The 42317-nt window shown below is 31.6% G+C and carries 45 protein-coding genes and 1 tRNA gene; 27 read left to right on the plus strand and 19 right to left on the minus strand.

What is annotated here, in order from left to right; translation table 11 throughout:
- The 8 genes from Q0772_RS15890 to Q0772_RS15925 all read left to right on the plus strand — a co-directional run.
- The coding region (locus tag Q0772_RS15890) for a gliding motility-associated C-terminal domain-containing protein (RefSeq protein ID WP_298346830.1) at window positions 1-1047 on the plus strand (1047 nt) is incomplete at its 5' end.
- Window positions 1048-1076: 29 nt separating this feature from the next.
- Entirely contained in the window at window positions 1077-2015 is a 939-nt protein-coding gene (locus tag Q0772_RS15895; RefSeq protein ID WP_298346833.1) for a type IX secretion system membrane protein PorP/SprF, read from the plus strand.
- A gap of 12 nt (window positions 2016-2027) precedes the next feature.
- Window positions 2028-3938, plus strand: coding sequence for an OmpA family protein (locus Q0772_RS15900; protein ID WP_298346836.1), 1911 nt, complete (start codon window positions 2028-2030; stop codon window positions 3936-3938).
- A gap of 107 nt (window positions 3939-4045) precedes the next feature.
- Complete coding sequence (idi, locus tag Q0772_RS15905; RefSeq protein ID WP_298346839.1) at window positions 4046-4570, plus strand: isopentenyl-diphosphate Delta-isomerase; 525 nt, start codon at window positions 4046-4048, stop codon at window positions 4568-4570.
- Window positions 4570-4980, plus strand: a complete 411-nt coding sequence (locus tag Q0772_RS15910) for a 6-carboxytetrahydropterin synthase (RefSeq protein WP_298346842.1) — start codon at window positions 4570-4572, stop codon at window positions 4978-4980. The genes idi and Q0772_RS15910 overlap by 1 nt, the downstream gene beginning before the upstream one ends.
- A 2-nt stretch (window positions 4981-4982) precedes the next feature.
- Complete coding sequence (locus Q0772_RS15915) at window positions 4983-5954, plus strand: type I phosphomannose isomerase catalytic subunit (protein WP_298346844.1); 972 nt, start codon at window positions 4983-4985, stop codon at window positions 5952-5954.
- A gap of 96 nt (window positions 5955-6050) precedes the next feature.
- Window positions 6051-6320: a hypothetical protein gene (locus Q0772_RS15920; RefSeq protein WP_298346847.1), complete on the plus strand. Its 270-nt coding sequence runs from the start codon at window positions 6051-6053 to the stop codon at window positions 6318-6320.
- 60 nt (window positions 6321-6380) lie between these two features.
- Window positions 6381-6454 (plus strand) — tRNA-Thr (locus Q0772_RS15925).
- A gap of 65 nt (window positions 6455-6519) precedes the next feature.
- On the opposite strand, the gene Q0772_RS15930 is transcribed toward Q0772_RS15925, so the two are convergent.
- The 3 genes from Q0772_RS15930 to Q0772_RS15940 all read right to left on the minus strand — a co-directional run bounded on the left by Q0772_RS15930 (window position 6520) and on the right by Q0772_RS15940 (window position 9692).
- Window positions 6520-7221: a DUF4369 domain-containing protein gene (locus Q0772_RS15930; RefSeq protein ID WP_298346849.1), complete on the minus strand. Its 702-nt coding sequence runs from the start codon at window positions 7219-7221 to the stop codon at window positions 6520-6522.
- 51 nt (window positions 7222-7272) lie between these two features.
- Window positions 7273-8577, minus strand: a complete 1305-nt coding sequence (locus tag Q0772_RS15935; RefSeq protein WP_298346851.1) for a DUF819 family protein — start codon at window positions 8575-8577, stop codon at window positions 7273-7275.
- A 521-nt stretch (window positions 8578-9098) separates the two neighbouring features.
- Window positions 9099-9692 carry an alpha-ketoglutarate-dependent dioxygenase AlkB gene (locus Q0772_RS15940; RefSeq protein ID WP_298346854.1) on the minus strand — a complete coding sequence of 198 codons (594 nt, stop codon included), beginning with the start codon at window positions 9690-9692 and terminating at the stop codon, window positions 9099-9101.
- A gap of 39 nt (window positions 9693-9731) precedes the next feature.
- On the opposite strand from Q0772_RS15940, the gene Q0772_RS15945 reads away from it, so the two are divergent.
- Window positions 9732-10397: a M15 family metallopeptidase gene (locus Q0772_RS15945; protein ID WP_298346857.1), complete on the plus strand. Its 666-nt coding sequence runs from the start codon at window positions 9732-9734 to the stop codon at window positions 10395-10397.
- Between the two features lie 57 nt (window positions 10398-10454).
- On the opposite strand, the gene Q0772_RS15950 is transcribed toward Q0772_RS15945, so the two are convergent.
- Window positions 10455-10802, minus strand: a complete 348-nt coding sequence (locus Q0772_RS15950; protein WP_298346860.1) for a DUF6249 domain-containing protein — start codon at window positions 10800-10802, stop codon at window positions 10455-10457.
- A gap of 137 nt (window positions 10803-10939) precedes the next feature.
- Here Q0772_RS15950 and Q0772_RS15955 point away from each other — a divergent pair, with 137 nt between their 5' ends.
- Together Q0772_RS15955 and Q0772_RS15960 are read left to right on the plus strand one after the other, a co-directional pair.
- Complete coding sequence (locus tag Q0772_RS15955) at window positions 10940-11527, plus strand: sigma-70 family RNA polymerase sigma factor (protein ID WP_298346865.1); 588 nt, start codon at window positions 10940-10942, stop codon at window positions 11525-11527.
- Window positions 11508-11921 (plus strand): hypothetical protein, encoded by a 414-nt coding sequence (locus Q0772_RS15960; RefSeq protein WP_298346868.1) that lies wholly within the window; start codon window positions 11508-11510, stop codon window positions 11919-11921. The genes Q0772_RS15955 and Q0772_RS15960 overlap by 20 nt, the downstream gene beginning before the upstream one ends.
- Before the next feature lie 9 nt (window positions 11922-11930).
- Here Q0772_RS15960 and Q0772_RS15965 read toward each other — a convergent pair whose 3' ends face one another.
- The 8 genes from Q0772_RS15965 to htpG form a co-directional block, all read right to left on the minus strand.
- A complete protein-coding gene (locus Q0772_RS15965) occupies window positions 11931-13172 on the minus strand; it encodes a DEAD/DEAH box helicase (RefSeq protein ID WP_298346871.1) in 1242 nt (413 codons plus the stop codon).
- Window positions 13173-13276: 104 nt separating this feature from the next.
- Complete coding sequence (locus tag Q0772_RS15970; RefSeq protein ID WP_298346874.1) at window positions 13277-14149, minus strand: hypothetical protein; 873 nt, start codon at window positions 14147-14149, stop codon at window positions 13277-13279.
- Window positions 14150-14361: 212 nt separating this feature from the next.
- Window positions 14362-14997 (minus strand): MOSC domain-containing protein, encoded by a 636-nt coding sequence (locus tag Q0772_RS15975; protein WP_298346877.1) that lies wholly within the window; start codon window positions 14995-14997, stop codon window positions 14362-14364.
- An 8-nt stretch (window positions 14998-15005) separates the two neighbouring features.
- A complete protein-coding gene (locus Q0772_RS15980; RefSeq protein ID WP_298346880.1) occupies window positions 15006-15401 on the minus strand; it encodes a hypothetical protein in 396 nt (131 codons plus the stop codon).
- Between the two features lie 53 nt (window positions 15402-15454).
- Entirely contained in the window at window positions 15455-15832 is a 378-nt protein-coding gene (locus Q0772_RS15985) for a DUF2200 domain-containing protein (protein ID WP_298346885.1), read from the minus strand.
- 146 nt (window positions 15833-15978) lie between these two features.
- Window positions 15979-16806 carry an FKBP-type peptidyl-prolyl cis-trans isomerase gene (locus tag Q0772_RS16275; protein ID WP_366105953.1) on the minus strand — a complete coding sequence of 276 codons (828 nt, stop codon included), beginning with the start codon at window positions 16804-16806 and terminating at the stop codon, window positions 15979-15981.
- A gap of 173 nt (window positions 16807-16979) precedes the next feature.
- The gene (locus Q0772_RS16000; protein ID WP_298346887.1) at window positions 16980-18134 is read right to left on the minus strand and encodes an iron-containing alcohol dehydrogenase; all 1155 of its coding nucleotides are present in this window, start codon (window positions 18132-18134) and stop codon (window positions 16980-16982) included.
- Window positions 18135-18417: 283 nt separating this feature from the next.
- Entirely contained in the window at window positions 18418-20328 is a 1911-nt protein-coding gene (htpG, locus tag Q0772_RS16005; RefSeq protein WP_298346889.1) for a molecular chaperone HtpG, read from the minus strand.
- A 245-nt stretch (window positions 20329-20573) separates the two neighbouring features.
- On the opposite strand from htpG, the gene Q0772_RS16010 reads away from it, so the two are divergent.
- A complete protein-coding gene (locus Q0772_RS16010; protein WP_298346892.1) occupies window positions 20574-21581 on the plus strand; it encodes a beta-ketoacyl-ACP synthase III in 1008 nt (335 codons plus the stop codon).
- 657 nt (window positions 21582-22238) lie between these two features.
- On the opposite strand, the gene Q0772_RS16015 is transcribed toward Q0772_RS16010, so the two are convergent.
- Window positions 22239-24713, minus strand: a complete 2475-nt coding sequence (locus Q0772_RS16015) for an outer membrane beta-barrel protein (RefSeq protein ID WP_298346897.1) — start codon at window positions 24711-24713, stop codon at window positions 22239-22241.
- 120 nt (window positions 24714-24833) lie between these two features.
- Here Q0772_RS16015 and Q0772_RS16020 point away from each other — a divergent pair, with 120 nt between their 5' ends.
- Window positions 24834-25196: a CoA-binding protein gene (locus tag Q0772_RS16020; protein ID WP_298346900.1), complete on the plus strand. Its 363-nt coding sequence runs from the start codon at window positions 24834-24836 to the stop codon at window positions 25194-25196.
- Here Q0772_RS16020 and Q0772_RS16025 read toward each other — a convergent pair.
- Window positions 25167-26615, minus strand: a complete 1449-nt coding sequence (locus Q0772_RS16025; protein WP_298346902.1) for a sodium:solute symporter — start codon at window positions 26613-26615, stop codon at window positions 25167-25169. The genes Q0772_RS16020 and Q0772_RS16025 overlap by 30 nt on opposite strands.
- Before the next feature lie 123 nt (window positions 26616-26738).
- On the opposite strand from Q0772_RS16025, the gene recR reads away from it, so the two are divergent.
- From recR to Q0772_RS16085, 12 genes are all read left to right on the plus strand, one after another.
- Window positions 26739-27356 carry a recombination mediator RecR gene (recR, locus tag Q0772_RS16030; RefSeq protein WP_298346904.1) on the plus strand — a complete coding sequence of 206 codons (618 nt, stop codon included), beginning with the start codon at window positions 26739-26741 and terminating at the stop codon, window positions 27354-27356.
- A 13-nt stretch (window positions 27357-27369) separates the two neighbouring features.
- A complete protein-coding gene (locus tag Q0772_RS16035; RefSeq protein ID WP_298346907.1) occupies window positions 27370-28470 on the plus strand; it encodes a glycosyltransferase family 2 protein in 1101 nt (366 codons plus the stop codon).
- 84 nt (window positions 28471-28554) lie between these two features.
- Window positions 28555-29871 (plus strand): dihydrolipoamide acetyltransferase family protein, encoded by a 1317-nt coding sequence (locus Q0772_RS16040; protein WP_298346909.1) that lies wholly within the window; start codon window positions 28555-28557, stop codon window positions 29869-29871.
- Between the two features lie 91 nt (window positions 29872-29962).
- Window positions 29963-30739: a 3'-5' exonuclease gene (locus tag Q0772_RS16045; protein WP_298346912.1), complete on the plus strand. Its 777-nt coding sequence runs from the start codon at window positions 29963-29965 to the stop codon at window positions 30737-30739.
- Window positions 30740-30916: 177 nt separating this feature from the next.
- Window positions 30917-31528, plus strand: coding sequence for a fumarylacetoacetate hydrolase family protein (locus Q0772_RS16050; protein WP_298346915.1), 612 nt, complete (start codon window positions 30917-30919; stop codon window positions 31526-31528).
- Window position 31529: 1 nt separating this feature from the next.
- Window positions 31530-31871: an Hpt domain-containing protein gene (locus tag Q0772_RS16055; RefSeq protein ID WP_298346919.1), complete on the plus strand. Its 342-nt coding sequence runs from the start codon at window positions 31530-31532 to the stop codon at window positions 31869-31871.
- Window positions 31871-33121, plus strand: coding sequence for a competence/damage-inducible protein A (locus tag Q0772_RS16060; protein ID WP_298346921.1), 1251 nt, complete (start codon window positions 31871-31873; stop codon window positions 33119-33121). The genes Q0772_RS16055 and Q0772_RS16060 overlap by 1 nt, the downstream gene beginning before the upstream one ends.
- 82 nt (window positions 33122-33203) lie before the next feature.
- Window positions 33204-33440 carry a 50S ribosomal protein L28 gene (gene rpmB / locus Q0772_RS16065; protein WP_298346923.1) on the plus strand — a complete coding sequence of 79 codons (237 nt, stop codon included), beginning with the start codon at window positions 33204-33206 and terminating at the stop codon, window positions 33438-33440.
- Window positions 33441-33466: 26 nt separating this feature from the next.
- Entirely contained in the window at window positions 33467-33649 is a 183-nt protein-coding gene (gene rpmG, locus Q0772_RS16070; RefSeq protein WP_007648529.1) for a 50S ribosomal protein L33, read from the plus strand.
- Between the two features lie 12 nt (window positions 33650-33661).
- Window positions 33662-33811, plus strand: coding sequence for a DUF4295 domain-containing protein (locus tag Q0772_RS16075; protein ID WP_298346943.1), 150 nt, complete (start codon window positions 33662-33664; stop codon window positions 33809-33811).
- Window positions 33812-34061: 250 nt separating this feature from the next.
- Window positions 34062-35036: a signal recognition particle-docking protein FtsY gene (ftsY, locus tag Q0772_RS16080; RefSeq protein WP_298346946.1), complete on the plus strand. Its 975-nt coding sequence runs from the start codon at window positions 34062-34064 to the stop codon at window positions 35034-35036.
- A 407-nt stretch (window positions 35037-35443) separates the two neighbouring features.
- On the plus strand, window positions 35444-35872 hold the full coding sequence (locus Q0772_RS16085) for an SRPBCC domain-containing protein (protein ID WP_298346949.1): 429 nt from the start codon (window positions 35444-35446) through the stop codon (window positions 35870-35872).
- On the opposite strand, the gene Q0772_RS16090 is transcribed toward Q0772_RS16085, so the two are convergent.
- Window positions 35869-36951: a serine hydrolase gene (locus Q0772_RS16090; RefSeq protein WP_298346952.1), complete on the minus strand. Its 1083-nt coding sequence runs from the start codon at window positions 36949-36951 to the stop codon at window positions 35869-35871. The genes Q0772_RS16085 and Q0772_RS16090 overlap by 4 nt on opposite strands.
- Before the next feature lie 83 nt (window positions 36952-37034).
- Here Q0772_RS16090 and rimO point away from each other — a divergent pair, with 83 nt between their 5' ends.
- Window positions 37035-38339 (plus strand): 30S ribosomal protein S12 methylthiotransferase RimO, encoded by a 1305-nt coding sequence (rimO, locus tag Q0772_RS16095; RefSeq protein ID WP_298346955.1) that lies wholly within the window; start codon window positions 37035-37037, stop codon window positions 38337-38339.
- Between the two features lie 76 nt (window positions 38340-38415).
- The gene (locus tag Q0772_RS16100; protein WP_298346958.1) at window positions 38416-39120 is read left to right on the plus strand and encodes a peptidoglycan DD-metalloendopeptidase family protein; all 705 of its coding nucleotides are present in this window, start codon (window positions 38416-38418) and stop codon (window positions 39118-39120) included.
- A gap of 198 nt (window positions 39121-39318) precedes the next feature.
- Here Q0772_RS16100 and Q0772_RS16105 read toward each other — a convergent pair whose 3' ends face one another.
- The 4 genes from Q0772_RS16105 to Q0772_RS16120 form a co-directional block, all read right to left on the minus strand.
- A complete protein-coding gene (locus tag Q0772_RS16105; RefSeq protein ID WP_298346961.1) occupies window positions 39319-40077 on the minus strand; it encodes a hypothetical protein in 759 nt (252 codons plus the stop codon).
- 162 nt (window positions 40078-40239) lie between these two features.
- Window positions 40240-40695 carry a hypothetical protein gene (locus tag Q0772_RS16110; protein ID WP_298346964.1) on the minus strand — a complete coding sequence of 152 codons (456 nt, stop codon included), beginning with the start codon at window positions 40693-40695 and terminating at the stop codon, window positions 40240-40242.
- 15 nt (window positions 40696-40710) lie between these two features.
- A complete protein-coding gene (locus tag Q0772_RS16115) occupies window positions 40711-41091 on the minus strand; it encodes a hypothetical protein (RefSeq protein ID WP_298346966.1) in 381 nt (126 codons plus the stop codon).
- Window positions 41092-41166: 75 nt separating this feature from the next.
- On the minus strand, window positions 41167-42207 hold the full coding sequence (locus tag Q0772_RS16120; RefSeq protein WP_298346969.1) for a leucine-rich repeat domain-containing protein: 1041 nt from the start codon (window positions 42205-42207) through the stop codon (window positions 41167-41169).
- Window positions 42208-42317 lie beyond the last annotated feature (110 nt).

The raw sequence follows: 42317 nt of genomic DNA on the forward strand, positions 1-42317 counted from the left end.
GATGAATTAACACCACCAGATGGAGAAGCACCAACGAATCCGAATGATCCATGTGATTTTGTATCAGCAGATGTAACTTTAGCCTTAGGCGCAGCATATTTAGCAGCCGATTGTGATGGTGATGGTGTAACCAATGGTGATGAATTAACACCACCAGATGGAGAAGCACCAACGAATCCAAATGATCCATGTGATTATATAGTTTCTGACATCAGTTTAATAATTACCTCAGGGCAAGATTGTGACGGTGATGGTTTAACTGATCAAGAAGAAGTAGATCCTAATAATGATGGGGATCCAAGTGATGGAGAAAGTGATCCAAATGATCCATGTGATCCAATAACTACAGGATGTCAGGCTATTATGGAAGTTACTAAAACTGCTGATGTGCAAGGAACCGACTTAGGAGATAGAATTGTTTATACCATAGAAATTGAAAACACTGGAGATATAGTTTTAACAAACATAGTATTAGTTGATACATTCCTTGATGCTAATGGTAATGCCATTTCTCTAACTGAAGAGCCTGATTTTATAGGATCTGATTTAGGTAGTCCTGAAGGAACACTCCTTGTAGGTGAAACAGCTGAATACATAGCAAGCTTTACAATCACTCAGGAAGCAATAAATGCGGGTGGCGTAAGTAATAGTGTAGTTGCCACAGCGTTAACTAAATCGTCAGGTATTGTTACCGATACAAGTGATGATGGAGAAGATTTAGATGGTAATACGTCTGATGATCCAACAGTAACAGAACTAGGTTGTTTACTAATATTTAATGAATTTTCTCCTAATGGAGATGGAATGAATGACACATTAATTATTAATTGTATTGATAATTTCCCTAATAACAAATTAGAGATATATAACCGTTGGGGTAACTTGGTTTATGAAAAGCGAGGTTATAATAATGATTGGGACGGAACATCTAATGGACGATCTACTGTAAAAGTTGATGAGCAATTACCAGTAGGAACCTATTATTATATTCTAGACTTCGGAGATGGTACAAAACCAAAAGTAGGATGGTTATACATAAACAGATAATAAAGTAAACGACTAAAAAAATTAAAAAAATGATACAGAAATCATCATTAATAAAAGGTTTAATTTTAGTAGTGTTTACTGCACTATTAAGTTTAGAAACTAAAGCACAGCAAGATCCGCAATACACACACTATATGTATAACACTATGAGTGTGAATGCCGGTTATGCTGGTCAACGAGATGTATTAAGTGCTACAGCTTTATATAGAACACAATGGGTTGGAATAGACGGAGCACCAAAAACGATAACTTTTGGAATTCACTCACCATTGAGGAATGAAAGAATTGGTTTAGGTTTAAATATTGTAAGTGATCAACTAGGTCCAGCTAAAGAAACTAACATAGATTTAAACGCATCTTATACTATACCTGTTGATGAAACTGGAGATAAGGAATTATCTTTTGGTTTAAAAGCTGGTTTACATTCATTAGATGTAAATTTAAGTCCTGAAAATCAGCAAACAGGAGGTGATATTAGGCTAAATGATTTTAGTATAACGTCACCTACGCTAGGGGCTGCACTTTATCTTCATTCTGATAAATGGTACCTTGGAGCATCTATTCCAAATATACTTTCAACTGAACATTATGAAGATAATGGTGTTCAACAGTCAATTGCAACAGAACGCTTACATTATTTCTTAATAGGGGGCTATGTTTTTGATGTTAGTGATAGAACAAAACTAAAACCTGCCTTTTTGGTTAAAGGTGTTTCAGGAGCACCGTTAATTGCTGACCTCTCACTTAATGCATTGTTTAATGAAAAATTCACTCTAGGATTAGCCTACAGGTGGGATGATTCTGTAAGTGGTCTAGCTGGTTTTCAAGTTAGCCCAGGACTATTTGTTGGATATGCTTATGATGCTACAACAACTGCACTCAATAACTTTAATAGTGGAACACACGAAATAATGTTGCGTTTTGAGTTACAGCAAATAGGTAAAATTTTATCACCAAGATTCTTCTAAAAGATTATAGACATGAAAAAAAGAATATATATACTATCTATATTAAGTGTTTTAGTTTTTAATAGCTCTTTTGCACAAAAAAGGAAAGCTTATAGTGCTATAAAAAAGTATGAAAACTTATCTTATGTAGAATCAAGAAATCAACTTTTAGAATTAGCTAATAAAGAAAACCCTTCTTCAGAAGTGATAGAGAAATTGGCCAATGCCTTTTATTTTAATAATGAAATGAAAGAAGCTTCAGTTTGGTACAAGAAACTAATGGATTTGAATAATCCCATAGATCCAGAGAATTTATTTAGGTATGCTCAATCGTTACGAGCCCAGGAAAAGTATGAAGAATCAGATAAAATATTAAATACTTTAGTTAATATTAATCCTGAAGATTCAAGAGTCAAAAGGTTTTTAAGTAACCCAAATTATGTTGTAGCTATAGAAGAGATGTCAAAGAATTTTGAATTACTGAATTTAGATATCAATACAACTTTTTCAGATTTTGGAACATCAACATATAATGATCATTTAATTTTTGCATCATCTAGAGATCAAGATGAAGCCATATACGAATGGAATGCACAACCATTTTTAGATTTATTTGAATTGAACGAAGATGGAAGTGTACAAGAGCTAAGAGGTGATGTAAACACAAAATATCATGAATCTTCAACAAGTTTCACTAAAGACGGAAAAACAGCTTATTTCACTAGGAATAATTTTTTCAAAGGAAAGTTTAAAAAGAATAGCGAAAATATTCATGGTTTAAAAATATATAAGGCTACTTTAGTAGATAGTGTTTGGACTAATGTAGAGTCTATGCCCTTTAATAACGATGAATATAATGTGGCTCACCCAGCACTTAGTAACGATGAGAAAAAGTTATACTTTGCTTCAGATATGCCAGGGACACAAGGTGCTTCAGATATTTTTGTGGTAGATGTAAATGAAGATGGAACTTATGGAGAACCTGTAAATTTAGGTTCAAAAGTAAATACGGAAGGGAGAGAAAATTTTCCTTTTGTAAGTAATAAAGGCACACTTTATTTTTCTTCAGATGGCCATGTTGGGTTAGGAGGTTTAGATGTTTTTAAAGTTGATGTAGATAAAATCAAAGAATCTACTACCATGGTGCATAATATAGGGAAACCAATTAATAGTCCTATGGATGATTTTGGTTATATCATTAATGAAACTTCTGGTAAAGGCTACATAACATCAAATAGAGAAGGCGGGAAAGGAGATGATGATATATACAGTTTTGTAGTGCCAGCATGTACTAAAGATATTTCTGGAACTATAATTAACAAACGAACCCAAGAGATATTGGCAAACGCAGATGTATTTATCTATGATTCAAACAGAAATTTACTTCAATCACTAAAAAGTGATGATAAGGGGAAGTTCGTTTTTGAGTTGGGATGCAAAGATAGAACCTATTTAATAGAAGCTAAAAAAGATAAATACAAAGATGATTTTACAGATTTTTCAATAAAAGCGGGTGAAAAACCTGATTTAAAATTAGAATTAAAGTTAGAACCACAAGCCGCCAAAATAGGTACAGATTTAGCTTTGTTATTGAATTTGAATCCTATTTATTTTGATTATGATAAATCCTTTATTCGACCAGATGCAGAAATTGAATTGACAAAAGTTATCAATTATATGAAAGAATACCCTAGTGTTAAAATTGATGTTCGTTCTCATACAGATTCTAGAGGTAAAGACGCTTATAATTGGGCATTATCCAATAGAAGAAATAAATCTACAAGAGCATATATCATTGAAAAAGGCGGTATTTCTGAAGGAAGATTAACTGGACAAGGTTATGGAGAAACCCGTTTAACAAACAAATGTTCAAATGGTGTTAAATGTACCAAAGAAGAGCATCAAGCCAATAGGCGTAGCGAGTTTATTGTAGTCGCAAACTAATTAATATCTAACCATCAACTTAAAAGGCATCTAAATTTAATTTAGGTGCTTTTTTATTTAAAAGGAGATTTAACAAGTTCTAATTTTGTTCGTACTTTTGTTAATCTATGGAAGAAGAAAAAGTAATTCTTGTTAACGAACAAGATGAACAAATTGGGTTGATGCCCAAAATGGAAGCACATGAAAAAGCATTGTTGCATCGTGCATTTTCTGTATTTATTTTTAATGATGCAAATGAGTTGATGCTACAACAAAGGGCACTGGGTAAATATCATTCACCTGGACTTTGGACTAATACATGTTGTAGTCACCAACGTGACGGAGAAACTAATATCGAAGCTGGCAAAAGGCGTTTAATGGAAGAAATGGGCTTTGTAGTAGATTTAAAAGAATCTATTTCATTTATTTACAAGGCACCTTTTGATAATGGTTTAACTGAACATGAATACGATCATGTCTTATTGGGTAAGTATAATAGTGAACCTATTATTAATATAGATGAAGTAGCCAATTGGAAATGGATGCCTTTACAAGATATTAAAGTTGATATTTCTCTACATCCAGATCTATACACAGAATGGTTTAAGGTTATTTTTGATAAATTCTACGAATATATAAACATTACATCCTAATGAAAGTAACAGTTAGCAGAAAAGCACATTTTAATGCAGCACATAGGTTGTATAGAAAAGATTGGAATTTTGAAAAAAATGAAGACATATTTGGTAAATGTAACAACCCTAATTTTCATGGACATAATTATGAACTCATTGCTAGTGTCACTGGAGATATAGATAAAGAAACAGGTTATGTTATAGATATGAAAGTTTTAAAAGATATTATTAAAAGCGAAGTTGAAGATGCTTTTGATCATAAAAATTTAAATTTAGAAGTTCCTGAATTTACCGACTTAAACCCAACTGCTGAGAATATAGCGGTAGTTATTTATAATAAAATGAAATCTAAGTTAGACTCTAATTTAGAACTAGAAATAACACTATATGAAACACCACGTAATTTTGTGTCTTACTCAGGGCGATAACTATGAATAAAGAACTATATCCAATAAAGTTTACACCCATTTTAAAAGATAAAATATGGGGAGGTAAGAAGTTAAAAACAACCCTAAACAAACAGTCAGATTTGCCAAATTTAGGAGAAAGTTGGGAAATTAGTGATGTTGAAGGAGATACATCAATAGTATCCAATGGTTATTATAAAGGAAAATCTTTAAAAGAATTATTAAAAATTTTAGGACCAGACTTAATTGGTCAACAAAATTATAGAATTTTTGAAGATAAATTTCCTTTGCTCATTAAGTTTATTGATGCTCGCGAAGATTTATCCATTCAATTACATCCAAATGATACATTAGCAGCAGAAAGACATAATTCTTTCGGTAAAACCGAGATGTGGTATGTTATGCAAGCAGATGAAGACGCAAATTTAATAGTTGGTTTTAACCAAAAAGTTACGCCAGAAAAATATTTAGAGCACCTTGAAAATAAAACTTTAACAGAGATTTTAAATTTTGATAAGGTTAAACAAGGTGATACCTATTTTATTGAAGTAGGAAGGGTTCATGCTATTGGAGCTGGTGTAATGCTTGCAGAAATACAACAAACTAGTGATGTAACCTATCGTGTTTATGATTGGGATAGAGTAGATGATGAAGGAAATGAAAGAGAATTACATAATGATTTAGCTATAGATGCTATAGATTTTAATATGCCTGATAATTTTAGAGTATCGTATTCTAAAACAGAAAACAAATCAAATGAAATGGTAACCTGTCCATATTTCACCACAAACTATTTAGAAGTAAATGGTGTTTTAAGTAAGAAAAACAGCAAAGACTCTTTCTTTATTTATATGTGTGTTGGTGGTGATGCAACTATAACTTATGGTAAACATACAGAGAGTATAAAAGTAGGTGAAACTATATTGATGCCAGCTGATGCTGTAGACTACCAAATAACATCAAAAAACGCTAAGTTTTTAGAAGTACATGTGTAGTATTTGAATGTTAATAAGTAGTTTATTAATCATTGAGATATAAGAATATTCGTGTAAAATTATTAATTATTTTTAGTAAAAATTAAACTTAAAGAAATGAGTAGTGTAAGAGATTTAAAAAAAGATATAAATTACGTTTTAGGAGATATAATTGAGGCTGTTTATGTTTGGGAATATGAGAATACAGACAAGGATACAAAAAAAAGTGAAGCTATTATTGACGAAGCTATTGAAACCTTTGATGAATTGATTGCCAAAGTAAACACTAGGGATGTAGAGAATGTAAAAGCACATTTTAAAGCCATTAATAAAGAGCTTGAAGATAGGGGTAAAGCTTTGATAGAAAAAATTAATAAGCTTGGATAAAAAAAACTAAGGAGGTATTTGCAAATCTTATTTTTGCAATTATATTTGCACCCATAAAACGCCGATGTAGCTCAGCTGGCTAGAGCAGCTGATTTGTAATCAGCAGGTCGTGGGTTCGAGTCCCTCCATCGGCTCAAAAAATAAAAGCCTTTCCAAACGGAAAGGCTTTTTGTTTTGTAACAAGGTACTCTATTTATATTTATTGGTTCTCTTTTTGCCTTACGTTCTGTATGAAGCGTTCAAGTTGTTTTCCGTATTTGGAGTTTTTCACATTAGGAGTTAAAGAGTTATTAATAGTGTCTAATAAATCTATTCTAGCATCGTAAATTTCGGAAAGTGCTAAATAAGGAGCAACTTCACTATCTTTATTATTTAATGCAAAATTAACAGTATATAAATATTTACGTTTTAATGTGTTGTTTTTTTGTTTAACTAACGAATCAAATATTACTGTATCTCCGTTTTTCTGAGCTTCAAATTGATCTTTAATTAAATCTAAACTTCTATTATTAATTTTAGAAATAACCTTTCTATATTCTTCTAAAACCTTTTGTTGTTTAGAGCCTTTAATTTGTGCCTCAAACGAAAAGTTTTTTAAAACTGTATTTATTTCAGTAACCCCTTTGTCTGCAAAAAAAGTAATTCGATCTTTTTCAGCACTATTCTTATCAAGATATAAATAGAATACTTCAGGTGAGTCTAAATCACTATATAATTCAACTTGAGAAACTCCATTAACGGTTACAGAGTCTACAGATACTAATGTGGTGTCTTCAATTTTTTTAAGAAATAGAGTTCCTTTTTTTAAGCCTTCAATATTTACTTTTACAGTTAAGTCAGCTTCTTTTTTATTACAAGCTGTGATAATTAGAATAATTACTAAAAGAAGATTTTTTTTCATTTTTAAAATATGATATTGAGTAACAAATATCTTATAATTATTTTTTATAAACTAGCTAACCGATGCCAATTCCATTAAAATTGTACAAGCAATTGCAGCGATAGTTCCAACGGCATAACCAAAGACAGCTAAAAGTACGCCAACCGTTGCTAAAGAAGGATGAAAAGCTGATGCTACTACAGGAGCCGACGCTGCTCCACCAACATTAGCTTGACTACCCACTGCTAAAAAGAAATAAGGAGCTTTTATAATTTTGGCTACTAAAATTAGTAGTCCAGCGTGAATGCTCATCCAAACTACACCAATACCAATGAGCCCTAAATTATCAAAGATTAAAGTTAAATCCATTTTCATACCTATAGTCGCTACTAGTATATAAATAAAAAGGCTACCAAATTTACTAGCGCCTGCACCTTCATAATTCTTTGCTTTTGTAAATGATAAAAAGACAGCAATAAGTGTAGAAATACTAATCATCCAGAAGAATTTAGATTCTAAAAATGTAAAAATATTTTTCCAAGTAGTAGATTCAAAACTAGCAACTAAGTTTTCAAAAACAGGTGCCATAAAACCAGCTCCTAAGTGCGCAAAACTTACAGTGCCGAACGCAAGTGCAGTAATGATGACAATATCTGATAATGATGGATTACGCTTTACCTTTTCAGAGAAAGAAGATACTTTTTCCTTTAGTTCTTCTATAGAAGAGGTGTCTGCTTTTAACCAATTATTAATTCGTTTTCTTTTACCAATTCCTATAAGTAACAAAGCCATCCAAACGTTAGCTACAACAATATCAACGAAAACCATACCTCCATATAATTTTTGATTATAGCCATAAATTTCTAACATAGCTGTTTGATTAGCACCACCACCAATCCAACTACCTGCTAATGTTGATAAACCTCTCCATACTGCATCAGGTCCAACACCTCCAACAGTTTCAGGAGATACTGTTGAAATTAATAAAATAGCGATTGGTCCACCGATAACAATTCCTATTGTTCCGGTAAAAAACATGATCAATGCTTTCCAACCTAAGTTAAATACGCCTTTTAAATCGATACTTAAAGTCATTAAAACCAGAGCAGCTGGGAGTAAATACCTACTTGCTACATAATATAATTGAGATGTATGTTTAATGGTATTACCTTTATTGTCAATACCAGTCCAATCTGGAGCTATTAAACCAGAAGTTGTAAAAATAGCAGGTAACATATAGGCTAAAAATATACCTGGTACTATTTTATAAAATTTTTCCCAAAATCCACCCTTGAGAGTTTCTGTATAAAATATAAAACCTAAGGCAAGCATTAATAAACCAAAAACTATAGTGTCGTCAGTGAAAAGTGGTTTCATATTTATCTTGTTTAAAATATCTAATATACTAAAACAAAAAAGAGCACTATTCTTATTTTGGCACAGTAATTGATTTATAATTGATGATTACAATTTGAACAAATAGTTTATTGAGTGGTTACTTTAAACTTAGAATTGTAACTCATATTTTGGTTGGTTAGTTAGTAAAAAAGCATCCTAATTTTAGGGTGCTTTTTTTATTTTTCTATTTTTATCTTGAAGTAATTTGCTGCAGAATTAACTTTTTTAATTAAACTAAATCATGCGTTTCGTCGATAATATCGATTATTTTGTCTTTAAATGTTAAAATTTAAAGTATTTCATCGATTTTAAATGTATTTAGTCGTTTGAATACATTTCATAATTATATATTTGGAGTGTACTAAATAACACACTTTTTAGTTCAATGGATTAATTAATTAATATTTGCATTATGTTGTTAAAAACGGAAACCCCAAATCTAGCATCATAATAAAAAAAGCAAATTGAGAAAAAACCGAGTTTGAGGGAACTCGGTTTTTTTATGCAATAATTCTAAATGTTAAATTAATTCGTTTTCCTATTTGTTTTTTAGTTTTAGGTATTTGATGTAGCCAATTATGTTGGGTTGCGCCTTGCATTAATAAAAGGCTACCGTGTTCTAAAACCAATTTAGATTTTAGTGCTGAATTTTTTTTATGTTTAAAATGAAAAATCCGTTCTACTCCAAATGAAACAGATGCAATTGTGGGGTTTTTACCAAGTTCTTTTTCATCATCAGCATGCCAACCATTACTGTCTTTACCATCTCGATATAAGTTGGCTAAACAACTCGTAAATTTAATTCGCAGTTTAGTTTCAATCTTTTCTTTAATTTCTAATAATTCGTCTTTAAAACTATGGGGTTTCATAGTAATATTACTATACTTATAAGTGTTTAAGTTTTCAGCATAAAACGCGGTTAGTCGTGGTTGCAAATATGTTTTTCCGAAAATGGTAATATCATCTTGTTTCCAGTCTAATTTTTTCGATAGTATGTCTAAGTATAAATTAGCTTCATTAGTATTGAAAAATTTTGGGTAATAGGTAACTTCGCCATCTTTTAAATTTAAATTTATCGAACTTTCAAAAAGCATATTCTTTTATTTTCTAAATTAGCATAATTCAATATCAAAATGAAGTATATATTTACTTTTCTATATTTTTTTGTTTGTATAATTTTAGATGCACAACCTCCAAAAGGTTTTGTGTATGTGCATGATGTGATTCCTGATTTAGATGTTGAGCTTCGTTATTTTACTAATAATAATTTTGTAGGAAAACCTATTGATGGCTATCAATCTAACAAATTGATTTTGACTCAGCAAACAGCTGAAGCTCTTAAATATGTTCATGAGGCCTTACAAGAACAAAACCTATGCTTAAAAGTTTATGATGGTTATAGACCGCAACGCGCAGTAAATCATTTTATAACATGGGCAAAAGATTTAAATGATACAATAAATAAGCACAAGTTTTATCCTAATGTAAAAAAAAGAAACCTTTTTAAAGAAGAGTATATAGCCTCCAGATCTGGACATAGCCGCGGTAGCACTGTTGATTTAACTATTATCGATGGAAATACAGGCATCCCTTTAGATATGGGAAGTGCTTATGATTTTTTTGGAAAAGAATCTTGGGTTAATCACGACAACCTTTCTAGTATACAAAAATATAATAGGCAATTACTCCAAACGTTTATGCTAAAATTCGGTTTTAGAAATTACTCTAAAGAGTGGTGGCATTTTACTTTAAGGGGAGAGCCTTTTCCTAAAACCTATTTTGATTTTGTTGTAAAATAAAAAACCGCCATCAAATGAAAGCGGTTTGGATAGTTTAGTTAATTTCATACAAGTAGTTTATTCCTTATCTAGGTCTTTGGTCATTTTAAACCCTAAGAATAAGCCTATACCAGATAGTAAGAATATGGTTCCAGGATAAATTGCTTCTTCATCAAGTGTCGTGTAATGGTCTATTACTGAAGCTATAAATACGCCAATACCAATTCCCATTAATAGTAATGCTAGATTTAATATAAGTACTTTCCATATTGGTGCGGTGTGTCCTTTTCCTTTAACAAAAATACTAGCATCTGCTCCTTTTTCTATTAGTGCTAAGCGCTCTTTGTTTCTGGTAGAAAAATATAAATAAAATACTCCGAAAATTGCACCAAATATAATTGGTATAATAATTAATTCTGATCCCATAATAGTTCGTTTTTAATTGATTATTTTAATGTGTTTGTAGCTTATGACGATACACTTTTGTGTTAGGTTACAGATTTAGCTAAAATTTTTTTACTTATTTGTAACCTTATATGTGTAATGGTCGTCTTATTTTCAAAATGACCATCAAAGACCAACATTATATTAACCTTATTCTAAATGGTGACTCCAGGGCATTTGCTGTGTTGGTTAACCGCTACAAGGATTTGGTGTATACCTTGTCATTAAGAATGTTGAAAAACAGAGAAGAAGCAGAAGAAGTAGCGCAAGACACATTTATAAAAGTATATAAGTCGTTAAGCCGGTTTAAAGGTGACTCTAAATTTTCAACATGGATTTATAAGGTTGCTTACAATACGTGTTTAGATAGAATAAAAAAGAATAAAAAGTATATAAATGATGTAGCAATAGACGAATTTACGGCACATGAGGTTAAAACTATTGATAATGCATTAAGTAAATTAGAAACTGAAGAACATAATCAAGCTATTAAAAAATGTATAACACAATTGCCAAGTGATGATGCATTTATACTAACTTTATATTATTTTGAAGAACAATCTTTGGATGAAATTTCACAGGTAGTTGGATTAACACCTAATAATGTAAAAGTAAAGTTATTTAGAAGCCGAAAAAAATTAGCAACTATTATTAAGGCACAATTAGAACCAGAAATTATTGAGCATTATGGAAAAGCAAGACAATAAGTTTTTAGATGATTTATCTAGAAAAATTATAATAGAATCTGGTACTGAAAGCCCTTCTGTCAATTTTTCTGATGAGGTAATGTTAGAGATTAGAGCTTTAAACGAAATCAGAACAATAGTTTACAAGCCACTTATATCCAAAACTTCGTGGTTTTTTATAGGTATAAGTGTTTTAGCTTTAGTTTTATATTTTTTGTTTTTTGGAACTGAAACTAAAACGTCTAAATGGATGCAATCTTTTGATTTTAGTATTTTATCAAATATTAACACAGATATTTTACCAAGTTTGTCTGTATCTAAAATATTTACTTATGCTGTTTTGTTTTTTGGACTTATGTTGTGCATTCAAATTCCGCTGCTTAAAAGTCGTTTTGATAAAAGATTTGAAGTCTAAAAATTTTAATTAATACCAGCGTTTCTTTTTCTTTTTTGATGCTTGACTTTTTCTGCCTTTTCGGTGTTTACTACCTGTTTTTTTAGATTTGTGAACTATAGGTTTGGCTTTTGGGTCTAGGGGATAAGGATGATTTTCAAAAATATCAATTTGAAGTTGAATTAACTGTTGAATGGATTTGATGTAGTTTTTTTCATCAGCTGAACAAAAAGAATATGCAGTGCCAGAGTGTCCTGCTCTCGCTGTTCTGCCAATTCTATGTACATAAGTTTCGGGGGTGTTAGGTAAATCAAAATTAATTACAGCATCTAATTCGTTAATATCTATGCCACGTGCTGCAACATCGGTTGCTATTAAAATATTGATATCACCTTTTTTAAATTTATTTAGTGCGTCTTGTCTTGCCGTCTGACTTTTATCTCCGTGAATACTATCTACTTTGTAACCATTCTTTAGTAATGTTTTTTCAAGTTTATCTACTCCAAACTTTGTACGTCTAAAAATGATGATATTACCTTTAATTGTATTTCGTAAAACATGTAAGCATAGTTCAATCTTATTTCTTTTAGGAACGTAGTAGAGTAGCTGTTTTACATCTTTAGAAGTTGAGGAATTCTGAGCTATTTCGATTCTTTCAGGAGTATTTAAAATAGTATTTGCCAAATATTCAACCTTATGAGGGATTGTTGCAGAGAACAACAGCACTTGTTTATCTTTAGTACACAAACGTTCAATCTTTCTAACATCGTCAATAAACCCCATGTCTAGCATCAAATCAGCTTCATCTAAAACAAGGGTTTCTACATAATCAAGGTTAACAATATCTTGTTTATGTAAATCTAGCAAGCGTCCAGGAGTGGCAATTAAAATATCTACGCCTTTTCTTAAAATATCTTTTTGGGGTTTAATAGAAGTTCCTCCAAAAATTACCGTGGTTCTTAAGTTGGTATAAGTGTTATAGATTTTAAAATTCTCTTCAATTTGAATAGATAATTCTCTTGTAGGGCTAACTACTAGTGCTTTAATAGTTTTGCCCTTTTTAGGGGCATCTTGTTTATTTAATAACAATTGCAATAGAGGAAGAGCAAAAGCTGCTGTTTTACCAGTACCAGTTTGAGCGGAAACAATAACATCTTTTTTATCTAAGATATGCGGAATTGTTTTTTCTTGAACTAAGGTTGGGTTGTCATATCCAGCCTCAGCAACGGCACGTAAAATGGGTCGGCTTAATTTTAAATCTTTAAAAGACATCTTTAAGAGTTTGTCGCAAAGATATGATAAACCGGTTCAAAGCTATATTAAAAAAGATTTCAGTTAGCTCTTTATTGTTTAAATGAAAAATATATTTGATACCATTAATTTGTAAATTTTAGATGCATTACTTTTTGCGATTTATTTTCTAAACTTTTATTAATTAATTTTTTTGTCAAAATGCGAGCTCCGAGCTCATTTAAATGTGTGTAATCGTACATGATATTTTTTTTTGATTCTAATTTTAAAGTGTCCATTTCAAAATTTGAATTTTTTTTTAAAATATTATCCCTAAATAGATTGAAATATTTATTGTACCTAGTTCTTTCTTCTATGTTTTGTAGGGCTTTATGATATGGGAATTCTATAAAAGTAATGTCACAATTTTTACTAATTAATTTTTCTAAGCCTTTAAGATACATATCTTGTTTATCTAATAAGCGCTCTTTAGTGATTGTAGAATAGCGATTAAAAAAACTTGAAAGGGATGTGTGATAATTAATTGAATTTTCTACTGGATAAAGCTTATGAGATGTTTTGAAATAATAAGAATTAGGAAATTTTATTCCTCGAGATAAAATATTTTTAAAACCATGAATTGAATAATTAAAATTGTATAATTCAATCATGCTTTTTAAATGAATAGGGGATGTATTCGCTTCGTTTTTTGGAGGTCTAATTTGTGAATGTTCAGAAATAGATAAAATGATTTTTGAATTGGTTGGAACTTTTTCTGTGAAGAATAGAAAATCATATATTCCTGCTCCGTGTCTAGCCGCTGAATAAATATTGGCCTGAGTTCTATCTTTTAAGTAATTTAAATCAATTCCCTGGAACATCTGAGAATCACCATATAAGTATATAGAATTACTCGTGTCTGTTTTGCAGAAAAAATAGGATGTTAGATTATAAATTATAGTATAAGAGACAATAAGAATTATTGTGAAAAAAATAATTTCTTTTAAAAACCTCTTCATAACTATTATTAAAATTAAAAAAAATAAACATCCGATTAATGTCCTTGTAAATTTAGAAGAATTATATATAGAATTTTTCTAATAATAGATATTAATTAAATAAAAACGAAGTATTGTATTTTTTAATTAAACCTAAAGTGGTCTGCATATTCTAAAGTCTCTAAAAAATATTTATAAAAGTTTGTGGCAAAGATATAATAACGAGCTCAAAGCTACTTTAAAAAGCGTTTCAGTTTGTCTCTTTTTCGTTTAGGTATGGCATTATTATCTAATATTAATTTAATATGCTCTGTGTTTTTTTCTTTATTAAATAATAAATCAAAAAACTGCCATGTACTTAAACTATTTCTAGCTTTTTCTACCAATTCTATACTATCTCCAGTTTTAACATAGCCTTCTTTTAAAATACGAACATAGGTTCCAGGGAATCCATGATTTATAAACTTCGATAAAATATTTTGAGTGCCGAATTTTACACCAAATTTAAAACAAGGCTCTCTAGGTTGTGTAATTTGAACACGTATTGAACCAATTTTATAAATATCTCCGATATGAATCTCTTTTTCGTTTAGTCCAGAGACAGTAAGGTTTTCACCAAACATTCCCCATTGCCAACCTAGATTTGGATAAAGATTCTTCCAATACCTATATTGGTCTGCCGAAAATAAATAACACGCTTTAAATTCGCCACCATGTACATTTCTATCTGAAATTTCATCATCATGAACACCTTCGTTGCCTAGTAGAATAGGAAAGTTAACGGGTTTTTTGTAAATACCAGTTGTAACCTCACTACCGTTCCAAAAAATTGTAGTTGGTTTTGCTAAGTTGGTAGAGATGATCTTCATGATCTTAACTAAACTTTAATAAATAATTGTTTTACTTCAGGTTTTGTTAACTCTACTAAAGTAAAAACACCCAGCAGAATACCTAAAACACCTGTAAGGCAGTTTAATATAGCAATAGCAAAAATGAAGTTATAGTTTTTTACTTCTTTAAGGTATTTTGAAGCTAAGAGTGTAAGTATTCCAAATGTTATACAAAAGATTAAGCCTATACCACCGATGATAACAAAAATCCATCCAAAATTGAATGGTAAATCAGTTTGTGTGTCTTGATTTTTAGCGATGGCTCCAAAAATGAAACCCATACATCCGTACAAGATGAAAAATATTGAAAAGCACAAGGTTAAAATCCCTTTTACTAAGTATAAGATCCTAAAGGTGTTGAGGTTGTTATTAGTGTTTTGCACTTAAAGTTATTTTTAGGTTTGTTTTTGATTTGTTTCTATATTATAAACAGTTTCTACTTTTTCTCTTTACGTAAAATTTTCTCCATTTTACGACCTTTTGCTAATTCATCAATTAGCTTTTCCATGCGTCTACATTGTTTGTATAATTCAAATTCATCTTCTATTTCTTCAATACGATAACCACAAACAACACCTTTAATTAAGTGTGCATTAGGATTTATTTTAGCTTTTTGAAAAAATGTTCTAAAAGTTACTTTTTCATCAATAAGTGATTCTAGGGTATCTTCATCAAAACCAGTAAACCATTTAATGACTTGGTTGAGTTCTTCTTTTGTTCTACCATTTTTTTCTAATCTATTTAGGTAATGTGGGTAAATAGACCCAAATATCATGCTAGCAACTTTTTCGTTTTTTTCGACTGTAACTTTCATATTTATCTGGTTTTTAGTTAATTGGTTTTGCATAGATTAAACTATAAACTAATTTAGCAGAAAATTTCAACAAAGTCAAGTTTTAAAAAACAAAAACCACTTCGTTTTCACAAAGTGGTTTTTATTTTTAAGCTAAAAATATGTTTTTAATTTATAGATATAAGTTCCACATTAAAAATTAATACACTACCACCAGGGATATTAAATGCGCCATTATTACCATATGCTAAATGTGCTGGTATAAAAAAGGTACCACTACCACCTTCGTTTAAATATGTCATGCCTTCAGCAAACCCGGGAATCAACGTACCTAAATCAAAATTTATATTATCAGTACTTTCATCAAAAACCTGATCATCAAGAAGATACCCTGTATAAGTGACTGTTACATTATTGGTTAATGTGGGTTGCTCACCTGTACCAATAGTATTTATTGTATAATATAGCCCAGTTTCAGTTTTTTCAGCCATAATATCATTATCACTCAAATAATTTTGTATTTGCTCGTCATTTTCAGTAGCGTAGTTTACATAAACAAGTTCTATATCAAATATAAGAACTGAACCAGCGGGAATATTTCCACTGTCTTTGCTACCATATCCTAAGTGCGCTGGAATAAATAGTTTACCACTTCCACCTTCTTTAAAATACGTAATACCTTCCATCCATCCGGTAATTAAATTTTGTAGAGTAAAGGAAACACCTTCTTCAGAACTTTCATCAAAAGTAGTTCCATCTGTAAAGTATCCCTTGTAAACTACTTTTACACGATCATTTGTTACTGGTACTTCTCCAGTTCCAGGATTATCAATAATGTAATATAATCCAGAACTGCTTTTTTCAGCTGTTAGGTTATTTTCAGAAAGGTATTGAAGAATTTCTAGATCATTTTCTTCTCTGTAGTCTTTTACACTATCATCCTCAGAGCATGAGGAAAAAACGATAAGCGCAAGAAAAATTGTTAAATATCTCATAGTTTGATTTTGTATTCAAAAGTATAAAAGTTACGAGAGTTATTATTGACTTTTGTAATAAAAGTTTTGGGTATTTTAAATTAACAAAAAACCACTTTGAAAAAGCAAAGTGGTTTTAATAAATTGATAAAGTATCATAGCTTAAAAATTAATTATCACTGATTAAATTATATTTACATAGCTGCCTTATAAATTGCAATGGTGTCTTCTAAGGTTACTTCTCTTGGATTGCCTCCTGTACATACATCAGCTAAAGCATTTTTAGCCATTTCTTCAAAATCTTCTTCTTTAACGCCTAATTCTTTTAGTCCAGAAGGAATACCAACAGATTTTGATAATGCTTTTATCGCTTCTATAGCAGCATTAGCACCTTGTGTATCACTCATTTCTAAAACACCAACACCCATTGCTCTTGCTACCTTTTTTAGTTTGCGTGCACATGCAGGGATATTAAATTGTTCTACGTGTGGCAATAATACAGCATTGGCAACACCATGTGGCAAATCGTACATACCTCCTAATTGGTGCGCCATAGAGTGAACAAAGCCTAAGCCTGCATTAGAAAATGCTTGTCCAGCTATAAATTGACCCCAAGCCATCTTACTCCTTGCTTCAAGGTCTTTGCCATTTACAACAGCTTTTTCTAGGCTTTGAGAAATAAGCTTAATAGCTTCCAGTGCTAAAGTATCAGACCAATCAAAGGCTCCTTTTGTAACATACGTTTCTATAGCATGTGTTAGTGCATCCATTCCTGTTGCAGCAGTTAAAGCTGAAGGTTTTTCCAACATTAATTTAGGGTCGTTAACTGCAATAGATACCAGACAGTTTTTATCTACCATTACCATTTTTATATGACGCTTCTCATCTGTAATAACATAGTTTATAGTTACTTCGCTTGCAGTACCTGCTGTGGTATTGATAGCAATAATGGGTAATGATACATGTTGCGACAAGTGTATGCCTTCATAATCTTCAATATCTCCACCGTTAGTTGCAAGAATACCAATGGCTTTACCACAATCTTGTGGAGATCCTCCACCTAATGTGACTATGAAATCACAATTATTTTCTTGTAATAACTTTAAACCATCATTAACATTTTGTACAGTTGGGTTTGGTTGAACATCATCAAAGAGAAGGGTCTGAATATTAGATGCTTCAACAACATCTAATACTTTTTGTGCAACTCCAAGTTGTACTAAAACTTTATCAGTAACAAAAAGTGCTTTTTTGTATGGAAGTGTTTTAAGTTCCTCTCCTAAATCATTTAGTGCTCCCGGGCCAATAAGACTTAATGGCGGCAAGTATATTCTTCTATTTTGTAACATTTGGATATGTATTATGTATTTTTTAATATTAATTCGCTTATACAAATGACCAAAATATTGGAGTCATTTTTTATGATTTTTATCATCTCATTTAAATACCAACTGTTTTTTATTGAGTTGTTTTTAAAACCAGTCTTTAAGTCTTGTTATCTGTAGGTTTTAAGGGTTATTATCCTATATACCTAATGATTTTGTTAAAGAAGTGTCAAAACAAAAAACCACTTTGCTTTCACAAAGTGGTTTGATATATAATAGTTTGCCGAATAGTTTCAGCGTGTTAAACTTATTTTATCATCTCGTAGCTACGCTTAATAAAGTTTGTTAATTCTTCACCTTTTAATAAGCCTTGAGATAATCTGGCTAAGTCTAAACTTTGATTAATTAAACGTTCTTGTTTCTTCTTGGTTTTAGTGCCAAGAATTTCACCAACCAATTCAGAGTTTGTATTCACAACTAAATTGAACATTTCTGGCATATTACCAAACATGTTCATTCCACCGCCACCAGTAGCTTGCATTTCTTTCATTCTGCGCATAAATTCTGGTTGTGTAATCGTGAATGGTGATTCGTTACTGTCCATAGCTTCAAGTTGAACTGTGAATTTTTCAGAAGGAATTACTTCTTTTAATAATTCATCTAAAGCTTTTGTTTGATCTTCATCTAATTTAGAAATAGTATTGTCATCTTTCTTAATTAAATTATTTATATGATCACCATCAACACGAGCGAAGGATATGTTTTCTTTAGTACTTTCTAATTTCTGTATTAAGTGAGAAACAATTGGAGAATCTAATAATAAAACTTCGTAATCTTTAGATTTGGCTGATTCAATATAGCTGTGTTGAGCATCTTTATCAGAAGCATAAAGAATAATTAGCTTATCATCTTTATCTGTTTGTTTAGCTTTAATTTTATTGTAAAGCTCTTCGTATGTATAATATTTACCATCAACTGTTGGGTATAAAGCAAATGCATCAGCTTTTTCAAAGAATTTTTCTTCAGAAAGCATACCGTATTCAATTACAATTTTGATGTCATTCCACTTCGCCTCAAAATCTTCACGGTTATTGTTAAATAATGATTTTAATTTATCAGCAACTTTTCTGGTAATGTAAGATGAAATCTTTTTAACTGCACCATCAGCTTGCAAATAAGAACGTGATACGTTTAATGGTATATCTGGTGAATCTATAACCCCACGAAGCATGGTCAAGAATTCAGGAACAATACCCTCAACATTATCTGTTACAAAAACTTGGTTTTGGTATAATTGGATTTTATCCTTCTGCATTTGCATATCGTTTGACATCTTTGGGAAATATAAAATCCCAGTTAAGTTGAACGGATAATCTACATTTAAATGAATGTTGAATAATGGTTCTTCAAACTGCATTGGGTATAATTCTCTGTAAAACCCACTATAATCTTCATCTTTTAAATCTGCAGGTTGTTTTGTCCATGCTGGATTAGGATTATTAATAATATTATCAACAGTAATCTGTCTGTGAGGTTCAGTAGTTTCTTTACCGTCTTTATCTTTTGTAGTTTTTGGTTCGTGGGTTGGGTCGTTAACTTCCTTAGTTCCAAATTTAATTGGAATAGGCATAAACTTGTTATACTTGTTTAATAACTCATGTATACGAGATTCTTCAAGAAATTCAGTAGAATCTTCAGCAATATGAAGAATAATTTCTGTGCCTCTTTCTGTTTTATCAGAAGCCTCTAAAGTAAATTCAGGAGAACCATCACATGCCCAATGTGCAGCAGGTTCATCTTTAAAGGATTTTGTGATTATTTCAACCTTATCAGCAACCATAAATGCTGAGTAAAAACCAAGACCAAAATGGCCAATAATTCCTGAATCTTTAGCAGAATCTTTGTACTTATCTAAAAACTCTTCAGCTCCAGAAAATGCCACTTGATTGATGTATTTTTCTACTTCATCAGCTGTCATACCCAAACCTTGGTCAGAGATATGAAGCTTCTTTCCATCTTTATCAATTTTAACCTCAATTTGTGGGTTGCCATACTCAACTTTAGCATCACCAACATTTGTTAAATGTTTTAATTTTAAAGTGGCATCGGTTGCATTACTAATTAACTCACGTAAAAATATTTCGTGGTCGCTATACAAGAATTTTTTAATGAGGGGGAAGATGTTTTCTACCGATACATTAATGTTTCCTTTTGTCATGATACATAATTTATTTGTCATTCCCTACAAGGAGGAAATAAGATTAATTTCATTCTAACTTACTTTGGTTTATCAGACAACAAAAATGCCAATTGATTAAATATGACAAACTGACACAACTTTTCTATTAGAAAAATGAATTTCAAAACTTGAACCAGTCAGATTTGCTATTTGGAATTTGTAGTTTGTATGGAATTAGATTCGATTAATTTTGTATTTTGGTTATTCTAATTAATATTGGAAATATGTACAACTCAAAAATTATAGGTTTAGGAAAATATGTGCCAGAAAATGTAGTAACCAATCATGATTTATCTAAAATGATGGATACTAGTGATGAGTGGATTCAAGAGCGTACTGGCATAAAAGAACGACGATGGATTCCTGAAGGGTCAGATGATACATCGGCGGTTATGGGTGCTAAAGCTGCGAGAATTGCTATTGAGCGTTCAGGGTTGTCTAAAGATGATATAGATTTTATAGTATTCGCAACCTTAAGTCCAGACTATTACTTCCCTGGCTGTGGTGTACAAATCCAAGATATCTTGGATATGCCAACTGTTGGAGCATTAGATGTGAGAAACCAATGTTCAGGATTTGTATATGCACTATCAGTTGCAGATCAATTTATAAAAACTGGAATGTATAAAAATATACTAGTTATTGGCGCAGAATATCATAGCAACGGGCTAGATAAATCTACAAGAGGCCGTGGCGTAACTGTTATTTTTGGCGATGGAGCAGGAGCCTGCATATTGTCTAGAGAAGAAGATAACTCAAAAGGTATTTTATCTACACACTTACATAGTGAGGGCAAATATGCAGATAAGTTAATTGTTGAGGGCCCCAGTATTGCACATTGGGTGCCTGAAATTATGGCTTCACAAGAGGAAGATTTATCATATTTTCCTTATATGGATGGTACTTTTGTTTTTAAGCACGCCGTAGTGCGTTTTAGTGAAGTTATCATGGAAGGATTAATAAAAAATGGTCTTCAAAAAGAGCAAATCGATATGTTAATTCCACACCAAGCAAACCTGAGAATCGCACAATTTATCCAGAAAAAATTTGGACTTCGAGACGATCAAGTATTTAATAACATCATGAAGTATGGTAACACAACTGCCGCTTCGGTTATTATAGCGCTTACCGAAGCCTGGGAAGAGGGTAAAATCAAATCTGGAGATAACGTAGTTTTGGCAGCTTTTGGTAGTGGATTTACATGGGCAAGTGCCATAATAAAATGGTCTTAAAACAATTTTGGCGTTACCATGAAGGTCGGGCTATACGCTATATCTTTTTAAAGCGCAATAGATAATTTAGAATCTTCTCTAACAATCTGTTAAACATAGTTTACAACTAAAATATAGTTTGTATCCTTTAAAAAGGATGCCGCTTCTATCCCTAACGCAGTAATCGATTATGGTATGGTAAAACCTTAACACATTACATACCTGGAAAGTATATGGAAACATAAAAACAAAAAGCCCGAAACTTAAAAGTTTCGGGCTTTTCTAGCTATTAATCAACTTCAACTAACACTATGTGAAGAATCTTAAAATATTAGACGTAATAAGTCTAATAAAATTTCAAAAATTATATGTATTTAACTCTTATTTAACGATTAACAAAAAACTCGAAACATGTTTCGAGTTTTTAATTATACAAATCTTTTTTTACGAAAATATTTTTGTAGACGACTAACTCTAAATAATTATGATTCGCTCTTGGTTAGATTGTATATTAAGTAAACGTGTATTATTGTGCTCTATTGTGTTAATTCTCAAAATTTAACATTTTTTTTAACATATTGATAAAAACAAACCCTCTAAACTTAAGTTTAGAGGGTTCTTATTTAATAACCCTACAATAACACTAACCATCAAATATTATGCAGGCTATCAAATGTTCTATATAAAACCACCACCACTAGATTTGGTGTTGTTATCTCTGTTTTTACGGCGTAAGGCACTATATTTACCACCGCCAAATCTATAAGAAAGTGCAATATTCCATGTATTACTTTCCCAATTAAACCCACCAACAGAAGGGAATGGTGTTGAGCCTTCAAATTCGAACATCATAGTATTTAAAATATCGCTATAATTAAAACTAAAAGTAGCTCTATTATCTTCTAAGAAATTATAGCGCATCCCTGTATTTAGCATAAACATGGGTTTTCTTGTAAATTGAATCCCTTTTTCTTCACCACGATACATGGCAAATATTGAGAAACTTAGTTTTTTTGATGCTTTAAAGTTATTGAAAGCTCGTAGGTTCCAAATAACATTTTCAACTTCTGTTTCAACACTAACAATATCATCTATAGTCGCATTTTGTATATCTGGGTTATCTACAATTTCTGTGATACCTCTTTGGGTTTGTGAGTATAAATCAAAACTAGCGTTTAAACTCCACCATTTTGTAGGCCTATAATTAGTGGATAATTCAATTCCAAAGGCAGAAGTGTTATCAAAATTATCAAAAGATAAAATAGCATTTCCAGATGTAACATCTGTTCTGTCTATCGATACAAATCTATTGATGTTATCTTCAATAATTCTATAAAATAGACCTGCGGTAACACTTCCACTTTTTAATTGTCTCGTGTAATTCGTTTCAATAGAGTTTGTAAACTGAGGCTGTAATTCAGAATTCCCGAAAGATGATACACGGGGTGTGCTCCATTCTCTAATTGGGTTTACTTGCTGTAAGCCAGGGCGGTCTACACGCCTGCTAAAACTTAATTGATACGAGTTTTTTTCAGAAGGATTATACGTTAAAAATGCAGATGGATATACTTGAAAGTAATTATTTTCAAAAGGGAGTAACTCTGTACTACTGTCATCAAAAATTCTTAAGGCATCGGCAGTAACATTAACTTGTTCTGCTCGAACTCCAATTTGGTAATTCCATTTTTCAAGGGTTTTTCCAAAAGTAAAATAAGCTGAATAAATATCTCTGTTATAGTCAAAATCTGTGCTTGGAGTTGGTATTACGTTACCAGTGCTAGAAAATGTTTGTCCTGTTGACATGTAATCAATATCAGAACTAAATAATAAAGCTTGTAACCCTGCTTCAATTTTTGTTTTTTCATTTAAAGGTTTAACATAATCAATATTTACTGTTGTTTGATTGCGTTGTGTGTCAACATTGTCAATAAAATCAGGAGGGAAATTAAAATTAATAAAATCGAAATTAGCTATTTCTTGATTTTCAAAATCGTTATAATCAATCTCTATATCTAAGGTTTCATTTTCGTCTGTAAATTCGTGCTTATAAGCTAGGTTGTATTGCCCAGAACTGTTTTCTGAATCATTAGCAAATAGTTGACTTTGAGTAAGCGAGGTGTAAGTAATTAGTGTGTTACCAAAGCCATTACCTTTAAAAATGTTTTGATTTGTAAAAAACGAAATAGTATTCTTGTCGTTCATGTAAAAATCTACACCTACTTTATATAAATGAGAGGTATTGTCGTTTCCAAATTCAAAGTCCTGACGCGAATTATCATCCAATCTATCAATACTTCCAAAATTGTCATATTTACCTATATTATTACCGTAATTACCATAAAAATTTAACTTTCCATTTCTGTAGTTCATATCAATAGAACTGTTGAACTTAGCAAAAATCTCTTTAGTAACACCAACATTTATATTACCATTAAATCCAATTTTTGTGTTTTTATGTAATTTTATGTTTATAATCCCACTCATTCCTTCAGGATTGTATTTTGCTGATGGGTTGGTGATTAATTCTATTTGTTTGATAGATGTAGAAGGTATTTGTCTTAGCAGTTGAGCGATAGGAACATTACTAAGTTTACCATCAACCATAACACGTACATTTTCGTTTCCACGAAGGCTAATGTTTCCAGTTTGTTGATCAACACTAACAGATGGGATATTATTCATTATATCACTGGCACTAGCACCAGCAGTAGTTAAATCTTTTCCAATTGTAATAACCTTTCTATCTACTTTTTGTTGAATGGTAGAGACTTCAGCAACAATAGTAACTTCATCCAAACCTTCGGCTTCTTCTTCAAGTAAAATGTTGCCCAGATTAACTTTGTAGTTTCCTCTACCTATGGTTACATCTCTATTGGCTGTTTTGTATCCAATATATTGGATGCTAACAATAACTTTTCCTTCAGTAACCTTGTTTATATTAAATGATCCATCATCCAATGTAATACCGCCAGTAACTGTTTCCCCAGCAGCATTTTTAATGATGACGTTTACATAAGGTAAGGGTTCTTTTAAAGTTGCGTCTAATACTTTACCTGAAATAGTACCTGTTTTATCAGATATGGGATCGGGATCTAATGCGTATGTCGAAGAAATAGAAAATAAAATGACACACAATAAGAATAATTTTCTCATTTGTTTGGTTTGATTTTTTGATTGATATTATTAAGAAGACGCAAAATTTGAATTTATGTTACTATATCTAATAAGGATTAACATCATTTTAACATATAATAATTTAAGAAGCAATTGATTATGAATAAAAAAACTTTAGTTTTAGGCGCATCATTAAAGCCAAATAGATATTCTAACTACGCTGTACAACGTTTGGTTGCTAATGAAGTTGAAGTCGTTGCTTTTGGAATGAGACGTGGTGAAATAGCAGGTGTAGAGGTGGATACCGAATTATTGCCTTACAATGGTATTGATACTGTAACGCTATATCTAAATCCCAAAAGGCAACAGGCTTACTACGATTATGTCGTGTCTTTAAACCCTAAACGTGTTATTTTTAATCCTGGTACCGAAAACCCTGAATTTTATAATATTTTAAAAGAAAATAATATTGAATTTGAAGTGGCTTGCACTTTAGTTTTGCTTTCTACGAATCAATACTAAACCAAGGAAAGTAAGTAGACCATTGATGATTAAAATTTCAAAACCTATTTGGTAGCCATTTAATAAATCAACAGAATATTTATTAATAAAATAAGATACAATTGGTGCTACTATGGCAATTATCCATACATATCTATCTTTTAATTGCACTTTAGTAAAAATACCTAATGCGAATAAACCAAGCAATGGTCCGTAAGTATATCCAGCAGCTTTAAACAATTCCCAAATTACAGAAACGTCTTTAAAAATAGCATCAAATAATACAATAACGATAACTAATAGGATGCTAATAAAAACATGTGTTTGTTTTCTGATTCTTTTTTGCGAATCTTTTGGTTTTTTGTCTAATTCAATAATGTCTATACAAAATGATGTGGTAAGTGAAGTTAATGCAGAGTCTGCACTGGAATAAGCTGCCGCAATAAGCCCAAGTAAAAAGAAAGCAGACGTTATAATGCCTATTTCTGGTAACATAGCTATAGTTGGGAATAAATCATCTTTCTTAGCTGTTATACCATGTTGGTTGGCATATTGAGTGAGCATTAATCCTAAGACTAAAAACAAAATGTTTACAAAAATTAAAACCACACTGAATGATACCATATTTTTCTGGGCTTCTTTTAGGTTTTTGCAGGTTAGGTTTTTTTGCATCATATCTTGATCTAGACCTGTCATGGTAATCGTAATAAACATTCCAGCTAAAAAACTTTTAATAAAATACTGAGCGTCGTTAATGTCTTCAAAAAAGAATGTTTTGCTCAAAGCGCTTTCTTTGACATTGGTATATATTTCAGAAATACTGTTTAAATCCAAAGCCGAAGCAAGAAATATAATAGTAACAACAACCGAAATTAACATAAATAATGTTTGCAGCGTATCTGTAAAAATGATGGTTTTTATACCACCCTTAAACGTGTATAACCATATAAGCGCAATGGTTATTATTACTGTAATTGTAAACGGAATACCGTATTGGTCAAAAATTAATAACTGTAAAACTTTAGCAACTAAAAACAATCTAAAAGCTGCACCAATAACTCTAGAAATAAGAAAAGCTACAGAGCCAGTTTTATAACTTACATTTCCAAATCTATCTTTTAAGTATGTGTAAATAGAAGTTAAATTTAGCTTGTAGTATATGGGGAGCAGCACATAAGCGATTACCAAATAACCAAAAAAATAGCCAAAAACAACTTGTAAATATCCAAACTGCTTAGTTTCAACAGCACCAGGAACAGAAATAAAAGTAACTCCAGAAAGTGATGCTCCAATCATTCCAAAAGCAACTAAATACCAGGGTGCTGATTTATTAGCTTTAAAAAATGCATCATTGCTATCCTCTTTTCCTGTGAAATAGGAAATTAATATTAAAACAATAAAGTAAGCAGCGATTAATAGAATGATTTGTGTGGCAGTCATAAAAACTAATTTTCAAGTTTTGAAAGTACAAATATTACAATTCAAATACCAAATGGAATAGGTATTTTAAAAGGATAAGTTTAAATTAGTGAAATTCACACCTAAATAGTAATTTCGCAAACTATGGAATTTTCTTCAAAATTATTGGAGCGCGCTGTTAACGAAATGTCGCAATTGCCAGGTATTGGTAAGCGTACGGCTTTACGTTTGGTATTACATCTGTTAAGGCAACCTAAAGAACAAACTTTGGCTCTATCAGAAGCATTACAAAGCATGAGGCAAGATGTAAAATTTTGTAAATCTTGCCATAATATAAGTGATATTGAACTTTGTGAAATCTGTTCAAATCCAAAACGTAATACTAATGTTATTTGTGTAGTTGAGGATGTAAGAGATGTTATGGCTATTGAAAACACGAGTTCTTTTAAAGGTTTGTATCATGTATTAGGAGGAAAGATTTCTCCAATGGACGGTATAGGACCACATGATTTAAATATTGAGTCTTTGGTTAAAAAAGTAAAAGAAAACGAGGTATCAGAACTTATATTTGCTTTAAGTTCAACAATGGAAGGAGATACAACAAATTTCTACATATACAAACAGATAAAGGATTTTGATGTAACAACGTCTACTATAGCCAGAGGGATTTCTGTTGGGGATGAGTTGGAATATGCAGATGAAATTACCTTAGGACGCAGTATCGTTAATAGAATACCGTTTGAAACATCCATAAAACTTTAAACGCCGCAAAACTTTGAAGCTATCAGTAGTTATATTGAATTATAATGTAAAATACTTTTTAGAATTATGCCTAAAAAGTGTCCAAGATGCTGTAGCTATCATAGATTCAGAAATTATTGTTGTAGATAATAAGTCTGAAGATGGGAGTTGTGATATGGTTAAGAAACTATTCCCTGAGGTGAAGCTCATTGAAAACAAAAACAATTATGGGTTTTCTAAAGGTAATAACATAGGTGTAGCAGAAGCTAAAGGAGAATACCTATGCATCCTAAACCCAGATACTGTAGTTGCTGAAGATACTTTTATCAAGTTACTAGAGTTTGCAGAAAGTAAACAAAACCTTGGTATTGTTGGTTGTAAATTAATTGATGGTAGAGGGGGTTTTTTACCAGAGAGTAAACGAAAAATACCTTTTGTTAAAGCATCTTTAAAGAAAATACTAGGAAACACCAATGATTATTATGCTAATAATATTGATAAAAATGCTATTGGTAAAGTAGATATTTTGGTTGGTGCTTTTATGTTTCTTAAAAAGGAAACTTATAATAAAATTGAAGGTTTTGATGAAGATTATTTTATGTATGGCGAGGATATAGATATCTCTTATAAAGCGCTAAAGCAAGGTTTGGAAAACTATTATTTTGGAGAAACCACAGTTTTACACTACAAAGGAGAAAGTACACTTCGGAATAAAGATTATGCTCGTCGTTTTTATGGTGCAATGCAAATATTCTACAAAAAACATTTCAAAAAGAATGTGTTTTTTGACCTATTTGTTTGGGGAGGTATTAAGGTGGTTTATTGGTTTAGGAAGCAACCCATAAAAAAACATAAAGTTGTAAAGGAGTATGTTTTTTTATCAGATAATAAAAATAGGCAACTAGAATCTGCTTTAAATAAAGCACTCATTTTAAAATCGGATGTAAAAAATATAGTAAAAGAATCAGAAGTTATTTTCGATGCGAATGCTTTAAGTTATAAAAACATTATTAATTTTATGGAGGCGGAGCATTTAGATGATTCGGTTACCTTTAAAATTTTACCTAAAAACTCTAAATTTGTAATTGGGAGTGACGATGCGATTAGTAGAGGAGAGATTATTAATTTTGACTAGATTTTTGTGAATAATAAAATTAAATACTAATATTTTTATTAATTTTGCAAAATAATATAAAAAAACAAGTGTTAGATTATTGATATGGCAAAGTTTGAACTGAAGTTACCAAAAATGGGAGAAAGTGTAGCAGAAGCGACCATTACATCTTGGTTGAAGGACGTTGGTGATACTATTGAAATGGACGACCCTGTTTTAGAAATTGCCACAGATAAAGTGGATAGCGAGGTGCCTAGTGAAGTTGACGGTGTTTTGGTAGAACGCTTTTTTAATGTTGATGATGTTGTTCAAGTAGGACAAGTTTTAGCAGTTATAGAAACCGATGGTGATAGTGATGCCAACTCAGATATTTTAGTCGAGGAAGTTGAAGATACAAATGAATTGGTACAAGAATTAGAGCAAACAGTTACCAAAGCCAAAGAAACAATTACTCCAGTAGTTTCAAGCGGAAATCGTTTTTATTCTCCATTAGTAAAAAATATTGCAAAAGCAGAAGGTGTTTCTCAGGAAGAACTTGATGGAATAACAGGTACTGGCAAAGACAGACGTGTTACTAAAAATGATATTTTAAATTACATACAAAACAGGGGGCAAGGACCTAAGCAAGTTGTTGAGAATAATAAAACAGCTATTGAGCCAGTTAAAACAATTGGAGCAACTAAAATTCAAAACCCAGTTGTTATTTCAAGCGGTGAAGATGAAATTATAGAAATGACTAGAATGGGCAAACTTATTGCGCATCATATGGTTGAATCTGTTCAAACATCGGCACATGTGCAAAGTTTTATAGAAGCAGATGTTACTAATATTTGGAATTGGAGAAAGAAAGTTAAAGCTGATTTCATGAAACGTGAAGGCGAAAACCTAACCTTTACACCTATTTTTATGGAAGCTATAGCTAAGGCTTTACGAGATTATCCTATGATGAATATTTCTCTTGAAGGCGATACAATAGTTAAAAAGAAAAATATCAATTTGGGTATGGCTGCAGCTTTACCAGATGGTAATTTGATTGTGCCTGTTATAAAAAATGCAGATCAACTAAACTTAGTTGGTATGACAAAACAGGTAAATGATTTAGCTAATCGTGCAAGAACAAATAAATTAAAGCCTGATGAAATTCAAGGAGGAACTTATACGGTAACCAATGTAGGAACGTTTGGAAGTATTATGGGAACACCAATAATTAACCAGCCACAAGTGGGAATTTTGGCACTAGGCGCTATTAGAAAGGTTCCTGCGGTTATTGAAACTCCAGATGGTGATTTTATTGGAATACGTTATAAAATGTTTTTATCGCATTCTTATGATCATCGTGTAGTTAATGGTGCCTTGGGTGGGCAATTTGTAAAAGCTGTAACGGATTATCTAGAAGCTTGGGATGTTAATAGAGAAATATAATATTTAACAAAACAATATTAAAAAACCCAACTTTAAAACGGTTGGGTTTTTTTATTTTTACGAAACAATCAATATTAAGTAAAACCATATAATGCAATTAAACCTAACAAAGCCTATTTGTTTCTTCGATTTAGAAACCACTGGAATTAATATTACGAACGATAGAATTGTTGAAATTTCAATTCTTAAAGTTTTCCCTAACGGTACAGAGGAGAGTAAAACTTGGTTGGTAAACCCAGAAATGCCAATTCCTAAAGAAGTTACTGAAATTCATGGTATTACTGATGAAAAGGTGGCAAATGAGCCAACGTTTAAGGAGTTGGCAAAGGATATTCACAACATGATAAAGGATTCAGATTTAGGAGGTTTTAATTCGAATAGATTTGATATTCCCTTGTTGGCTGAAGAAATGTTGCGAGCTGAGGTAGATTTTGATATGAAAAGTAGAGTAGCAGTTGATGTACAGACTATTTTTCATAAAATGGAACAACGTACGCTAAGTGCAGCTTACAAGTTTTATTGTGATGAAAGTCTAGATAACGCACATAGTGCTGAGGCTGATACAAAAGCTACTTATGAGGTTTTAAAAGCACAATTAGATAAATATGAAGACTTAGAAAATGATACTAAGTTTTTAGCAGAATTTAGCTCGCGTAGAAAGTTTGCAGATTTTGCAGGTTTTATATCTTATAATAAAGAAGGTGTAGAGTGTTTCTCTTTTGGGAAGCATAAAGGGAAATTAGTAACTGAGGTTTTAGAGAAAGAACCTGGATACTTTGGCTGGTTACTAAATGCAGATTTTCCTTTGTATACCAAAAAGGTGTTGACTGCTATTAAATTGAGGAGTTTTAATAATAAGTTGGGGTAAATAGTAACCATAAAAAGCCTAAGAGAAACCATTAGCTTTGAAAAAACTGGTGCTAAATGTACCAGATTAGCTTGCGTTAGGGATTGTAGAGGAAATCCTTTTTGAGAGGCACGAACAAAAAGATTGTAACGGAAAGCCCGACCCTTGTGGTAACGCCCAAATTAAAATTAATAATACATGAAATTGATTTGCATCGGTAGAAATTATACCGAACATATTGAAGAATTGCAAAACGAAAAACCAACAGATCCTGTGGTGTTTTTAAAGCCTGATACCGCAATTTTGCTAAAGAAACAGCCTTTTTTTATTCCAGATTTTTCGGATGATGTGCATTATGAGGTAGAGGTTTTAGTGAAAATTAATCGGGTTGGGAAGCATATTGATAAAAAGTTTGCCCATAAATATTACAATGAAATTGGTTTAGGAATTGATTTTACAGCTCGTGATTTACAGGGTAAATTAAAGGCAAAAGGCTTGCCATGGGAAAAGGCTAAGAGTTTTGATGGGGCTGCTGTAATAGGAAATTGGATGGATAAAAATGAGCTTGCAGATGTTGATAACATTGGGTTTTTGTTAAAAAAGAACGATATTATTGTACAAAACGGAAATACGAGCCATATGCTTTGGAAAATTAATGAATTAATAGAATATGTGTCAAAATATTTTACTTTGAAGATTGGAGATATTATATTTACAGGCACACCAGCAGGCGTTGGCAAAGTTGTTGCTAACGATAAATTAAAAGGATTTATAGAAGACAAAGAAATGTTTTCAATAACAGTTAAGTAAAATGGAACAACATTACAAGTTATTTAGAGTACGTGAATTAGCTGATAACGATGAGGATTTCGTTATGGCTTTGGCAGCTACTTTTATAGAAGAAGTACCTGAAGATGCAGAACGATTAAAAAAAGCAGTTGCTGAAAAAGATTATCAAGAAGCTTATCAAGCGGCTCATAAAATGAAACCAACAATTGATTTATTTGAATTGGGTGTGCTACAAGATTTAATAGAGGTTCAAGATTGGGGTAAATTCACAAAAACGGATATGGATGTTACCGAACCTTTTAATACTGTAATCGCTGCTGTGGAAAATGCTACTGCTGAGATTAAAGCAGATTTTGGATTGTAATGTTAGCTGAAATCATCACTATAGGTGACGAACTTCTTATTGGACAAGTTGTAGATACTAATTCTGCATTTATTGCTAAACAACTTAATAAAATAGGGGTTTCTGTTTATCAAATTACTTCAATACAAGATGATAAACAACACATTCTTCAAGCTTTAGCTGATGCTGAAAGTCGTGTAGATATTATTATTTGCACGGGAGGATTAGGTCCTACAAAAGACGATATTACCAAGAAAACCATTGCCGAATATTTTGACGATATCTTGGTTAAAAATGAAGCTGTACTTGAAAATATTGAAAGTATTTGGAAACAACATGTAAGAACACAGTTATTACAAGTAAATAGGGATCAAGCTTTAATACCATCAAAATCTAAACCATTGATGAATAAACTTGGTACAGCACCAGGTATGTGGATTGAGAGAGATGAAAAAGTATTTATTTCACTTCCAGGAGTTCCCTACGAAATGCAAGCTTTAATAGATCATCATGTCGTACCTAAAATAAAAGACAAATACAATTGTCCTTTTATTTTACACAAAACCATGATTGTTTATGGCTTAGGTGAGAGTGCTTTAGCAGAGAGAATTGAAGCCTGGGAAGACGCACTACCAAAGCATATTAAGTTGGCCTATTTACCAAATTTAGGAAAAATGCGATTGCGATTATCTACCAAAGGTTTTAACGAAGCTCAATTAAGGAGTGATGTTCAGGAACAGATAGATAAAGTAATACCTCTAATAAAAACTGAGTATGCTGGATTGGAAGACGAAGAAGGCTCAGTTGAAGTTGTTATAGCAAAACAGCTTACCAAATTAGGGAGTACTTTGGCAATTGCTGAAAGTTGTACTGGTGGTGCTGTTGCTGAACGTTTTACAACACATCCTGGTGCATCAGCATATTTTAAGGGCGGATTAGTTACTTACGCTACCGATTCTAAAACTAATGTCTTAAACGTTTCAAAAACAGATATCGAAACCTATTCTGTTGTGAGTTCTCAAGTTGCAGAGTCTATGGCAAAAAACGCACGACAAATATTTCAGTCAGATTATGCCGTAGCTACAACAGGAAATGCAGGACCAACAAAAGGCGATTCTCAAGCAGAAGTTGGTACGGTATTTATAGCTATTGCTACAAAATTAGGCGTGTATTCTCAAGAATTTAACTTCGGAAATTCTCGAATAAAAGTTATAAATAAAGCGGTGAATAAAGCCCTTGAAATGCTTCAAAAAGAAATTTTTAAAAATTGATAAAAATTAGGTTGGCATAATATAAAGAATTTGTATATTTGCACCTCGATTTTAAGCAACAAAGAATTTAAAGTTATATAGAATGTCAAGAGTTTGTGAACTTACAGGTAAAAAGGCTATGGTTGGAAACAACGTGTCTCATGCGATGAACAAAACTAAACGCAAATTTCATGCGAATTTAGTTAAGAAACGTTTTTACATTCCAGAAGAAGATAAATGGATAACTTTAAAAGTTTCTACATCTGCTTTAAAAACTATCAACAAAATAGGTATATCTGCAGCAATTAAAGAAGCAAAATCTAAAGGATTTTTAAAATAATAGCTGTATATAATAAGTATTAAGACATGGCAAAGAAAGGTAACAGAATACAAGTAATCTTAGAGTGCACTGAGCACAAAGAGTCTGGACAACCAGGAACTTCAAGATACATTACAACAAAAAATAAAAAGAATACGCCGGATAGAATGGAGATTAAAAAATTTAATCCTATCCTAAAGCGTATGACAGTTCATAAAGAAATCAAGTAACACATATAGATCATGGCAAAAAAAGCAGTAGCATCGTTACAAACAGGATCAAAAAGATTAACAAAAGCAATAAAAATGGTTAAATCTCCAAAAACAGGAGCTTACATGTTTGTTGAATCTATTATGAGTCCAGACAAAGTAAACGACTTTTTAAATAAGTAAAAGGTTTCGTTCTTAAGAGATATTATAAGCTGCTTTCTACAGGAAAGCGGCTTTTTTATTTTATATTTATCTGCCATAATAGCAGGATGTAAATCGTGGTAAGATAATTGACTATTATTTTTTGGGCGTTACCACAAGGGTCAGGCTTTCGGCAGTCGCTTCCCGATGAAAAATCGGGAGAGCTTCAACAAATGCCTCAATCCCTAACGCAAAGTACAGTTTCAATTAAAAAACCAACCAATAATAAAAAATGAGTTTTTTTAAAAAAATATTTTCTTCAGAAAAGAAGGAAACCCTAGATAAAGGATTAGAAAAATCTAAAACTAGCTTTTTTGGTAAGTTAAGTAAAGCCGTAGCAGGAAAATCTAAAGTAGATGATGAAGTTCTGGATAATCTTGAAGAAGTTTTAGTTACCAGTGATGTTGGAGTAAATACAACACTCAAAGTTATTGAGCGTATTGAAGAGCGTGTCTCAAAAGATAAATACTTAGGAACCGATGAGTTAAATCAAATCCTTCGTGAAGAAATTGCTGCACTATTAAGTGAAACAAATTCTGGCGAAGAAACAGAGTATATCATACCTGATTTGCCAAAACAAGACAGTGGTGCTAAAACCCCATATGTACTTATGGTAGTTGGTGTAAATGGCGTAGGTAAAACAACCACTATTGGTAAACTGGCATATCAATTTAAAAAGAAAGGACTAAACGTAGTTTTAGGAGCTGCTGATACCTTTAGGGCTGCAGCCATAGACCAACTTCAAGTATGGGCAGACCGTGTAGATGTACCTATGGTACGTCAAGATATGGGAAGCGACCCAGCATCCGTGGCTTTTGATGCTCTAGAATCTGGAGTAAATCAAGATGCTGATGTTATTATTATAGATACAGCAGGTCGTTTACACAATAAAGTTAACTTAATGAATGAGTTGACTAAAGTCAAACGTGTAATGCAAAAAGTAGTTGGTGATGCACCACATGATGTACTCTTAGTTTTGGATGGTTCTACTGGTCAAAATGCTTTCGAGCAAGCTAAACAATTTACAGCAGCAACCGAAGTAACTTCTTTGGCTGTAACTAAACTTGATGGGACAGCTAAAGGTGGAGTGGTTATTGGTATTTCAGATCAGTTTCAAATTCCTGTAAAATACATTGGTGTAGGTGAGGGTATCGAAGATTTACAAGTGTTTAATAAATACGAATTTGTAGATTCTTTCTTTAAGTAAACTAATATTCCTGCAAAGGCAAGAATATATTTTTAAATAAAATTTGAAGAAACTTTTATCTCAGAAGAATTTAAAAGTCATTACTTTATTGGTTTTATTATATGCTGCTTTAATGCTTATAAGCAATGTAACAACGATTGTTTTGTCTTTTCTTGAATTGAAAAATAATCCTTTGATACCAGATTACTTGGTTTCTTATATGGCTTTTCCATCTTACTTTGTTATTCCTTTTTTTGGAATAATTATTTATTTGATGAGCTTACAATTAAATAGTAAGCATCTTAACAGTTCTATAGTTATTGGATGTTTGATGGTTTGAGTGACATATTATTTTTTATGGGGAGACATACATTTATTTATACACAAGTTTAACCCTTACGTCAAATAATTTGTAACTTGATTAAGTTATGAGTTACAATATCTACCACACATTACAAATCAAAACTTCTGTGAACGAAGTATTTGGCGCAGTATCTCAACCAAAGCATTTAGATAATTGGTGGACATTAAAATCTTCTGGAATTCCAGAATTAGGAGCAGAATACAATCTGAATTTTACTGACGATTACGATTGGTATTGCGAAGTTTTAAAAGTAGAACCAAACAAATCAATTCATTTTAAAATGACGAGATCAGATAACGATTGGAACCCAACTACTTTTGGCTTCGATTTAATAGAAACGGATCATGGAACGTTAATGGAGTTTAGTCATGTGAATTGGCCAGAAGCTAATCATCATTTTAAGCACTCCTCATTCTGTTGGGCAATGCTTCTTAATGGTTTAAAAAATTATTTAGAAAAAGGGATTATAATACCTTTTAAAGAAAGAAACTAATCAATTAAAGCATTCATTTTCTCCCATAAATCATTATCAAAACTTGAAAGCGCAAAGGTTTCATTATCTGCAGCTTCTCCCATTCTAATCACAACCAATTTCTTACTCGGTACAACATAAATTTTTTGGTCATTCTTACCTAAGGCGGCAAACATATCATCAGGAGCGTTAGGAACTAATTTTCCTGGAAATTCTAATTGACTTGCAGGTAAATGATAGGATGATTTGCCATTAAGCCACCAAAGGTAGCCATAAGATTTATTGATGCTTTGCGAAGTATTTGTAGCTTCGTTTATAAAATCTTCAGAAATAATTTGGGTATTTCCCCATTTACCCTTTGCATAAATTATTAATCCAAATCTAGCCATACTTCTGGTATCACTCCAATACACATTAAAATCGTTAAGTTGTAACCAAGTATTTGGTGCCCCAGACATTCCAATTTTATCCCTTAACTTGTCATTAAAATAGTTTTTAAAAGATGTATTGCTAGCTTCAGCAATAACATCTTGCATTTTTTTATACACATTATGATAAGCCCAACGCGAACCAGCATCAGCAATATATTGTAAATCTTCAGGTTCAACAGCATCACTACTATCATCCAAACCAGAATTCATGGATAATAGGTGTTTACAAGTAATAAGGTTTTCTTTTTCTAGAGGCGCACTCGTCCAACCGGTTCCTAAGTAATCAGAAACCTTATTGTTAATATTTAGAAGCCCTTCTTCTTGTGCAATCCCCGAAAGGGTTGCGGTTAATGTTTTACCAGCACTAGCCCAATACCAAAGTTTATTAATATCATGATTATTCATATATTCTTCCACAACTATTTTTCCGTCATGTAGTATGATAAAACTTTTCGTGTTGTTTTGTTCTAGAAAATCTAAAAGCGGTTGTAGGTTACTTGTATTCCATCCTAGTTCAGAAATGGATTTAGTATCCCAAGTGGCAGAATTAAAAGGAGGGAAATAGATTTCTGTTTCAGTAGGGTCAGGATTTTGATTAGGTTCTTCTTCATTAGAACAGCTAAACACTAAAAAAATAATAAGAATCGAGATATAGAATTGAGGTTTCATAACTGTAGGATTTCAATTTTGGACTATCAAATATATAAAAGGTTTAATTAAGTTGTATCTTTGCGCCCTGATTTATAGATAGAATGCGCACAAAATCTCTTAAGAAAAACAAGATTAATGTTGTAACCCTTGGTTGTAGTAAAAATGTTTACGACAGTGAAGTGTTAATGGGGCAATTAAAGGCTAATGGTAAAGACGTTGCCCACGAGGAAGAAGGCAATATTGTAGTAATTAATACCTGTGGATTTATAAACAATGCTAAAGAAGAGAGTGTAAATACTATTTTAGAATACGTTAAAAAGAAAGATGAAGGTGATGTTGATAAGGTTTTTGTAACGGGCTGTTTAAGTGAGCGTTATAAACCAGATTTAGTTAAAGAAATTCCAAATGTAGATGCGTATTTTGGTACCACAGAGTTACCAGGATTACTAAAAGCGTTAGGTGCTGATTATAAGCACGAGTTGATTGGAGAACGTTTAACCACTACACCAAAAAACTATGCATATTTAAAAATTGCAGAGGGTTGTGATAGACCTTGTTCGTTTTGTGCTATTCCTTTAATGCGTGGTAAACACGAGAGTAAGCCTATTGAAGATCTTGTCATTGAAGCTGAAAAATTAGCAGCCAATGGTGTTAAAGAGCTTATTCTGATTGCTCAAGATTTAACCTATTACGGTCTCGATTTATATAAAAAACGAAATCTAGCTGAATTACTTGAGGCTTTGGTTAAAGTTGAAGGCGTAGAATGGATTCGATTGCATTATGCATTCCCAACAGGATTTCCGTTGGATGTATTAGATGTTATGAAGCGCGAACCTAAAGTTTGTAATTATTTAGATATTCCATTACAACATATATCAGATTCTATCTTAAAAAGTATGCGTCGTGGAACAACAAAAGAGAAAACAACTAAGTTGATTAGTCAGTTTAGAGAAGCTGTTCCAGAAATGACTATAAGAACTACACTTATTGTTGGATACCCCGGGGAGACTGAAGAACATTTTCAAGAATTAAAGCAATGGGTCGTAGATATGCGTTTTGAACGTTTAGGTTGTTTTACCTATTCTCATGAAGAAAATACCCATGCCTATAATTTAGAAGATGATGTTCCTGAAGAGGTGAAAATTGACAGAGCAAACCAGATTATGGAAATTCAATCTCAAATTTCTTGGGAGCTAAATCAACAAAAAATAGGAGCGACTTTTAAAGTGGTTATAGACAGAAAAGAAGGTAACTACTTTGTTGGGCGTACAGAGTTTGATTCTCCAGATGTAGATAATGAAGTGTTGATTGATGCTACAAAAACCTATTTAAAAACAGGAGAATTCGCTACCGTTAAGATTATTGAAGCTGAAGATTTTGATCTTTATGCAGAAGTTGTGAATTAAATTTGTCTATACCAATAATCCTTGTTTTTCATTAGAATTGAATTAAGAACTTCTAAAGTTTCTTATTTTTGAATTAATGGAACCCGAAGATTTTTCAAATTTTTTAAAGCGTATTAGTTCAGAATCACTTCATGTATTGGAAACCTCCATTCCAAAAACAAGTTATGTTCCTATCGATTTATCTCAAACCAACGAAGCACTTAATTTAGTTGATGTATCTTCATCTTTAAAGTTTGAAATATTTGTAAATGAATATCTTACTAAGCATAAAGCCCAAGTAGCCTATGGTGGTTACTTGGAAGTTAGAACTATCTATAAACGAAGTCAGCATTTTAACAGTCAATCAAAAGAAGAACGAAACATACATTTGGGAATTGATTTGTGGTGTAAAGCAGAAACACCTATTTATGCACCTTTAGAGAGTACAATACATAGTTTTAAAAATAATACGAATTATGGGGATTATGGGCCAACGATAATTTTGAAGCATAATATTTCTGGTATTGAATTTTACACACTTTACGGGCATTTAAGCTTAGAATCAATCGAAGGTCTTCAAGTCGGGCAGAGTTTTAAACAAGGCGATAAAATAGCAACTTTAGGTGATGCTTCAGTTAATGGAGACTATCCGCCACATTTACATTTTCAGATTATAAAAGATACTCAAGGATTTAAAGGTGATTATCCTGGAGTATGTTCTAAAAAAGATTTAGAGTTTTATAAAATGAATTGTCCAGATCCTGAGGTGTTATTGAAGTTTTTAAATAAAGAGGTTTTTTAAAATTTTAATTAAGATTAGTGAGCAAAAGTAGGCTGTTTTTGAAGGCCCGATAACACTAAGTGTTAAAATTAATTCTAAATATTTTAATATGGTTGTCATTTTTTTAACGGTAACGCTCACTGTATAAGTTAAAGTTATGTGCGACTTACGGATAGCCATAATTACGTCTTATTCGCTACACACGTTTTTGTGCTTTCGTTATTTTTTATCGTAATTCTCTATTGATAATAATAATTTATTTCCATAAGTTAATTGCTCATTATAAAAGTTTGTCAAGTCAGCAGTAAACAAGAAACCTCTATATAAAAGGGATAATACCATATCATTTCCTTTGTGATCACAAAGTTCATCTGTATAATTTCCTATGACTTCATTAAGTTTTTGATTTGGTCTTTTTTCTAGTTCAATCCATTCTGAAAAGAACCCACTTTTGTGTAATTCTAAATCTAAATCATTTGCCCAAACTTGTAGACTAGATTCTTCAAATATCACTTTATCTACTGCATTATAATAGTTATAAATAAGTTCTTCCACTTTCGGATTGTCAAGATGTTGTAAATATCCAGAATTTTTTAGAGATTCAAATCCACTGCGATTAAAATTCAAAGGTTGTTCTATTATCATCGCAAATACAGCGTTGGTAATTTTTCGTTGGTCATTCCAGTCTTTTTTAGAAATCAATTCGGTAGCCTCAGCACATAATAATGATTGCTGCGTTCTTGTTTCTATCATAGTTTCCGCAACTTTAATATCACCTTTTACATTGATTGCTATTTTTTCTAAGTAATTTTTGAGTGCTTTTTTTTCGTTTTCAACTTGATTTTGATTGTTGACTTGAAGAGCAATCAATATTCCAATAACCACAAGAATAATTTCTCCAATTGCGTAAATCAGATACTTACTGAATTTATTTTCAGAGAGTAGTTTTTGCCTAATTTTTCTAAAGAATTTTATCATTTGTTAGTGGTTGGTTATAATGAAGCACAACGTGTTTGTATATGGTTTGTTGCGTGGTTTAGCACGTAATTTAGCAAATATAAACCGAATAGAAAATCCGCGAGGATTTTCGTAAGTAGGCTAGAACTAGCAATAAATTATATACGGTGTTGTAATGCGTTTTTATTCAATTATATTTTTATGAATATCAGTTTTATAAACTTGAAATTCAAATTCATTTTTATCAATTAAAGTATCCATTTTTTTACTAAAATTTATTTCAAATACGTTTCTGTCAGATTCTGCTATTTTGATTTCGAAACAGTCATTTAGCTTAATTCCAAGTTTCTCAATTTGTCCATCTGGTAAATCCTCAATTAAGTGAAATATGGTATCATTTTTTTCATAATACAAATAGAGAACATCTTTTCTACTTGCAAAATTTTTACCTTTTAATGAATGCGGTTTTAACTTTTCCACCATTCCGTAAACTTTGAAGTTTCCGCTTTTAATTTCTTCCGCTTTATTTTCCTCTTTTTTCTTATCGATGAAAATTCCGATTACTACAAACCCAGCAATAACAATTGAATAAATAATTATCTGCTTTAAAGTGTATTTTGACTTTTTTTTCTTTCCCAATTATTTTATTTTGGATTAGTCTGTTTTCTTGAATTTTGTTCTAAAATTCGAGATGTTAATTCCTTTCGGGTCATAATTTCTGATGACAAGTTGTTTTTTAGTCAACTCCTCAATAACATAGCTACGATTTCCTAAAGTCAGAATTGAATCTTTCTTTTGGTATTTGAATTTTATTCCGGTATTGTCAATACCTGTAAAGTCAGAATTCAGTTCAATTGTAATTCCGTCACAAGAGTATTCAAATTCTTCTTCGCTAAATGCATCTACACTTTTTGTAGTTCCGTCTTCAAGTTCTTTATGATAACATTCCCATTTTCCAATTAAGTCATTAGAATTGTCTTGTAAATTTATACAAGAAGCTAAAAATGTTATAATGATTATTGTTAAGTTTCTCATTTTCTCAAATGCATTACAACGATAAATATAACAAACGTTGCTGACCTAAAGGGCAGCTATGTTTTGTTATATGCTTTATTTTCTTTTTTCTCTTAACATTCTGAATTTTTCAAATCTTGGGTCGGTAAGTTTATATCTTTCCGAGAGTTCGATTGGGATTTGTTTGTAATGGTCTTCTGGCATTCTTCTTTTATCTAGGTCAACAATTCCAATTTTTGAAGATTTAATTCTCCTTCGATACTTTTCAATTAAACTTTCCTGAGTTTGGTCTATTATTAGTCTGCTGTGTGTTGAATAATTAGGAGTTCTACTACAAAGTTCTAAGATGTCTAGTTGCTTAAATTTCAATTCTTCATTTGCAAAAACGTGGAGTTCGGCAAGGTTTTTCATTAGGTTTAAGTCAAAATCAATTTCTTTCAGATTGTTATATGACAAATTTAGCTTCCTTAACTCCACAAGAGAATTCAATTCCGTTGGTAGAATTTTCAATGCGTTATCAAACAGGGAAAGTATTTTCAATTTTGTCAACTTGCCAATCGTTGTAGAAACCTTCTTAATTTCATTAAATCCAAGCTCTAAATATTCAAGTTTAGTTAATCGACTTAAATCGAAATCAAGGTTTTGTATTTGGTTGTTGAAAAAGTTTAAATGTGTTAGTTTTTCCAAGTTTCCTAACTCTTTAGGTAAATTTACAATGATGTTACTATGACCAAATAAGTGTTCAAGATTTAACAAATCACCTATTGATTCAGGTAATTCGGTCAAGTAATTCTTAGAAATGTGTAAACGTTTTAAGTTTCTACAACTACCAATATTATTTGGTAGAAATTTCAAATTGTTCTTGTCAATGTTTAGTATTTCAAGATTTTCAAGTTCAAAAATTTCGGTTGGCAGCTCTTTGATATTGTTCCCGTCCAAATAAAGAACTTTGAGTTTTTTAAGTTTTGAAATTTCACTTGGAATACTCTGTATGTCATTATCTCTCAAATTGAGATTTGTCAAATGTTCCAACTCAAAAACTTCACTCGGTATATTGGTTAAATCTTCCTTTGTTAGACTTAGTAAAGCCGATTTTTCAGAATTCGCTCGTTCTATTTTAGAAATTATCTGGTTCATTTGCTCTTATTGCATATAACGGTCTCGGCTATGAGTAGTTGCGTGGTTTAGCACTCAACTTTGCAAGTACACACCAAACTGAAAATCTGCGAGGATTTTCAGAAGTAGGC

The sequence above is a fragment of the uncultured Algibacter sp. genome (assembly GCF_947490405.1).
GTDB lineage: Bacteria > Bacteroidota > Bacteroidia > Flavobacteriales > Flavobacteriaceae > Algibacter_B.

Excerpts from the sequence above, each read along its gene's own strand:
- Q0772_RS15935 (WP_298346851.1), bottom strand. The coding sequence starts at position 8,577 with ATGAAACCACTTTTCACTGACGACACTATAGTTTTTGGTTTATTAATG.
- rimO (WP_298346955.1), top strand. The coding sequence starts at position 37,035 with ATGCGCACAAAATCTCTTAAGAAAAACAAGATTAATGTTGTAACCCTT.
- Q0772_RS16120 (WP_298346969.1), bottom strand. The coding sequence starts at position 42,207 with ATGAACCAGATAATTTCTAAAATAGAACGAGCGAATTCTGAAAAATCG.
- Q0772_RS16060 (WP_298346921.1), top strand. The coding sequence starts at position 31,871 with ATGTTAGCTGAAATCATCACTATAGGTGACGAACTTCTTATTGGACAA.
- Q0772_RS15895 (WP_298346833.1), top strand. The coding sequence starts at position 1,077 with ATGATACAGAAATCATCATTAATAAAAGGTTTAATTTTAGTAGTGTTT.
- rpmG (WP_007648529.1), top strand. The coding sequence starts at position 33,467 with ATGGCAAAGAAAGGTAACAGAATACAAGTAATCTTAGAGTGCACTGAG.
- Q0772_RS15975 (WP_298346877.1), bottom strand. The coding sequence starts at position 14,997 with ATGAAGATCATCTCTACCAACTTAGCAAAACCAACTACAATTTTTTGG.
- Q0772_RS16000 (WP_298346887.1), bottom strand. The coding sequence starts at position 18,134 with ATGTTACAAAATAGAAGAATATACTTGCCGCCATTAAGTCTTATTGGC.
- Q0772_RS16275 (WP_366105953.1), bottom strand. The coding sequence starts at position 16,806 with ATGAGATATTTAACAATTTTTCTTGCGCTTATCGTTTTTTCCTCATGC.
- htpG (WP_298346889.1), bottom strand. The coding sequence starts at position 20,328 with ATGACAAAAGGAAACATTAATGTATCGGTAGAAAACATCTTCCCCCTC.
- ftsY (WP_298346946.1), top strand. The coding sequence starts at position 34,062 with ATGAGTTTTTTTAAAAAAATATTTTCTTCAGAAAAGAAGGAAACCCTA.
- Q0772_RS15900 (WP_298346836.1), top strand. The coding sequence starts at position 2,028 with ATGAAAAAAAGAATATATATACTATCTATATTAAGTGTTTTAGTTTTT.
- Q0772_RS15940 (WP_298346854.1), bottom strand. The coding sequence starts at position 9,692 with ATGCTTTTTGAAAGTTCGATAAATTTAAATTTAAAAGATGGCGAAGTT.
- Q0772_RS16115 (WP_298346966.1), bottom strand. The coding sequence starts at position 41,091 with ATGAGAAACTTAACAATAATCATTATAACATTTTTAGCTTCTTGTATA.
- Q0772_RS16050 (WP_298346915.1), top strand. The coding sequence starts at position 30,917 with ATGAAATTGATTTGCATCGGTAGAAATTATACCGAACATATTGAAGAA.
- Q0772_RS15985 (WP_298346885.1), bottom strand. The coding sequence starts at position 15,832 with ATGAAAGTTACAGTCGAAAAAAACGAAAAAGTTGCTAGCATGATATTT.
- Q0772_RS15965 (WP_298346871.1), bottom strand. The coding sequence starts at position 13,172 with ATGTCTTTTAAAGATTTAAAATTAAGCCGACCCATTTTACGTGCCGTT.
- Q0772_RS16105 (WP_298346961.1), bottom strand. The coding sequence starts at position 40,077 with ATGATAAAATTCTTTAGAAAAATTAGGCAAAAACTACTCTCTGAAAAT.
- Q0772_RS16015 (WP_298346897.1), bottom strand. The coding sequence starts at position 24,713 with ATGAGAAAATTATTCTTATTGTGTGTCATTTTATTTTCTATTTCTTCG.
- Q0772_RS16055 (WP_298346919.1), top strand. The coding sequence starts at position 31,530 with ATGGAACAACATTACAAGTTATTTAGAGTACGTGAATTAGCTGATAAC.
- Q0772_RS16100 (WP_298346958.1), top strand. The coding sequence starts at position 38,416 with ATGGAACCCGAAGATTTTTCAAATTTTTTAAAGCGTATTAGTTCAGAA.
- Q0772_RS16090 (WP_298346952.1), bottom strand. The coding sequence starts at position 36,951 with ATGAAACCTCAATTCTATATCTCGATTCTTATTATTTTTTTAGTGTTT.
- Q0772_RS16010 (WP_298346892.1), top strand. The coding sequence starts at position 20,574 with ATGTACAACTCAAAAATTATAGGTTTAGGAAAATATGTGCCAGAAAAT.
- Q0772_RS16045 (WP_298346912.1), top strand. The coding sequence starts at position 29,963 with ATGCAATTAAACCTAACAAAGCCTATTTGTTTCTTCGATTTAGAAACC.
- rpmB (WP_298346923.1), top strand. The coding sequence starts at position 33,204 with ATGTCAAGAGTTTGTGAACTTACAGGTAAAAAGGCTATGGTTGGAAAC.
- Q0772_RS15915 (WP_298346844.1), top strand. The coding sequence starts at position 4,983 with ATGAATAAAGAACTATATCCAATAAAGTTTACACCCATTTTAAAAGAT.
- recR (WP_298346904.1), top strand. The coding sequence starts at position 26,739 with ATGGAATTTTCTTCAAAATTATTGGAGCGCGCTGTTAACGAAATGTCG.
- idi (WP_298346839.1), top strand. The coding sequence starts at position 4,046 with ATGGAAGAAGAAAAAGTAATTCTTGTTAACGAACAAGATGAACAAATT.
- Q0772_RS15955 (WP_298346865.1), top strand. The coding sequence starts at position 10,940 with ATGACCATCAAAGACCAACATTATATTAACCTTATTCTAAATGGTGAC.
- Q0772_RS15970 (WP_298346874.1), bottom strand. The coding sequence starts at position 14,149 with ATGAAGAGGTTTTTAAAAGAAATTATTTTTTTCACAATAATTCTTATT.
- Q0772_RS16025 (WP_298346902.1), bottom strand. The coding sequence starts at position 26,615 with ATGACTGCCACACAAATCATTCTATTAATCGCTGCTTACTTTATTGTT.
- Q0772_RS15930 (WP_298346849.1), bottom strand. The coding sequence starts at position 7,221 with ATGAAAAAAAATCTTCTTTTAGTAATTATTCTAATTATCACAGCTTGT.
- Q0772_RS16075 (WP_298346943.1), top strand. The coding sequence starts at position 33,662 with ATGGCAAAAAAAGCAGTAGCATCGTTACAAACAGGATCAAAAAGATTA.
- Q0772_RS15950 (WP_298346860.1), bottom strand. The coding sequence starts at position 10,802 with ATGGGATCAGAATTAATTATTATACCAATTATATTTGGTGCAATTTTC.
- Q0772_RS16020 (WP_298346900.1), top strand. The coding sequence starts at position 24,834 with ATGAATAAAAAAACTTTAGTTTTAGGCGCATCATTAAAGCCAAATAGA.
- Q0772_RS15960 (WP_298346868.1), top strand. The coding sequence starts at position 11,508 with ATGGAAAAGCAAGACAATAAGTTTTTAGATGATTTATCTAGAAAAATT.
- Q0772_RS15945 (WP_298346857.1), top strand. The coding sequence starts at position 9,732 with ATGAAGTATATATTTACTTTTCTATATTTTTTTGTTTGTATAATTTTA.
- Q0772_RS16040 (WP_298346909.1), top strand. The coding sequence starts at position 28,555 with ATGGCAAAGTTTGAACTGAAGTTACCAAAAATGGGAGAAAGTGTAGCA.
- Q0772_RS15920 (WP_298346847.1), top strand. The coding sequence starts at position 6,051 with ATGAGTAGTGTAAGAGATTTAAAAAAAGATATAAATTACGTTTTAGGA.
- Q0772_RS16085 (WP_298346949.1), top strand. The coding sequence starts at position 35,444 with ATGAGTTACAATATCTACCACACATTACAAATCAAAACTTCTGTGAAC.
- Q0772_RS15910 (WP_298346842.1), top strand. The coding sequence starts at position 4,570 with ATGAAAGTAACAGTTAGCAGAAAAGCACATTTTAATGCAGCACATAGG.